We start from the raw sequence: 48,474 nt of genomic DNA on the forward strand, positions 1-48,474 counted from the left end.
CCACAATGAGGGCAAGTAAACTTAGCTCCTCGTTTAAAATTTAAATAAATATGAAGTTGTTCTTGTTCTTTATTAAATTCTTTATAACTAACAAACCATGGATCCTTTATATCTAATGCTTCTTGAAACATATCTAAATCTTCTTGAGTGTGTAACATTGACCATACCTCCAGTATTATTTTCATAGATTATTACCAGTATGGTCTATTAGATTTTTTTTAATCCAATATTATTTAGCGAGGAAGCTTTATTTTTAAGTTTAACATTAGTATTAATATCAATGTTACCTGTGTATCCTGTAAAATCGGCTTTTCTAGAAGATGTAAATGGATATTTTTCGAGTATGTATGTTAAAAAAGAGAATTTAGACGCTATTGAAGAATTTTCTAACTTATTATTTTCCCAATATAATATACGAAGTGTAAAGGAGTTAACATCTACTCAAAAGGAAGAAGCTAAAGAAATGCTCAGAAGTAGTACAACCTATACAGAAAAAGCTATAGAAGCAATAGTCGAAAAGGGAATAGGTTTACCTGCAGTCCCACCTCCCGAAAGGAACGTAATTGATATTTCTGTACCTTTAAGGAATGATTATGATAGAATTAACGAAGTAGACGAAAACGGTAACTACATATGGTCTGACGAAGATATTTATGCTTATTTAAATTCTATGTATCCTTCAGGAGATGAACGCTATCCATCTTTTCCTCTTGAAATTGAGTATTTCAATAAAAAGTATCCTTTAGACTTTAAAGCAATTCGTGAATTCGGCGTAATTAAGTGGGGAAGACCAGAGGACGTATCAGAAGTAACTAGATTTACTAACGATTACGACGAAACAACAGAAGAATGGCGATTCTTGGGTCTATCACGTGACTTGTATGTTGTTAATAATCCTAATTTTCCACCTGATACTAATGGTGTAAATCCTAACGTATATTTAAGAAATTTTATTAATGAGCCATGGGAAAAGTGGAATACTATTGTAAACTATAAATTCAGACCTAGACGAGAAAATTATTGGATGGATTCGAATTTCAACAACTTCCGAACTAACTATTGGAACTTGTATCCTATAGATAAATATAAAGAGTTAGGAATGGTATCTGAAAGCAACTTTGAAAAACATCAACTGGATTTAAACAAACGTAATCGAATTTTCTTAGTTGAAACACCTCCTTCTCACATTAACTTAGGAATGGCTACAGAATGGCATGGAAATAACGGTCGTTACTATGATTCCTTTGTTTTAACAATGAACGTTTTAACTTATGACTTTGAATTAGTGGACTTAAACATGGATTCGAACGGTTTAATTACTATATAAACGTAAAGAATACAACAACGAAAGACGATCATCCTGTTTTTTAGGACAATTTACTACATATCATATATCCAATAACTAATGTAGGTTATGTAATTGCGATGATGGTAGCAATGGCGATTCGGTTTGTAGAAACACGCGATTGAATTTTTCGAGAGAACGGGAGAATATGATGAATATTTATAAAAATTTGATTTTGATTAAAAATAAACAAACAAATGAATTTGAAGATAAAACCACTAAAATTAGTTCGGTAGAATACTTAAATAATCGAGTTATTATGGTTACCTATTCGGGAACTAATAAGGTTTATAAATATAATTTTGTAAATATACGTGTGTTTAAAGATCCTGAAATTATTAATCTTGAAAATTTGATTGTATATATTGATGAGATTCCAATTGAGAACGTTTCTTCAGTACTTGATTTTGGAGAATATATCAGAATCATTGATAATAATAAAAATACAACCACATATCATAAATCAAGAGTGTCTTTTCAAAGTTCAATTCTAATATTTGAAAAATCAAAAGCTATTTTCGATTACTTCAAAGAGCTCTCAAAATATCTGAACGTTACGGAAGATGGTAAAAAAGTATTACTAGATCAATATGATAAGCTCACGAAAGTGAGTGAACAGAGTGTCTTATCCACTTATTTATCTGGCAAATCATTAGAATCAAGGAAAAATGATGATGTACCAATATTTCCATTTGGAATGAATTTAAGTCAAAAGAAAGCTGTTAAAACTGCTTTGGAAAGTACTATTAGTATTGTTGAAGGACCTCCTGGAACAGGGAAAACACAAACAATATTAAATATCATTGCAAATGTTGTTATGAAGGGAAAAACTGTTGCAGTTGTTTCCAATAACAATTCTGCTACTTCAAATGTACAGGAAAAGCTTGAAAAGAATGGATATGGTTTTATTACAGCTTTACTAGGCAACTCAATCAACAAAAAAGATTTTTTTGATAATAAACAATCAGCTATTCCAAATATATCAGATTGGTCTGAAGAATTGGAAGATATTAAACTATTATCGGAAGAGCTTAGCAGAATTTCCGAAACCTTAGAAGCCTTACTTGCGGATCAGAATCAAATAGCACAGTTACAAGAAGAGGTCTCCAAACTAAAAGTTGAACAAACCTATTTCGATAAACAATTCAAAGGTAAGTATAATTATATACCACCATCAAGTTATTCATTTCATAAAAAATGGTCTTCTGATTCAATCTTAGATTTCATTACTCATTTTGAAAGAATTTTTTTAACAGGACGAGAAGAGAAATTCATGGAAAAAACATTTCTTTTCTTTAGGTACGGTATCTATAAATTAAATCTAGTTGCTAAAAATCAAAAGGATGTTATTGCCTCTCTCAAAGGAGACTACTATAGAATAGGTATTGAGGAAAGAGAAAAACAAATATCTGCCTTAAAAGATAACCTTAAAAATAAAAGCTACGAAGGACTAATGAAGGATTATACCGAGGTATCCACAAAGCTATTTAAAGCTTCAATACATAAAAGGTATTCAAATTCATCCAGAAAAATTTACACAATTAAAAACTATAAACATAAATTCAAGAATTTTATCAAAGATTATCCAGTTATTCTAAGTACAACACACTCTATATTGAACAGTGCTCCTAATAATTATTTGTTTGACTATTTGATAATTGACGAGGCATCGCAGGTTGACTTAGTCACAGCTTCATTAGCACTTTCATGTTGCAAAAATGTTGTTATTGTTGGGGATGTAAAACAATTGCCACAAATTGTTCCTACTGAGATTGAAAAAATAAGTGACAAATTATTCTACAAACTTAACGTTAGTGAAGCTTATAACTATAAAAACAATAGCATTATTGCATCGCTAAATAAATTATATAAGGAAGATTTGCCCAAGACTCTATTGCGAGAACATTATCGTTGTCAACCTAAGATAATTGGGTTCTGTAATGAGAAGTTTTATGATAACCAACTTATTATTATGACTGAAGAAAAGCAAGATGATAAACCTCTGAAATTATATAAGACTGCACCAGGTAATCACGAACGTATTGATATACAAAGTGATGAAAAGGGTAGGTACAACGTAAGGCAAATTGAAGTTATAAGAGACGAAATTTTTGCTGCCAATAAGAATAAATATAATGACTTAAAAAATATCGGAATTATATCTCCCTACAGGCGGCACGTAACCGAAATTAAGAAACGTATTAAACATCCAGAATTAGAAGTTGACACTGTACATAAATTCCAAGGTCGCGAAAAGGACACCATAATTTTTACAACTGTAGCAAATGAAATTACACCATTTATTGATGACCCCAATTTAATCAACGTAGCCGTATCCCGGGCTGTTAAGGAACTCATAATCGTTACGTCAAATAAATTATTTAAACAACACGGAACTTATATCGGTGATTTAATCAGATATATTGAGTATAATTCACTAAGTTCCGCCATTATCGAAAGCCAAAAAATCTCAGTGTTTGATCTACTATATAGTGAGTATTCAAAAAAGCTACTTAAAATAATGAAATCAACTAAGCACGTTTCTGAATATATGTCAGAAAATCTTATGTATAGCGTTATTGAAGAGGTTTTATCCTACCCGAAATTCAGTTCATTCAAATGTGTTATCCATGTTCCACTTCATTCTATCATTAAGGACTTTTCTAAACTATCAGAAGAAGAGAGGAGATTCGCTGAAAATCCTTGGACCCACGTTGATTTTTTGATCTACAATAAACTCGATAAGGAACCAGTTCTAGCTATTGAAGTAGATGGTGTAAAGTATCATCAAAATAATCCTAAGCAGCTTCAAAGGGATAAATTAAAAGATAAGATATTGAAAGAGAATCAGCTTAGAATAATTAGAATATCTACTAATGAAAGTGGAGAAAAAGAAAAACTTATAGAAGAACTTGATAAGATAATTAAGCTTTCCAGTTAGCCAAAAAATCATTGAAACGCTAAATATGCGTACTATAACTAAATAAAAGTAAAGGGTTTTGTAGCGGGAATTTAACAAACTAAGTTAAGAGGGGAGGGGAGTGTAATGCCCATAGAATCAGATGCTCTATTAATATTGTATTTTAGTTTTTTTCTGATTACCGCACTATATCTAGGAATAATTATCTCGTTGTGGGTCAAATGTAAGCATGATGCACATGTTTGGTTTATATTTTAATTGATTTTTTAATATTTAGTTTCTTTGAGTTTATTAAATTATTTAAACCTAATCCTGAAAATCCAGCAACGTTTTTATCAGAAGAAAATATACTTACCTAAGGAATAACAGGAATGTTATGGGCTTGGGAGTATGATTTGTATGACTAATTGTTAAATTGCATTAATAATTGTCGCTTTTTCTATTGAATTTACAGTAATTTTAAAATATTTTTAAGATTCGACGTGTTTCGATAAGTTTTTCAAATATAATTTGATATAATTCGGATGATTTAGTTAATTAGTGAATATGTTGTTTAGTCATACAGAAAATCTAATTGCAATTCTTTAACTAAGGCATCCTGGATTAAGAAAAAATGAGTGGGGGTATTTAAAAAAAATGAGAGAAAAAATAGTAGTATTATTAATCATTCTAATTAGTATATTGAGTACAAGTGTTATTGCGAATCCTCAAACAGACTTAGAAAGCGCAGAAGCATTAAAAGAGTTAGGATTATTTCAAGGATCTGATAAGGGCTTTGAATTAGAAAGACAACCTACTAGAGTGGAAATAGCTGTGATGATGGTTAGATTGCTAGGAGTAGAGCAAGAGGTTTTGAAAGGTAATTATGAACATCCATTTGTTGATGTACCTAATTGGGCAGATAAATACGTAGGGTATTTGTTCCAAAATAACATTACAAAAGGATTGAGTGAGGATACTTTCGGTTAAAAAATATAGCAACTGAAAGAGATTATGTTACATTTGTTTTAAGAGCATTGGGCTATTCTGATACAAAAGGAGACTTTGAATGGGCAAATGCGATAGAGTTTGCAAATACTATTGGATTAACTAGTAGAAATAATAATATTTTTACAAGAGGAAGTATGGTTGATATTTCTTATAGAGCATTAAATATAAACTTAAAGGATAGCCAAAACACACTTCTAGAAAAAATAAAAGCATATAGAGCTATTAGTGGAATTCCTATTGAAGAACCATATGTTATTGTATTTAAAGATAAAATTATTGAAAAAGAAGTACGGGATATACTAGATAGAAAAGAAGGAAAAATATTTAATACAGATTTAGAAGGTATTCATTTTTTATTTCTTAGTTCATACCATGATGGAAATATAAAATCTCTGGATGATTTGAAATTTTCCCAAATTTAAAATATCTGGAATTGTCTTCTATCCAAGTTGGCGATATAAGTCCTCTGAAAGAATTATATAACTTGGATGTATTGAAATTCACTAACTCCAATATTAGAAATATAAGTTTTGTGAAAGGACTAAAAAATTTAAGTACTTTGGAATTGGATTACAACCAAATTAGTGATATAAGCCCATTGAGTGGAATGACGAATATGTATGAGTTGCGCCTCTCTAAAAATAATATTAGTGATATAACACTTTGAAGAACATGTATCGTTTAACTAATTTGCATTTGGATTTTAACAAAATTAGCGATATATCTCCATTAAAAGGATTAAGAAGCTTAGATTCGTTATTTTTGAATAACAATCAAATAAATGATGTAACTCCATTGAAGGAATTATCGTCAAACTTAGATGTCTTGTATATTTGGAAAAATCCAATTACCGATTATACTCCTCTTGAAGAGTTAGAAAAAACAATTATTTACAAGTAAAATCATTTTAAAATACTTTGAATCTTTTTTATCTTAGTTTGTATTATATTTAAATAGCATTATATAACTAAAATTCAAATAAAGAAAGGGGGATAACTAAAAGTCATAAGATTCGATTTTCGGAAAATTGAAAAGATATTATTAAAGATATTATTAAAGGAGTGATTAGAATGGATATGAAAGAATTTTTATATCAATATTCTGTAGAAAGATTACGTAAACTAGGAATATTGCATTATGATAGAAATGAATTAAATGGTAAAAGTTTCGAACCCATAATTAAAGAAATGAAACAAAGAGGCATAAATAGACTTGAGCATGGAGAATGGTATTTAGATAAATCAGGGAATTTTAGGAATCCAAAATTATCAAAAACAAAAGAAGGAAATGCATATAAATTATTTGAAGAAGGAAGATTAAGAAGATACGGTGATGTTTTTAAGGATCAGAATGTAAGGATAAACCCATACTATAAAAATCCACATAAATAATTATATATAATTCACATATAAAAAGCAGGTAGTGAGAACTAGGACGAAAACTTACAATTTATGGTTTCGTCCTTCTATTTTTCTATTCTAGTTTACATAATATATATTATCGGACTCAAAATTAGAATATATGTTCTTAGTTTTAGTGGTCTCAATCGTTTAGTATTCTTAGGATAATGAGACGGAATAAAATTTAGTGATAAATCTGCTAACGATTAGCGATTGATTTTAATGAAATCCATTTGAAAAATAAAAAAAAGAAACCAAAACTCTTTATATGGTTGGTCTCTTTTCAACTTCTAATACATTGTTTTACAGTTATTTATTATTCTATGTATTTTCTATCTACATCTTCTTCTTTCATATTATTCATATAATATTCTTGGTATCTTCTATGTACAGTTGCTTTTGAAACATCGTAACCAAAACCTCTTAATGTTGCTGCAATTTCTTTAAATGTCAGGTCTAAAGATCTTAAACGAATTATCTCGTCTATTGGAACTTCTTTTTTATCCCTCCCCCCTTTGTCAATGTTCTTTAAGTTTTTTTCTGGACGATATCCTGATTCTATCGCCCTTTTCATTCCTCTTGAAATTTTTCTGTTGTTTAATTTCCTTTGGTATTCTTCGATAACTGCTAATATTTCCAATATCATCCCATCCATTTCAGATAAGATGAGTTCACCTTGATGTTCCAATGAATATATTTTACAATTATATTTTTTAATTTGATGTAGTATAGCGATTTTAGTATTCCCTCTTCCAATTCTAGTTTCATCTTGTACGACAATTACATCAACTTCTTTATTTTTTAATAGATTTAATAAGATATATATTCCTTCCCGATCTATTTCATAACCACTTTCTTGTTCTTCAATTACATCTACAATATCCCATCCCATTTTTTTGCAAAATTTTATTCCTTCCTCTGACTGTCTTTTCAAACTAGTTGTCTGACTCTCTTTTTCAGTACTAACTCGAGAATATACTAGAGCTTTCATAATATCTCCCCTAATATTTACTTTTTCGTCAACAATTACTAGCAAATACATTCTTTTAATATTTAATTTACGCTTTTTTTCTTATGCCCTTCATATTTGGTTTTTATGAAATTATTATAAAACCTATATACTTTACCACTATTTTTATAAAAAAACGGCTTAAAACCGAATTTAGAAGGTCGTTTTTTAGCTATTTTAATTTTTTAACTACGAAATATTCAATTTTTGGAAAATAATTTACCGGAATGACTAGGCCTTACCTCTTCAACTTGCCAGTCCTGATTTATCCATAGTCCTATTACATTAACATCTAAATCCCAGGATTGTATTACTTTGATTGCTTCGCGTATTTGTTGTATATGTATCTTCTCATCGACAGGATTTCCAGCACAATCATAATGTCCTACGATTGCAATATGCTTTGATTTATGGTTATCTACCGAAATCTTGATTCTTCTTTTTATTGATTGAATTATAGTATGGTCTTTATTTTCCGCTAAAATCTTGTTTGGTCCAGGTTCAGTAATCATATCTACAAAATCAGCTGAAAATTTTGCACTAAGGTACCCTATTACAGGTTTTTGCACTCTTCCATCCATACAATTTATCACTGTTACAAACTTCCTCATTATTTTCCTCCTTATCTGGATGCTTTTACAGCTAAAGTTTTATAATTTTAACGTAATAGTTCCTTCTTCTAGGGCCATCAAATTCACAGAAATATATACCTTGCCATGTGCCAAGAGTTAATTTTCCATCTTCTATTATAACTGTTTGAGAGGAACCAATTGTACTAGCTTTTAAATGAGCAGCTGAATTCCCTTCTATATGACGATCTCTTGAGTGATACCATGGAAAAACTTCGTCTAATCTCATCAATATATCATGAATAACGTCAGGATCAGCATTTTCGTTAATTGTAATTCCTGCAGTAGTATGTGGACAATAAACTACCACTATCCCCTTTTCTATCTTTTCTTGTTTTATTAGTTTATTTATTTCTGATGTTATTTCGATCATTTCATCACGTTTTGTGGTTTGAATACTTATCTTGTGTTCCATGCATACCCACCTTCTCTTAATAAACATTATTAAAAACTTTGATAATAATATTACATAGTAAGGCTTGAAAAGTCTAATTCAAATTTTATAAAGTTCAAGGTTCCGTGTCCATACATTAATAATTATAAACATATACCCCATGGATTTTACCACTACAATCACATTTATACCGTTACTGGGTATCATATTAATATAATTATTATATATAGTTATAATAATCCTTTCATATTAATTTTTTTAAAAAAACATTTGCAATACCCTACTGAGGTATTGTATAATGATCTTGTAATTAAGAAAGGAGGATCTTAATTTATGGGAGCAACAAAAGTAGAAGCAAAAACAACCAAACAGATGTCCCTAAAGATTCATGGGATGACCTGTGCCAACTGTGCTTTAAAGATTGAGAAAAGTTTAAAGAAGCTTCCTGGTGTCTCAGATGCCAACGTCAACTTTGCCGTTGAAAAGGCTACTGTGATATATAACCCAGACGAAGCAAACCCTGCTCAATTTGAAGAAATTATCAATAAGCTGGGTTATTCTGTTCCAAAGTCAAGGGTTAAATTAAAGATTGTTGGAATGACCTGTGCTAACTGTGCACAAAAAATCGAAAAGAAACTAAATAGCCTCGATGGCGTTTCATCAGCTACCGTAAACTTTGGAATGGAGATGGCAATGGTAGAATATAACGAAAATGTTATTACTGTTGCCGAGTTAAAACAGTCTGTTCAAAAATTAGGATATGAGGCATTTTCTACTGATGAAGAAGGCTCCGCGGATGCGGAAAGAGAAGCTAGAGAACGTGAAATTGCAAAGCAAAAGAGACTGTTCATCTTCTCTGCTGTTCTCTCAGCACCTCTCGTTCTTTATATGTTCGCAGAGATCTTTTCATGGAACTTGCCGTCCATATTCTTTAATAAATATTTTCAGCTAATCCTAGCAACACCTATTCAATTTTATGCTGGATGGCAATTCTACGTTGATTCTTACCACAACTTAAAAAATAAGTCAGCCAATATGTCTGTACTTATTGCTTTAGGAACCTCAGCTGCTTACCTTTATAGTATTCTCGCCACATTCTGGGGAGATGTTATTGGAGAAACAACGGTTTATTATGAAACTGCTGCCGTTATCATTACTTTAATTATCTTAGGTAAGCTTCTTGAAGCAGTTGCTAAGGGTCGAACTTCTGAAGCTATTAAAAAATTGATGGGATTACAAGCAAAAACCGCTCGTGTCATTCGTGATGGCGAAGAAATGGATATTGCTATCGAAGATGTAATTGTAGATGATATTATTGTCGTTCGTCCTGGAGAAAAGGTTCCTGTTGACGGTATTATAGTCGATGGTTCTTCCAGTTTAGATGAATCCATGATCACAGGAGAAAGTATTCCTGTAGAGAAAAAGGTTGGCGATGAGGTAATTGGAGCAACTATAAACAAGCATGGTACTTTTAAATTCAAGGCAACAAAGGTAGGTAAAGATACTGCTCTTGCTCAGATCATTAAGATTGTTGAAGATGCCCAAGGCTCCAAAGCGCCTATTCAAAGAATGGCAGATAAGATTTCATCCTACTTTGTACCTGCGGTTGTACTTATCGCTGTTCTAACTTTCACAATTTGGTATCTAATTACTGGCGATTTAACTAGCTCTCTTCTTTATGCAACAGCTGTTCTGGTAATCGCCTGCCCATGTGCTTTAGGTTTAGCTACACCAACCGCAGTTATGGTCGGTACTGGTAAAGGTGCGGAAAACGGTATCCTGATTAAAGGCGGCGAACATCTTGAAAATGCCTATAAGACTCAAGTGATAATCCTTGATAAAACCGGAACGATCACCAAAGGGGAACCTGAGCTAACAGATATCATTTCTTTGTCCAAGGAATGGAATGAAGAAAAATTATTGAGAATTACCGCATCTGCGGAAAAAAATTCTGAACATCCATTGGCTGAAGCGATTGTAGCAGGTGCTAAGGCTAGAGGAAGTCAATTGGTAGATCCTGAATCTTTTCACGCAATTCCAGGTCATGGAATTGAAGCTACAGTTGAAGGATACCATGTATATGTTGGTACTAGAAAATTAATGAATGAAAAGAATATCTCATATTCTGAGCATGAAAAGGATATGGAGAAATTAGAGAATGATGGAAAAACAGCAATGTTGATTGCCATAAATAATCAGTTAGTTGGTTTAGTGGCTGTTGCAGATACTGTAAAGGATACTTCTGCAGAAGCTATTGAAGCTCTACAAAAAATGGGACTAAGGGTAATGATGATTACAGGTGATAATGTTAGAACTGCTCAAGCTATTGCCCGTCAAGTAGGTCTTAAACCTGAAGATGTCTTAGCCGAAGTTCTGCCTGAAGACAAAGCTTCCAATGTCGATAAGTTGAAAAAAGAAGGCTACGTTGTGGCAATGGTTGGTGACGGTATTAACGATGCCCCTGCCCTCGCTTCTGCCGATATCGGAATTGCGATTGGAACTGGTACCGATGTTGCTATGGAAGCAGCTGATATCACCCTCATGCGAGGTGATTTACGAGGCATTGTAGCTGCTATTCGCTTAAGTCGTCAGACCATGAGAAAGGCAAAGCAAAATCTATTCTGGGCGCTCATTTATAATACATTAGGCATACCTATCGCAGCTTTAGGTTTCTTAAGTCCTGTGCTTGCTGGAGCAGCTATGGCCTTCAGTTCAGTATCAGTTGTTACCAACTCAACTTTACTAAAAAGCTTTGACCCCATGAAAGGGTTTAAATAAAATAAAAATATTTATTTAAGGAGGAATTCATAATGGGATGTTGTAGTAGCCATAATGAAACAAAAATAACTTTAACTGTAGAGGGAATGACATGCGGACACTGCAAAAGCAGTATTGAAAAAGCTCTAAGCGAACTAGACGGAGTTAAATCCGCTGTTGTTGACATCGAAGCTAAAAAAGTAGACGTTTCTTACGACAGCGGCAAAGTAACTGTTGATGCCATAAAGGCAGCTATCGAAGATGCTGGCTACAGCGTTGCTTAAATTAATTGAGTATTAGAAAAGGGAAGAACATTTCGTTCCTCCCTTTTCTTTTTTTATTCTGCTAACTCTAGAGCAATTTCAATCATTTGACTGAATGTTTCTTGACGCTCTTGAGCGCTTGTTTCTTCTCCAGTAACCAAACTATCACTAACAGTTAGTAGCGTTAGGGCATTTACTCCAAATTTGGATGCTAGCGTATACAGACCTGCGGTCTCCATTTCCACAGCTAATGCGCCAAATTCAGCCCAAATTTTCCAAGAATCAGGTTTATCGTTGTAGAAGGTATCAGATGTAAAGACATTACCAACTTTAACATTAATATTTTTTTCCTGGGCTTTATCATAGGCTTTCTTCAGTAATTCAAAACTTGCTGTAGGAGCATAATCCCTTCCATTAAAACGAATTTTATTAATATTAGAGTCTGTTGACGCACTCATCGCCAAAATTACATCTCTAATCTTTACATCAGGTTGAAGTGAACCACAAGTTCCAACCCTTATTAAATTTTTAACTTTGTAACTATTAATTAACTCATGTGCATAGATTGATATCGATGGTATTCCCATTCCAGTACCCTGTACAGAAACCCTTTTTCCTTTGTAAGTACCAGTGAATCCGTACATTCCTCTTACTTCATTATATAGGGTTACGTCTTCAAGAAATGTTTCTGCAATCCATTTAGCTCTTAACGGATCTCCGGGTAAGAGAATTGTTTCAGCTATTTGCCCTTCTTTAGCTCCAATGTGTACACTCATATTATTAATACCTCCATAAATTAGCCTTACTACGAAAGTATAACCTTAATGTAATAAATTATGCAATTGTAAAATCATATTTTTTCTACCTTAACTGCAGCAACTTTGTATTCTCCTGTATGACTCACGGGGTCATATACACCGTTAGTTAAGACGTTAGTAGGAACATCTCGATAATGGAATGACATCCATATTGTCCCTTCTGTTACCCGATCCGTTATTTCAAAACTAGTAATTACTTCTCCCCTTCTTGAGGTAATTTTAATTTTATCTCCTTTTTTGATACCTAATCGTTTAGCATCTTTTGGGTTTACCATTGCTAATTCCTCCGGATGATATTCACTCAAGCTAGAGGAATACTGAGTAGTTAAGTTGTAATGGTAAAACCTTCTACCGGTAGATAAATAATATGGATATTCTTCATCAGGTAATTCAGCAGGAGGAATATGATCAATTCCAATGAAGACTCCTTTTCCTTTGGTGAATTTTCCAACATGAAGAACTTCAGTGCCTGGATGATCCTTTGTAGGACAAGGCCAGTGTAAGCCATTTTTGTCTAGGCGTTGGTAATCCATACCGGCATAGATGTGTGTGAGCGATGCCATCTCATCAAAAATCTCTGAAGCAGATTGATAATGCATTTCGTAGCCCATCCGTGAAGATAATTCACAGATAATTTGCCAATCCGGTTTGGAATTACCTATTGGATCAATGGCCTTACGAACCCTTTGAACCCTACGTTCAGAGTTAGTAAAGGTACCATCCTTCTCCGCAAAGCTTGATGCTGGTAAAATCACATCTGCTAGACGTGCCGTCTCATTCATAAAAATATCTTGAACTACTAGAAAATCTAAGTTTTCTAGCGCTTTTCGGACATGATTGCTATCCGGATCACTTAGTACTGGGTCTTCACCCATAATATACATTCCTCGAATAATACCGTTTACTGCATCATCAAACATCTCAGGTATTGTTAGACCAACTTTATCAGATAACTCCACACCCCATGCTTTAGAAAATTTCTGACGGGCTTCTTTATTGAATACTTTTTGGTACCCTGGGAATACATCAGGTAAACTACCCATATCACATGCACCTTGGACGTTATTCTGGCCACGCAAGGGATTTACGCCCACATTTTTACGACCTAAGTGACCAGTCAACATTGCTAAATTTGCTATGTTTATTACATTATTCGTACCCGTAACATGTTCTGTAATTCCTAGAGTGTAACATATTGAAGCTTCGTAAGTATTTGCATATAGACGTGCAGCTTGATAAAGCAGTTCCTCATTAACTCCGGTAATTTTAGCAACCTCACTAGGCGGATAATTCTCAACTGTTGCTATTAACTCTTCAAAATTTTCGGTTTTACTCTTTACAAACTCTTTATCCCACAACTCTTCTTTGATAATAATATGCATTAATCCATTCAATAGCGGAATGTCTGTACCAGGAATTAATGGAAGCCAAATATCGGCAATGTCTGCCATTTCAGTCCTTCTTGGATCAGCAACAATTAATTTAGCACCATTACGAATAGCTTTTCTCATTTTTAAAGCAAGTACTGGATGTGCTTCTGTTGGATTAGAACCGATTAAAAAAATCAAACTGGTATTTTCAATATCTTTAAAGGAGTTAGTCATAGCTCCACTACCAAATGAAGCGGCAAGACCTGCCACTGTTGGAGCATGTCAAGTACGAGCACAGTGATCTATATTATTATTACCTATTACTGCCCGTACGAATTTTTGCATTAAATAATTTTCCTCATTTGTACATCTAGCTGAACTTAGTACGCCTATTGACTCATTTCCATACTCTTTCTTAATTTCTGAAAATTTTTCTGCCACAAGATTTAGAGCCTCGTCCCATGTAGCTTCTACAAATTCACCATTCTTTTTAATTAAAGGTGTCGTTAGTCTATTAGGATTATGGATATAGTCATGGCCAAATCTACCTTTTACACAAAGGTGCTTACCATTGACAGCGCTAGTTGGATTAGATGTTACCCCTATTACTTTTCCATCTTTAACATTTAAATCAAAATTACATCCAACAGCACAGAATGAACAAGTTGTTTTCACTTTCTTTACTTCATAACTTCTTCCTTTTCCAATCATATTCTTTTCTAATAAAGCTCCAGTTGGACATACTGCTACACAACTTCCACAAAAGATGCAGTCTGATTCTGCCAATGTTAAATCTAAATCAACCGTAATTTTTGTATCGAATCCTCTGTAAGCAAAATTCAAAACATCTCTACCTTGTATTTCTGAACAAACGCGTACACATTTTCCGCAATTTATACATTTGTTCATATCTCTAACTATGAACGGATTATCTGTTTCTATTGGATAATCGTGTCTTATTCCTTGAAAAGATATCTCTTTTACATCATATTCATAGGCATATTGTTGAAGTAAACAGTTTCCATTCTTTTGACATGTCATACAATCTAATGGATGATCTGCTATTAATAATTCAAGTATCATTTTACGAGATTCTACTACGGCAGCAGATTTAGTTTTAACATTCATACCTTCTCTTACAACAGTCGTACATGATGTAGGCAAATTATTCATTCCTTCTATTTCTACCACACACATTCTACATGAGCCAGATAAACTCAACTCTGGATCATAACATAGGGCTGGAATATTAATTCCCAACTTTTCAGCGGCCTGTATGACAGTTGTACCTTCAGGTACAGTTATCTGTTTACCATCTATCGTTAGGGTAACATTAGACATTATATCTCTCCTTCTCATTATATTCGTGTAATAGCATCAAACTTGCAAGCATCCATGCAAGCTCCACACTTTATACAAATTTCGGTATTGATAACATGAGGTTGTTTCTTAGTTCCCGAGATTGCACCAGTAGGACAAACCCTGGCACACGCAGTACAACCAACGCACTTCTCTGGATCTATTCGATAATTAATTAAATTAGAACACACACCTGAAGGACATCGTTTTTCCTCAATATGTGCTAAATACTCATCCCTAAAATATCTCAAGGTAGATAAAACTGGATTAGGTGCTGTTTGACCAAGACCGCACAACGAAGTTGTTTTCATCACTCTTGCTAGTCTTTCTAAGAGATTTAAGTCTTCTATTTTTCCTTTCCCAGCGGTAATTCTCTCTAATATTTCTAACATTCTGGTTGTTCCTTCTCGACAAGGAGTACATTTTCCACATGATTCGCTTTGGGTAAATTTTAAAAAATAACGTGCTACATCAACCATACAAGTTGATTCATCCATAACTACTAAACCACCAGACCCCATCATTGCTCCAGCTTCAATAAGAGAATCATAATCTACAGGCAGATCTAGTAAATCTTCAGGCAAACATCCTCCAGAAGGACCACCAATTTGAACAGCTTTGAACTTTTTCCCGTCTTTAATACCTCCACCAATATCAAATATTATTTGACGCAATGTTGTACCCATTGGCACCTCTGCTAAACCTGTTTTGGCAATCTTACCAGTTAGGCTAAAAATTTTTGTACCCTTACTTTTATCAGTCCCAATAGATGAATACCATTCTACTCCTTCTCGGAAAATCAAAGAAACATTGGCGTAAGTTTCAACGTTATTGTTGTTAGTCGGATGTTGCCACAAACCTTTTAAAGCAGGAAAAGGTGGACGTATTCTTGGCATTCCTCGTTTTCCTTCGATTGAATTTATAAGTGCAGTTTCTTCACCACATACAAATGCTCCTGCACCTACCTTAATATGAATCTGAAAATTAAATCCCGAATCTAAAATATTATAACCTAATAGTCTTTGTTCCTTTGCTTGATTAATAGCTATTTGCAACCTCTTTATAGCTAAGGGATACTCAGCTCTAATGTAAATGTAACCTTCACTAGCTCCTATTGCGTATCCAGCGATTATCATACCTTCAATTATTGAATGGGGATCCCCCTCTAATATACTGCGATCCATAAATGCTCCAGGATCACCTTCATCAGCGTTACAAATAATATATTTTTTTTCGCCCTTAGCATCGCGAGTAAATTGCCATTTTTGTCCCGTAGGAAAACCTCCCCCTCCCCTACCACGTAATCCTGATCTTTTAAGATTATTTATCACCTCTTGGGGTGTTTGTTTTAGAACATTTTCTAATCCCTCATACCCTCCAGTTGCGATATATTCTTCAATATTTTCAGGATTAATCCGACCACATCTTGCTGATACTTCACGGGTTTGAAGGTGATAATACGGAGTATGTTCCATATCAGGAATAGGATGAATACTTGTTCCATCTTCAGCTAACATTTGAAATTCCGCCCACTCTATTACCGGATTACCATTGATGATATGTTGTTCAACAATTCGCTCTACCTTCTTTGGAGTAATATCGCCATAGACAACATTCTCTTTTCCTGGAATATCCACTTCCACATTAACTTCCCTATAACACATCCCTATGCAACTCGTAATGTTTATCTCTACGTCTAAGCCATGCTTTTTAATTTCAGATATAAACTCATTCTTTACTTTCTCAGCACCTGCTGCTATTCCACAAGTTCCCATTCCGATAGAGACCCGAGGTCTATTTAGCTTGAGATATTTATAACGCAGATGATTACGCAACTCTTTTAAACTCTTCAAATTGTTACCTCCTTATTGAAATTGGTCGAGCAACTTACTAATTTTATCTTTTGTCACTCTTCCAAAGGTTTGCTCATCTATCATAACAACAGGCGCAAGACCACAAGCCCCTAAACAAGCAACAGGCTCTATAGTAAATCGTAAATCAGCTGTGGTTTCACCGCTTTTGATTCCTAATTCCTCTTCTATTAACTTTAAAATATTATCACCACCACGAACATGACAAGCCGTCCCTGAACAAACTCTAATTATATGTTTACCACGGGGTTGCAAACGAAATTGTGCATAAAAAGTTGCAACACCATATACTTCGCTGTATGGAAGCTTTAAAAAATTTGCAATTTTTTTCATAGCTTCTTTCGGTAAATACCCATATATTTCTTGAGTTGCCTGCAAAATTGGAATTAATGAACCATTATGACCAACGTACATATTCAATATTTTCTCTAGATCAATATCTTTTTTATCTATTAAATTACTAATAATCTTCTCCTCCTTTGATCGTTATTGTTATATTCGCAAATATAAAATAACAAGAATAGTAAACGCTTTCATACATAATTATAATACTTGTTTAAATTTTTTGTATAACAAAAAATTTTATAATTTTATAAAAATATCGAGGTATAGATATTTACTTTACTTACATAAAACTTTTTCTGATGTACATACTTATCATGAGTACAATGATTTTTATGAAAGGAGCTGATTAGATGGCATTAAAAGAACAAGCAAATAAAAAAAAATCACCACGTAACAAAAATGAATTTTTACGAGATGGTAAACCGCTAGAACAAGCAATTGTTGGCACTGAAAACATAGTTGTTGATAAAGAAAATCTAATGATTGATAAAGATGAAGAGTAGACGTAACCTTTTAATCGGTAGGCTATTGATTTAAACTCAATAGTCTATTTCTATATTTAAAATATTATTAAAAATCAATAATTAAATGATTTAAATGATTAAATATTTATAATAAAATTGATATGTAATACATGTGGAAATAAATCCAAAAAAGGAGTTATTAGAATGGAATTTATCCAGATTATCTTAATTCTTATTACTGGAATCCTTGCAGGATTTTTAAATGTTATGGCGGGTGGTGGATCATTGCTAACGATGCCAGTACTAATTTTTCTAGGACTTCCATCAGCTGTCGCCAATGGTACAAATCGAATTGCACTAACAGTACAAAATATAGTGGCTATCCTTAACTTCCGTAAAAATGGTTATTTTGACTGGAAATTTAGTTTAATGCTAGGAATTCCAGCCTTGATCGGATCGATTCTTGGGGCAAATCTAGCAATTTCTCTTCCTGACGAAGTTTTTAATAAAATTTTAGCTATTATAATGGTTATCGTTTTAATAATTACATTATGGCAACCCCACAAAAAAATTCAAGCTGCACGAGAATATCGCTCTCTGAAAAGGAATCTCATGGCAATGTTCGTTTTCTTTTTTGTTGGAGTATATGGTGGATTTGTACAAGCTGGAGTTGGATTTATCATAATTGCTAGTTTAGTCATCATAACTGGCTTACCATTAGTAAAGATAAACAGTATAAAGGTTTTTGTTGTCCTTATTTATATGTTGTCATCTCTGACGATATTTATTGTCAATAACCAAATTGACTGGAGTTTAGGGTTCACCTTAGCTATAGGTAATGGAATTGGTGGCTGGCTAGGGAGTAAGATCGCAATGGATAAGGGAGATAAGTGGATTCGCATTTTTCTTGTTATTACAGTAACATTAATGGCTATAAAACTATTTACTTAATGCAAATCCAATAGCTTTTAATGCATGTAAATATGTTGTATCAAATAATGGGGTTGAAATATCTTCTTGTTTTATCAAAAGGCCTATTTCGGTACAACCAAGAATTATTCCTTCAGCCCCCTTATTTACCAACTCATACATTATTCTCAAAAAATGATTTTTAGATTCGGCATTTATTTTCCCAAATACTAACTCCTCAAAAATAATACGATTAATCAATTCTATATCTGGTTTTTTAGGGATTACTACTTCTAAAGCATAATTCTCAATTAAACGCTGTTTATAAAAATTTTCTTCCAATGTGTATTTTGTACCAAGTAACCCAACCCTCTTAATCCCTTGAGAAATAATTACTTCAGCAGTTGCGTCAGCAATATGTAACATTGGAATGGTAAGTGTTTTTTCTATTTCATTTGCTACTTTGTGCATAGTATTTGTACATAGAACCAAAAAATCTGCTCCTCCTCTTTCAAGGTTCTTAGCAGCTTCAACTAACACTTGAGCAGCTTCTTCCCATTTTCCCTGATTTTGGTACCTTTCAATTTCTTCAAAATCGACACTATACATTAAAGATTTTGCTGAATGTAACCCACCCTTTCTTTGGTTAACTAGTTCATTGATAAGTTGATAATAAATTAGAGAAGATTCCCAACTCATTCCGCCAAGTAATCCAATCGTTTTCAAATAATCAGCTCCCTACTTAAAATATATTTAACAAACTTTCCTTAATAATACTAAAATTTTAAATAATTAGTCAGTATTTGAAAATATCCTTCAGAGAAAAAAATTTGAGCACTGCATTTTTGCAGTGCTCTATTTTGGGGGATCCTTAAGATCTATTCTGAAAGAAATGGAAATATTTTTGTTAAAATACCAGTTAGATTCAGAAGTACTAAGAAGATCAAAACAGGTGCAACAAATTTAACTACATAATACCAAAGTCTTCCTAAGGTATCTTTTTCTTCATAGTCAGCAGCCTCAACTGCATCTTTAGATTTCATAACCCATCCGACAAATAACGCGATTAAAAGTCCACCTAAAGGAAGTAAAATATTTGAAGCTAAAAAATCCGCGGCATCAAAGAAATTTTTACCAAATATTTTAAAGTCTTTCATCACACCACTCGATAGCGATGAAGGAATACCCATAACAAAAATAATTGTTCCTATTAACCAAGTAGTTTGTTTTCGTGACCAGTTAAATTTATCTGAAAAATATGCAACAGGCACTTCTAAAAGAGATACAGCTGAGGTTAATGCAGCAATAGTTAATAATAAGAAGAATAATATTGCAAAGAACTGACCAGCTGGTAGCTGTTGGAATATTGCTGGTAATGTAATAAACACAAGTCCTGGACCTGCATTAGGTTCCATATTAAAGGCAAACACTGCTGGGAATATTGCTAATCCTGCCAAGAGTGCTATCAGTGTATCTGCACCGGATATCCAAAGTGCTGCTTTTGGCAAATTCTGATCCTTTGGTACGTAACTACCATAAGTTATCATTGTACCCATTCCTAAGCTTAAAGAGAAAAATGCGTGTCCTAAAGCGATTAAGAAGGAAGTTGGTTTTAAAGCACTGAAATCTGGCTTCAAAAGAAATTCTAATCCTGCACTTGCTCCAGATAACGTAACACTTCTAATAGCAATTATTACGATTAATAAAGCCAGCGTAGGCATCAAAAACTTATTCCATTTTTCAATTCCTTTATTGATACCTCCAACAACAATTAAGATAACTAATAACATAAATAATAATTGCCATAAAATAGGTGAATAAGTTTCAGAGATAAAACTTCCGAAATGAGCTCCCAATTCTTCAGGTGCAACGGATAAAATCTTACCTGTTAATGATTCGAATGTATAATTTAGTGCCCAACCAGCTACAACACCATAGAACGATAGGATAATAAATGCTGCTGCAACACCCATTAACCCTGTTAAATACCAAGGCTTATTCGGAGCTAATTCTTTAAATGAACTTACAGCATTCATTTGTGTTTTTCTACCAATTAAAAACTCAGATAACATAATAGGTAATCCGATAAGTGCAATTGCAAATAAATAAACAATTATAAATGCCGATCCACCATTTTCTCCAGTAATATAAGGAAATTTCCATATATTACCTAGGCCGACTGCTGAACCAATTGCTGCTAACATAAACCCAACCTGGGTTCCCCACTGCTCCCTCTGTTTAGTTTGGCTTGTTACATTTCCATCCAATCTCATCACCTTCCCTTAACATTTAAAAGTTGTAATGTTTCACTGCTTTAAATTATTATACACGATGATATTAGGTTAGGCTAGTAAAAATTTCAGAAAAATTTCAATTTTTTAGAGATCCATAAAAAAACTCCTTACCATCCTAGATGATAAAGAGTTAAATGTTATTGCAATTGAATCTTTATTCAACCGGTTCTAAACGTGCAAGAAAATGTCTAAGTACCTTAGGTTCATATGTAAATCGCAGTCCTTTAAGTTCTTCTCTTCTCTGATAAATATTAATTAAGGCATTCGCAATAACCTTCATATGATTATCAGTATAAACTCTACGTGGAATAGTTAGTCGCAAAAATTCGACTGGCGATATTAATTCTTCTCCTGTTTCTGGGTCCCTTCCTAGTAGTAATGACCCAATTTCTACTCCACGAACACCTGCTTCAATGTACAATTCAACAGCTAATGCTTGAGCTGGGAATTGAGTTTGTGGAATGTGAGGAAGGAATTTTTTTGCATCTACAAATACCGCGTGTCCTCCCACTGGTTTTTGTATTGGGACGCCGGCATCGTCTAATAATTTACCCAAGTAGGCAACCTGTCCAATTCTATGACTAAGATAGTCTTCAGATACAACTTCTTTTAATCCCAATGAAAGGGCTTCCATATCCCTGCCTGCTAAACCACCGTAAGTTGGAAATCCCTCCATAGGAACAACCATACTTCTACATTGATCATATAATTCTTCATTATCCTTTATTGCTAACATTCCTCCAATGTTAACTAGACCATCTTTCTTAGCACTCATAGTTAATCCTATTCCATAACTAAACATTTCTTTAATAATAGCTTCGATTGACTTATCTGCATAACCTTGTTCCCTTTGTTTAATGAAATATGCATTTTCAGCAAATCTTGCAGCATCAAAAAATACTGGGATATTATATTTCTTGCCAATTGCACTTACACCTTTAATATTTTCCATTGATACCGGTTGGCCACCTGCACTGTTACATGTAATCGTAATTAAAATAAAGGCAATTTCATCCCTATCGTGTTTATTTATGAATTTTTCTAATTTATCTAAATCAAAATTTCCTTTAAAAGGATGTTCTAAATCTGTATCATAAGCTTCTTCGATTACAAAGTTTAAGGCCCTACCTTTAGAAAGTTCAATATGTGCTTTTGTGGTATCAAAATGCATATTCCCTAAAACATATTGTCCAGGTTTTTCAATTAAGATAGGAAATAAAACTTGTTCGGCTCCTCTTCCTTGGTGAGTTGGAATTACATATTCATAGCCGATTAAATCATTGACTACTTCTTTTAAGTGATAATAATTTCGACTTCCAGCATAGGCTTCATCACCAAGCATCAATCCTGCCCACTGTCTATCGCTCATTGCCCCTGTACCACTATCTGTTATTAAGTCAATATAAACATCCTCGGAACGTAAAGCAAATGGATTATACCCTGCTTCAATGATTTTTTTTATCCGCTCCTCTCGAGGAATTTGTTTAATTGGTTCTACCATTTTAATTTTATATGGTTCTGCTTCATAATACATTCTTCGTCACCCTTTCTATCTATCTTAGTTAAAGAGACATATATAAAAAATAATATCATTATGTCAAAAAAATATATAGTAAATTATGAATTTTACTATTTTTCATAGTTAGAATTTAAATTTATATGATACAAATTTATTTGAAACAATTATTAGATCACTTACGTCTTAAGAGTAAGAATAATATTTTAGGAGGTCAAATCCAATGAAAAGATTAACGGTTAATTTTATTATTATCACCATTCTGCTAACTTTATCCTTAATCCCTATCTTTAATACATGGGATAAAACTTCTAACGCTGACATAAATTCAAATGGCGACCTACCAGTAGTTGGTTCTTACAAGAATCTTAAATCAATTCTTGCTGATTTAGAAAAATCAAATCTGTATTTACGAAGATATACAATACAAGTTATGGAATCTGCTCAAGTAATGACTGCAAATGAAGATGTTGCTGTAAAATCTTCAGCAGATTCAGCTCAAGGAGATTACTCTAAAACAAACGTTCAAGTAGCTGGTGTTGATGAAGCAGATGTAATAAAGACGGACGGAAAATATGTATATCAAGTAAACAACAATCGTGTCATAATCTTTAAAGCCTATCCTGCTGAAGAAATGAAAATAGTCAGTGTACTTGATTATTTTGAAGAGGGATTTTACCCTAGAGATATCTATGTTGATGACAAATATTTAGTGGTAATTGGTAATTCTTACTCCAAAATGATTCCAATGGAAGAACCTGAATTAAAAGAGGATTCTGAACCTAAAATTTTAATTGAACCTCCATTCTTTCAGCAAGATCTATTAAAAGTAATTGTTTATGATATTAAAGACAAAAACAACATAAGTAGGTTAAGAGAATTCGAAATGGAAGGATACTATCTCTCATCAAGAAAGATTGATTCATCACTATATTTGGTATCTAATAAATATCTAGATATTTATCGCATCCTTAAAACTGATCAGGAAGTATCTCCACCAGCTTACCGTGATTCTCTAAATGGTGATAAAATATCATATATCGATTATGACAAAATTCATTATTTCCCAGACTCTGTGGAAACAAATTACTTGATAATTGCAGGGATAAATTTAGATGATATCCAAAAAGAAGTAAATATCACCGCCTTTTTAGGATCTGGAAATAATATCTATGCATCCAGAGATAATCTTTACGTAACTTTAACTAAATATGATTTTGAAAAATCAAAAAAATTCATTATCAAAAACCCTTATATTAAAAAAACTACATCAATTTATAAATTCAAACTAAATAATGGGGTAGTAGAATTTTCTAATGAAGGTAAGGTTCCTGGAACAGTCCTCAATCAATTTTCAATGGATGAAAATAATGGATTCTTTAGAATTGCAACTACTACCGGTGAGGTTTGGAGAACTGACCAGTACACCTCTAGAAACAACCTTTATATCTTAGACAAAGATTTAAAGTTGGCTGGTAAAATTGAGGACATTGCCCCTGGAGAAAGAATATATTCTGTTCGATTTATGGGCGACCGTGCATATATGGTAACTTTCAAAACCGTTGATCCATTATTTGTTATTGATCTTAAAGACCCCTATTTCCCAAAAATACTTGGTAAGCTAAAAATACCGGGTTATAGCGATTATCTCCACCCATATGATAGTAATCATATAATTGGTTTCGGAAAAGATACCATTGAACTACCAAGAAAAGATGGATCAAACCAATCAATGGCTTATTACCAAGGAATGAAGATTGCACTGTTTGATGTTACTGATGTAAATAACCCGAAAGAAATGTTTGTAGAAATCATTGGAGATAGAGGAACGTACTCAGAGTTACTATACAATCATAAAGCTCTGTTATTCTCTAAAGATAAAAACCTAATGGCTTTCCCTATTACCGTTATGGAAGTTAAGGATAAAAAAGAAAATAACAAGTTACAATATGGAGAATTTTCGTTCCAAGGAGCATACATTTACAACATCGATTTAGAAAACGGCTTTCAATTAAGAAAGAGAATTTCTCATCTCGATGATACAGATTATAAAAAGGCTGGTTTATACGACTATAACTATAATAAAACTGTAGAACGCATCATTTATATTAACGATACATTATATACGTTATCTAAAGGTATGATTAAAGCCAATCGATTAGATAGTTTTGAGGAGATAAATAGTATAGAAATACCAATGCCGAAGCAATACTAACATTATTACCTTCCACTGAAAAATAGATAAACACCTAATGGGAGAAATTCCTGTTAGGTGTTTTTTATCAACCTCCTAAAGTTCTATCAGTTGTCTGATACCAATTTAGTGCATCAATAAAATGTTCTTCTTTAAAATCTGGCCAATAATCATCTACAAAATAATAATCAGCGTATACGGACTGAACAGGTAAAAAACCGCTTAGCCTTCTTCGACCACCCCATCTAATAATAAGATCAATTCTAGAGATATCCGAAGAGGCAATGTGGTGGTGTAAATTCACCTTCTTAGTTTTCGGTAAATCCTTAGCAACGAAGGCATGAAGTAGATCCCAATTCCAATCATAATTAACTAAAAAATTAATGTTAATTAGTCCTCGTCCAAAATTAACACGTCGATTAGCATATTTCTTCAACTCCTCGGGAAAAACCTTTGAAGCAGTATTTCCTATTACCAACAAGTTTGCATCTTTATTAGCCAAAGTATTAACCGCTTCAACAGCCGCTTTAACAAAAGATTCGGTTTCAATCTTAGGTCTTTTAGTATTATCTTGAGTGAATCCATAAAATGTTGCCTCTTTTATCCCGTACTCTAGCATTAGTTCATATAGTTTGAATCCTGGAAGTATTCCATGAGAATAACCTTCGTGCTTTTCATAGTTATTTTGTTTAGCCCATCTTCTATTTCCATCCGGTATTATTCCTATATGTTTTGGGATTCTCTTAATCTGATTCATACCCATAATAAACTCCTCTACAATAATTTACATAAAATTATTGTTTCAGAATTTATAATATTTTATACATCACTTTTTAATAATCTAAATAAATGCTACAATTATAAATGAAATTCTATAAATAATTTAACGAGGTGATTAATCACATGAAAAAGAAACATTTATTTAGAAAAGTATTCATCTGGTTTTTAATCGTCGTTTTCGGTATCTTACCTGCTTTAAGCACAGTTATGTACATTCTAATTGATTAATAAATTAAGGTAAATCTAATGATTTACCTTAATTTAAAACATTCATATAATCTTAACGTTTTCTTAAATTAATTGGCTTTTCTAAAGCATATAAGTCATCTTCAATTGAAAGCATTTTTTCATTTATTAAAGTTCGAGCATCATTTATAGCTTGATTATAAATATAGGGACCTAATTCCCTAATCATAAATTCTATAAAGCCTTCAGCTGCAATCGATCCAATTTCTTCTGATCTTTCTGTTTGGTAATATTCTTGCAGTTTAACGATTAATACATCCTTATGTTCTCTTCTCAGTTTGAGATTCATCATTACCAAATATCCACTCCTATTCTCATTACATTTATCTCATAGGTAATATAAAAAAAGAGAAGCTAGTTTACGACTACTTCTCTATGTATAACTAATTTCCTTTTTATTAAATGATAAATTTAATGGAAATTATTCTTTGATTTTGCCTCTTTCAGCTTTTTAGGTGTTAGATCATTCCCAAATTTATCGACTACCTTTATCGAATGTAATTGAGCCCTTAAACTTTCACGATAAGCTTGAATATATTCTTGACGAAGTCTATTTTGTTCTTCCTTTTCTGCTGTCGATAATCCAACTGTTTTTGCTTTTCTTGCTAGTTCGTTAATACGGTCAATCTTCTCCTTTTTCATCGCTTCCTCCGGTTGTCTTTCTTTTTGCTATCCTTTTTCAGAAATTCTATATTTTTAATCGGCGGACGAAATATGTCCATACATAAAGTTTGGTAACACATCGTTATGAATGTCATATTCAAATTCAGCACGAGAATAGTGGATTACCTCTTCTTTTCCACTAACTTCATCAATCGTAACCCGACTCAACTGATACTCTTCAGGCGGAAAAAAATGTTGATGTACATCATAATAATCCCAAGGAATTTTAGGTGCCATATTTATACCTCCCTTTTACCTACAGTATGTCAAAAAGAGAGGTTTTTTAGTAATATAATTTTTATTAAATTTATCTATAGTTAGTAAATTGTAATTCTAATCCATAATCTTGATCTTTTAAAAATTGAATAATCTTTTGTAAGTCATCCTTACTTTTTCCAGAAACCCTTATTAAGTCTCCATTGATTTGAGCTTGAACCTTCAATTTCAGACTTTTTATATCTTTTACGATTTTTTTAGCAACGTCATTTTCAATTCCTTGCTTAATTTTGATTATTTGTCGAACAAGTCCACCGCTTGCCTGTTCTATTTTGCCATAATCCAAATTTTTTATTGAAACTTTTCTTTTGATTAGTTTTGACTTAATAATATCAATCACACTATTTAACTTATATTCATCATCGGAGATTACCTTAATTTCTTGATTCTCAAAAGTTATTTCTGACTTACTGTTTTTAAAGTCGTATCTTTGTGAAATTTCTTTATTAGCTTGGTTAATAGCATTAACTACTTCCTGAAGTTCTACTTTTGAAACGACATCAAATGATGATTCCTTCGCCATTACTTTCCCTCCTCTTTTTATATTCCTAACGTTCTAACAACGTATACTCGTTGTATATGATAAAGTACTCGACGTTTAAATTCAAGTTGAGATACGTTATAACTTGATATTATTTAACTAATCATTTCCAAAAAATTCGAAATACAAAGCCTTGATAGCCTTTTCTTCATCGATGGCTTTTATTCCAAACATCATACTTACTTTAGAAGAACCTTGATTTATCATTTCAATGTTGACACTTGCCTTAGCTAAAGCCTCTGTCGCTCTTGATGCAATTCCGACCGTACTTCTCATACCTTCTCCGACGATCATTATTAACGCTAAATTTCGTTCGATTACCACATCCTCAACATTTAATTGTTCTTTAATTCGGTTGATAACCCGTTTTTCGATTTCTGGATTTAGTTGATTTCCCCTTAATATCACAGAAATATTATCGATACCGGATGGAATATGTTCATATGATAAACCCTCATCTTCTAATATTTCAAGAAGTTTTCTACCAAATCCTATTTCCCTATTCATCAGGTATTTACTTACATATATGCTACAAAACCCTGAATCACTTGCTATTCCAATTATTGGCCTATCAGTAGCGTCACGACTAATTACTATCCTTGTGCCGGGTGCAGATGGATTATTAGTATTCTTTACATTAACAGGAACATTTGCACGATAAGCTGGCATTAATGCCTCATCATTAAGAACTGTAAAACCAGCATAGGCAAGTTCCCTCATTTCCCTGTAAGTTAATTCATTTATTCCCTGTGGATTAGGTACAATTTGGGGATTTACAGCAAATACTGAATCGACATCGGTGAAATTTTCGTAATATTCTGCATTAACAGCAGCAGCCAAGATTGCACCCGTTATGTCAGAGCCGCCACGTGGAAAAGTTACAATAGTACCATCAGTTGAATAACCAAAAAAACCGGGAAAAATAATTACCTTTGACGTATTTTTTAACTTGTTCAAATTTTGGTATGACTCTTCGAGAACATAAGCATTTCCAAATTTATTACTTACAACTAGACCTGCATCATTTGGGTCGACATATATTGCATCAAACTCCCTACTTTGAAGATAATAGGCGACTAGTTTAGCAGAAAATTTTTCACCCGTTGCCTTTACTGTATCCATAAATGCATTTCGATCAGTAATACTAGATGTAAGGTGATCGATAATACCTTTTGTCAGATTATTAATTACTTCATCGGAAAGTGCGAGTTCTTGAGCAATCTCTATATATCTTGCCAAAATACTATTCAATTCCTGTTCAGCCGAACCAAATGTTAAGTACTTTTCTGCATAAGCGATCAACATATCAGTAACTTTAATATCGCCATCGAACCTTTTACCTGGAGCGGATACAACGATTATTTTCCTGGCAGGGTCAGATCTAATGATATCATATACTTTTCTAATTTGTTCAGCTGTAGCTAATGAGGTACCGCCAAATTTTGCAACCTTCATACAGCACATTCCCCTTTTAATCAAAAACTACTTAAACAATATTATGATCTTAATACTTATGAATAAAATTATCTTTCATATTAATTAGGAAATCAAGATAATATTTGAATAATTATTAATAATTATTAATTTTTTCGCTATAAATTTGCAAAATAATGATGTTATTGTTTTGTAATTAAGTCGAAAAGTGTATTTTAATGATGGAATAATTAAAAAAATAGATACATTTTGTTGAATCCTGCGCTTTCCCCGGAAAAGATTACTTTAATGCTAACAACATAAAAAAGCTAGATTTACCTTAGCGTACAGGAAATCTAGCTATTTCAAAAAATAATCTAAGAAATTGGAATAAGCAATACTTGCCCGGGATAAATAATCGCTTGGTCAAGCTTGTTCAATTTTCGAATATTATATATTAACTCTCTAAAATCTGACTCACCGTCATAATATCGTTTAGCAATAGACCATATTGAATCTCCTTTTTTAACAGTAACTGGAACATATTTGATTTCTTTTAAATCATCAATCTCATTACCTTTTGCCAGAGCTACAAAACTCAACGAAACAATCACTAAAACTATTAGTAAAACATCAAATACTTTCACCATAAACCCCTCCGAACATATATTCTATTAATAATATAAAATAGAACATTAGTTCTGTCAATAGTTTTTCGAACGAATGTTTGTGTATTTCTATCTATTATGTTATAATAAAGAAAATTTCAACTGATTTGATGGTTATTTATACATAATACAAACTTTTAAATTAATTTTTTGAGGTGACCTATGAATAAGTTATCTTCTAGACAAAAGGCTATTTTAGATTTTATTAAAAAGAACGTTAGAGAAAAGGGCTATCCCCCTTCTGTAAGAGAAATTGGCGAAGCGGTTGGTCTAGCATCAAGTTCCACTGTTCATGGACATTTATCCAGATTAGAAAAAAAGGGACTAATCAGAAGAGATCCTACGAAACCAAGAGCAATTGAAATCTTAGATGATTCTTTGCAAGACCAAAATAATGATCTTGTTAAAGTCCCTCTCATTGGTAAGGTAACAGCAGGAGAACCCATAACTGCAGTTGAAAATATTGAAGACTATTTTCCACTTCCTTCCCATATGGTCAACCAAGATGAAGTTTATATGCTTAATGTTCAAGGAGATAGTATGATTGAAGCGGGGATTTTGGACGGTGATTACGTCATTGTTCGCAAGCAACCCGTAGCAAATAACGGTGAAATTGTAGTGGCCATGACTGAAGATGGAGAAGTAACCGTTAAAAGATTTTATAAAGAAAGTAACTATTTTCGCCTCCAGCCTGAAAATTCAAGTATGGAACCGATAATACTAAATAAGGTAACAATTTTAGGCAAGGTAATTGGTGTGTTTAGAAAGATCCATTAATAATACGAACCCCCCTTAGCAATTTAGCTAAGAGGGGGTTTTATTAATAAAACTTCATATACTGTTCTCTCTCCCAGTGGTGAACTTGTGTTCTGTACATATCCCATTCAATTTTTTTTGCTTCTACAAAGTTCTCCACTGCATGTTCACCTAATGCTGATAAAATTACTTCATCTTGCAACAATTCTTGGATTGCTTCTCGTAAATTTGCAGGTAAATCTACGATTCCTTTATTCTTTCTTTCTTCTTCATCCATAATGTAGATATTACGGTCAATTGGAGCAGGTAATTCTGCCTTTGTTTTTATACCATCTAATCCAGCTTTTAATAGTACTGCCAATGCTAAATAAGGGTTAGATGATGGGTCAGGATGACGAACTTCAATTCTAGTGCTTAAACCTCTAGAAGCTGGAACTCTAATCAATGGACTTCTATTTTTCGGTGACCACGCAACATAAACAGGAGCTTCAAAACCAGGTACAAGACGTTTATATGAGTTTATCGTTGGATTAGTAATAGCTGTTAATGCACGTGCGTGTTTTAAAATTCCTGCAGTAAAGTATTTTGCTGTCTCTGATAATCCTAATGGGTCGTTAGGATCATAAAATGCATTTTCTTTTCCTTTAAATAGAGATAGATGGGTATGCATTCCTGAACCATTAACTCCAAATAATGGTTTTGGCATAAATGTAGCATGTAAATTATATTTGCGAGCAATTGTTTTAACAACTAGCTTAAAAGTTTGAATATTATCTGCTGTACGAACAGCGTTGGCATATTTAAAATCTATCTCATGTTGACCAGGAGCTACCTCGTGGTGAGAAGCTTCCACTTCAAATCCCATACTATCTAACGTCATTACAATATCACGTCGGCAATTTTCACCTAAGTCTACCGGAGCTAAGTCAAAGTATGCACCATTATCATTTAAGTTTAGTGTGGGCTCACCATTCTCATCAGTCTTAAATAAGAAAAACTCCGGCTCGGGGCCTACATTCATTGCTGAAAACCCCATTTCTTCCGCTTCTTTTAAAACCTTCTTAAGGATACCCCTTGGATCTCCAGCAAATGGCGTACCATCTGGCATATAAATATCACATATTAAACGTGCAACTTTCCCTTTCTCAGGTTCCCAAGGGAAGATAACCCAAGAATCTAAATCAGGATAAAGATACATATCAGATTCTTCGATACGAACAAAACCTTCAATTGAGGAACCATCAAACATTATCTTATTATCCAAGGCTTTTTCCAATTGACTAAATGGAATCTCAACATTTTTAATCGTTCCCAACAAATCTGTAAACATTAATCGAATAAAACTAACATTTTCCTCCTTAGCTATTCTCAAAATATCTTCTTTACTATACTTGCCCATTCTTATTAATCTCTCCTTTACATTTATTCAATCAGTATAACCTAAAATTAATTAATTAAAGATTAAATTTTTATCTTTAAATAATAATTATTTAAGTAAAATCGGCCTTCTTAGTGGAAAAAACGCGATAAATCTCCTTGAATTTGTGAATTGGCATACTTTGATTTCTGATGTAAGACTTCATTAACTAATTTTCGTCTTAACTCTGAGTCAGAGATCTGTCTTTCTTTACTTTTTAGCTTCATCAATGCTTTTTCTTGCTCCTCAAGTTCACGTCTTCTGAAGATTTCTTTTATTCCTGCTAAATTAACCTTTTTATCTAATAAACTTTTAATCTCTAAAAGTCTGTCAATATCCGCAAAGGAAAAGAGTCGATGTTTACCTTTTGTTCTTGCGGGTTTGATTAGTTGTTGTTCTTCATAATATCTGATCTGTCTTGCAGTCAACTCCGTTAGCTCCATAACTATACTGATCGGAAAAAGTGGACGATTTCTCCTTTCAAAATCATTCATCTTAATCTCTCCTTACTAATGTACGATTACATTATATGCAATGTTAATTTTTTTGTCAAATATATGTTAGATTTTCTTACATGAGATTTCGGTCTAGTTTAGAAATATAATGTATACTTAAAAAAAATGCCACCAAAGTGACATTTTTATGTATGTTTAGATATTCTTTATTAATCCTTTTTCAAGCATTTTTTCTAATGCCGATAAAATACCCCATTTTACATGCTGGTAAGTAAGTCCCCCTTGAAAATAACCAATATATGGTTCTCTAAAAGGTGCATCACCAGACAATTCAAGACTTGCACCTTGTACAAACACCCCAGCCGCCATGATCACCGGGCTTTGGTAACCAGGTAGCTGTGCAGGTTCTGGAACTACGTGAGAATCTATCGGTGATCCCTTTTGAATCCCCTGCAAGAATGCAAGTAATGCATCTGGATCATTAAATTTAATCGCTTGGATAATATCATCCCTACTTTCAGTCCAATGAGGATTTGTTTCAAAACCGAGCTTCTCTAATAGCGCTGCAGCAAACACCCCGCCTTTTAAAGCTTCACCAACAAAATGGGGAGCTAAGAAAAATCCTTGATAAAAATCTTTCAAATGGCCATATGTTGAACCCACTTCTGCTCCAATTCCTGGTGCTGTTAGGCGATATGAGATCATTTCAATATATTTTTCTTTGCCAACAAGATAACCACCTGTTTTCGCTATTCCACCACCAGGATTTTTAATTAGTGACCCAACTATTACATCTGCCCCAATTGCTGTTGGTTCTAGCTTTTGAGTGAACTCACCATAACAATTGTCCACAAAGGTTATAACATCTGGTTTTATTTCTTTGACAAAATCGATCATTTCTTTAATTTCTTTGATACTAAAAGATGGACGCCATGCATATCCTCTAGATCTTTGGATAGCAACAACTTTTGTTCGGTTATTTATCTTCTTGGAAACCTGCTCAAAGTCAACTTTACCATTTTCATTAAGCGGTACGAAATTGTAGCTAACTCCCCATTCTTTTAATGAACCCATACCCTGGCCACGTATTCCGATCACTTCTTCTAAGGTATCATAGGGAGAACCAGTGATGTACAATAGTTCATCACCTGGACGCAATAATCCAAATAATCCAATCGCTAAAGCATGTGTACCAGAAACAATATGAGGACGAACTAAAGCAGCTTCAGCTTCAAATACATCGGCATAGATTTTGTCCAAAGTTTCTCTTCCAAGGTCGTCATACCCATATCCTGTAGATGAATTGAGATGAAAATCTGATACTTGATGTTTATAAAAGGCATTTAACACTTTTCCTTGATTATATTCGACTATTTTATCAATTTCACTCAAACGATCAGCAATTATATTCTCAACAATTTCTATCAACTCTTTAAAACTCTTATTAAAATTAAAAAATGAATACATTACTATACTCATCCCTTCGATTATATGTAAAAACTAATTTATGCATGAGTTTAGTATAAGTTAACTTGTCCCAAAATGCTATAAAAAAATAAAGTAATCATTTATACTGTATATTATGATTAAAAAACTAAATTGGAGCGAATAGTTAAATGATAAAAATTGATTTCCCGCCATTAACTAAAGCAACTTTTATTAAAAGAGTCAATCGTTTCATAGCAGAAGTAAAAATCAAAGAGCAAATCGAACTAGTTCATGTGCCAAGTACGGGGCGTCTTGATGGAATATTAAAAACTGGAGTAACTTGTTACCTAAAGCCATCAAGCAATCCAAAAAGGAAAACGGCATATTCCCTATTTTTAGTTGAAGATAATAATGTTAAAATTTGCATTGATTCATTGATTACCAACGACTTCGTCTACCAATTGCTAAGAAAAAATGAAATTCCCGGCATTTCTATAGGTGAAATTGCCAAAGAAGTATCTCTGCCAGACGAAAGAATTGATTTTGTTGTAAGGAATGAAGATCTTGAAAATTACATTGAAGTTAAATCAGTAAATAAATGTGATAATGGCGTTGCTTGTTTTCCTGACGCTCCAACTGAAAGAGGAAGAAAACATCTTACAAATTTAATTAAATACCAATCAGTAAATTCAATCCAAAGCCATCTAATCTTTGTAATACAGCGAAATGACGCGGAAATCTTTTCACCTTGTAAAGATCGCGATCCAGAGTTTGCCAACCTGTTAAAAGAAGCTTATAAAAAGGGGGTAAAACTCCATATTTGTCTAACCAATGTGACAGAAAATGAAATGTATTTTGATAAATGGTTAAAAATTAAACTTTGAAGAGTATAAAAAATCTTCAGGTTGGATCGTCATTAAAGCTTGCTTGGATTTAGAAAGGTTATGCTCACTGATTAAACGTACAGCCTGATTTCTAATAGCTTTTTCAATTCGATTCCGTACTAATCTTGCATTACTAAAACTTCTTAGAGGATTAGCTTTTTCTTCTAGAATTAATTGTTTTAGCTTCTGCTTGGCTGATGGTGAAAGGATATAATCCCTTTCTTTCACCATCACTTCTGCAATCTCCATCAACTGTTCAACTGTATAATCTTCAAAATCTAGCTGAATGGGAAATCTTGAATGAAGCCCAGGATTTGAATGAATAAATCTTTCCATTTCATATGAATATCCGGCTAGAATTAGTATAAAATCATTTTTATGATCTTCCATTGCCTTTACTAATGCATCAATACTTTCCCTACCAAAATCTTTTTCACCACCACGATACAAGGAATAGGCTTCATCTATAAATAAAATACCACCTAACGCTTTTTTTACCTGTTCACGAGTTTTTTGAGCAGTATGACCAATATATTCACCGACTAAGTCTGCTCTTTCTACCTCAACTAAATGTCCTTTAGAAAGTATCCCCATTTCATAAAACATTCTTGCCATTATCCTTGCAACTGTAGTTTTCCCAGTTCCAGGATTTCCTTTAAATATCATATGAAATACTTGAGAATCAGTTTTTAAACCAATCATCGAACGACGTCTACTAATATGAATAAAAGCAAATATTTCAAAAATCAGCTTTTTGATATCTTCTAGTCCTACTAAACGGTTTAATTCCGCAACTATGTTATTAAATTTATCTTGTATATCTGGATTTAGCGTTGAAATATCATCATTATTAGAAAGATGAGGTGCTTCTTTTGGTTTGGTTAAATTTTTCCTCTGATCAAGAACAATATGAATCTTATGTTGTTGATTAGACATTTTAATTATTTTCTCGCCCATCAGATTCACCCCATTATTATTTCAGTAATACAATATACGCAAATTTTTTTAAAAATGTGCTAATGCCTATAGGAGAAATTAAAAAAGCTAACAAAAAAACTGGCTTAAACCTATCTAAAAGATTTAAAGCCAGTTATTAAGTAAAAAACAATGTTAATATTTAAAGATCATAAACGAAATTTGGCAACGGATTGATTTAATTCCTCAGTTATATGCTTCAATGCTTCAGCACTATCATTTAAAGACTTAGCGATTTCAGACTGCTCAACAGCGTTATCGAGAACATCTTTAGATACGTGTGAGAGCTGCTCAGAATTACCAGCAATGTTATTGATATTATTAACGTTATCTTCAGTTGCCCGATTTATTTGTCTTATACCTTCAACGATCTCATCAATTTGATTATTAAGCGAAGTTATATTCCTAACGATCTCATCAAATTTACTTGAGGCATCATTTACTGTCTTTATTCCCTCTTCAACTTCCTTAAAACTGGTGTTGACACTGTTTATCGTGTTTTGAGCAAAAACTTCAGTATCTTTTATTATCTTTCCTATTTTATCAGATAAATCGGAGGTTTCGGATGCTAGATCTCTAACTTCTTTTGCCACAACAGCAAAACCTTTTCCTGCATCTCCAGCTCGTGCTGCTTCGATAGTAGCATTTAATGATAGAATCTTAGTTTGATCTGCTATTTGGTTTATTTTACTGATAATACTTGTAATCTGCTTGATGTTTTCTATCAATTGATTCGAAAAATCTTTTAATTCATTAGTGTTAGTATAGATTTCATCCATTTGATCACTAATTTTTCTCGTCATATCCAATCCTTGATTAGATAAATCATTAACCATATCAGCATTTCCAGAAACTAGCTCAATGCTTGCTGAAATTTCTTCAATTGAAGCAGATAATTCCTCTGTTGAAGCAGTCAGATCAGTAATTGAAATATTTTGTTCATTGATATTACCTGAAATAGATTCAATATTGGTAGCAACCTTTGAAGCATACTTTTCAGAATACTTCGCTTGTTGTAACAATTGCTCAGAAAAATTATCAATCTTATCTTTGTTTATATCAATTTTTTGGATTAATTGAATAATACCATCTTTCATTGACAATAGATTTTCTTTAAGGCTACCTATTTCATCTTTGCTTATATTATCAAAACTAATATTTAAATCACCATTTGCCATTTGATTAACCTTTTTATTAACCTCTTCAATATCATTGGCAATTGTTTTACCTATTCTATTAGCTGCAGAAATTGAAGTTATAAAAATGATGACCCCAGTAAAAATTATCAAATAGTAAATATTATTTCTAATATCATTCAATTTATCATTAACCTGTTCCTTGTAGAAAGCTGTTATTTCAAGACCTTGAGTAATCATCGGTGAAACAAGACTATTTTGAGAATCAATTTGCCCTCTTATAACATAAGATGCTATCATATCGCCATTGGCTTGTTTTTTATTTGTGACACTATTAAATGATGTGGAGACTTTGTTACTAATTAAGTTGGTTAAATCAACAAATTTATCAATTTTTTCAGAAGTCGCTTGATTTAATTCTAGCTTAAATCTTTTATTGTCCATGATAGTTTTATTAATTTCATCAATATACTCGATAATATCCGTATGTATTTCACTCATAAACTCTTTTGTATATGAATCTATTTTGTCAACGTCAATATACTTTGACTCATAAAGAGAAAGCTCATTAGTCTTCCAACCTATGTGATAAATATTCTTCTCTAAATCATTCAACTCTTCAAGTGCATTTTGGTAGAGATGAAGATTTTGATACTGGGTAAATACCAGTAAAATGACCAAAATAGTTACTACCAGTGAGGGTGATAAAGTAATAATAATTTTCTTCTTTACTGCTACATTGTCTAGATTAACAAATTTAAATTTCTTAAAACTTAACTTTCCTAATTTGAACAACTTAAATTTTCGTTTTTTATCAGGTTTTTGTTTTTTTGTTTCAGAATCAGTTTTATTAAATTTAAATAGCTTTTTCATAGAAACCTCCTGGAGTGTAAAAAAATTGTTATATTAAAAGATTAATATCATATCGGTTATTTGTAAAGAATATTTTTACAAATTAATACTTTCAGTTAATTTCTATTATATCTCATTTTATTATTTCAACGACTATTTCTCGATTAGTTTTTTCTAATTCAATAATAATAAATGGATAAGTAATCATCTGTATGGTGATTGTATCGGGGCTTGGATCAATGTACTTTACCTTAATCAATATCATTTCAGCATATTCTTCAAAACCAATTACTTTTAGACCGTATCCTCCGGTTTTTTTTTGACCTCTAGTTATTATTACGTATGTCTTGTCATCAGCATGGATAATTTTTTGACTTTCGAAATATTTGTTCTTATCTAGGAAATCCAAAACTTCTTTTGGGGCCTTTGAATAATCGATTACTTTATAATCCAACTTTATCACCCTTTATTTAAATTTTATCTTAAAATATTATATTGATTAGATAGATATCATGACAAAAAATTTAGCATTAAAATTAAAAACATTCTTAACCATAGGGCAAAGAATGTTTTTAATATAAATTATTATGTATTTCAAAGAATTTGCACCTTTTGAGATCGTTTATCTAAAATCTTTATTCATTATCCTTGGCATCGGTATTTAAGTTAATATTTTTAGCTGGTACAAACGTGGAAATTGCATGCTTATATACCATCTGTTGTTTTCCTTCAGATTCAAGGATAACAATATAATTATCAAAACCTCTTATTACTCCCCTTAATTGAAAACCATTGGTAAGAAAAATAGTTACAGGAACATTTTCCTTCCTAGCAATATTTAAAAAAGTATCTTGAATATTAATAGCCTGTTTCATTACGATAACCTCCCATTTTCACCGAAATCCATTATAGTTTAATTCTTCATAAATTGAAACTTTCCTGCAATTAATTCATAAATATTATGTAAATTTTTTTCTTTAACTTCAGGTTGCTCATCAGTCATATCGAACCAATGAATCTCAGGCATTTGACGAAACCAGCTCAATTGCCTTTTAGCAAACCTTCGAGTCCCCTGTTTTATAAGGTGAATCGCCTGTTCTAAGGTTATCTCCCCCCTTAAATACTTTATAATTTCTTTATAGCCAATTCCTTGCATAGAATTGTATCTCTCATCATATCCTAGTTCCAATAATTTTTTTACTTCCTCGATCAACCCTTCTTCGATCATATTATCTACACGACGATTTATTCGGTCGTATAGTTTAGTGCGATCCATAGTCAAACCGACCATAAGAAGATCATAAGGCGTCTCCAATTTTTGCTCTTCTAGAAGTTGACTGAATGTTTTACCAGTCGCATGATAGACCTCTAAGGCGCGAATCACCCTTTTTAAATCATTTATATGCAGTTTGCTAGCAGTTTTAGGATCAATTTCAGCTAATTTTTTGTGTAGAACTTCATTTCCATGAGTTTTTGCAAATTTTATTAATTTTTCACGATATTCTTCGTCCTTATCCGCCGTAGAAAATTGGTATTGATGAGTAACAGATTTAATGTAAAGACCAGTTCCTCCTACGATGATAGGTAACTTACCTTTGCTATTTATTTCAGATATTTTTTTCGTAGCTAACTCTTGAAATTCAGCAACTGAGAAATTATGATCTGGGGAGTAACAATCAATTAAATGATGGGGAACTCCCCTCATCTCCTCTGGTTTGATCTTTGCTGTTCCAATATTTAACCCTTTATAAACCTGCATAGAATCCCCAGAAATAATTTCCCCTTTAAACCGAAGAGCAAGATCAATGCTTAGTTCAGTCTTTCCAACCGCTGTAGGGCCTACTATTACTAATAACTTTTCTTTCATTCGTCCTCTTCTCCCATTGTTATTACTCCGTATGTTGTTGAGGATGAACGAATAACACGTTCAAATCCTAATCTCTCAAATTCATTACTCTTAATATTTTCTTTTAATATGACCTTTTTCTTAGCAACCCTTTTCGCTTCAATAACAGCTTCATAACTAATAGGATCAGGGTTAGCTATTGTTCTTAATGGACTAATAGCCGCTGAGCTTTTAATCCCTTTGCGAAACATTGGATCAAAATAAACCACGTCAAAACTATTTTCGGGTAATTTAGATAATACTTCATAATGATTACCGTTTACAACTTCAATCCTCTTCATTGCATCATTAAGATCTTGATCATCCTTCCATCCTCTATTCAAGCCATCTTTGACAAGAGCAGCTAAAATTGGCTGACTTTCTATTCCTACTATTTTCCCTTCCTTACCAACCACATATGATGCCACAAGAGAATCGGAAGCTAGCCCAAGGGTACAATCTAAAAATGTATCGCCAGGCTTAAGGTTGGAAATTTTAATCATTAAATCATTATCACCTTGTTTAATCCGATTTATACGTAAGACAGCCATACTTGGATGAAAGAAAAAAGGTTGTTTCAAATCTTTGGAGTATAATTTTGAGTGCTCCTTTTCTACAACGATTATCTCATTAACAGCATATTTTTCCATCAATTGCCCAATTGAAAGTTTTCCCCTTTTAACGTAGTGAATGCCTAATAGGTTCGAAATATCGTTAACACGTAATAACATTTCTGGATTAGGATTACTTGAAGTTGTAACAATCATTGTCATATCACTCTTTTAAACATTTTTTTTATATCATAATTTGAAAAATGGATGATTATTGGTCTACCATGGGGACAATTAAAAGGATTCACAGTCTGTCGCAGTTGTTCAAGTAATGTTTCCATTTCCCTCTTGGTTAGAAATTGATTAGCCTTTATTGACGTTTTACAGGAAGTATTAGCAATTAATTCTTTTCTTAATTCTTCTAATACCACTTCATCTTTTTGTAAAACCATCTGAATAATTTTTTCAATAAAATCCTTTTCTTGTCCATCAGGTATCCATTTAGGAATAGATCTTATTATCAGTGTTTGTTGACCAAATAATTCAATCTCAAACCCGCTATCTCTTATTATTTCAATTTTTGAAAGGATTTGTTCAATTTCTGACTTTGAATAATCGATTGTTATTGGAACTAATAACTCTTGACTAGCAATGATTTCATCATTTAATAATGCCAAATTCTTTTCGTAATAAATCCTTTCATGGGCGGCATGTTGATCTATCAAGTATAATCCCTCATCATTTTGAGCAATAATATATGTTCCTTGGAATTGACCAATCGGTTCTAATGGCGGGAACTTAACTTCATGCAAGGATTGATCAAGATTGTCGTCTATATTATCATTTTGATTTTCTTCACTTTCATTCTTAGACGACAATGTCACTTTATTTTCCTTAACTTTTGGTAATTCTCTTTGAGTGTCATCTACCTTATCCTGATAATCGATTGTTAAATCAAAAGCAGATTGAAATGCTTTATGGTATTTAATTTCAGGCTTAGGAACTTTAATCGGTTCAGGGATGAAAGTATGGCGATTTAATGTCTTATCGATTGCTTGTTCGATAAATTTAATTAACTCAGACTCCTTACTAAATCTAGCTTCAAGTTTGGCAGGATGAACATTTACATCTACCAATGTTGGATCCATACTAAGATGTAATACCGCTATCGGGAAACGGTTAACCATTAATGATGTTTTATATCCCCTAATTAATGCTTGGTTTAACAAATAGTTTTTAATATATCTTCCATTTACAAAAATAGTTATATGATTCTTATTAGCCCTTGTTAGTTCTGGTTTGGAAATAAAACCTGAAAGTTTAAAATCAAGATTTTCACCTTTTACTTCAATCATCTTTTTGGCAACTGACGTACCATATATCGCTCCTAGAACATGATCTACTTTACCATTGCCAGTTGTTCTTAAAATTAAACGGCCATTATGAACTAAAGAAATAGCGATATTTGGATAGGCCAAACTCAAACGATTAACGTAATCGATAATATGTCCCAACTCGGTTTGAAGTGACTTCATATATTTAAGTCTAGCGGGTGTATTATAAAAAACATTCTCTACGATGATCTCCGTTCCTTTTACAAAGGCAATTTCTTTCTTTTCAAACAGTTTCCCACCTTCCAATTTTACTTCTATTCCTCTTCCATAGTTATTAGCAGAAGTTTTTAGAGTTAAACTAGAAACTGCAGCAATACTTGGTAGAGCCTCACCTCTAAAACCTAGGGTCTTAATTCTAAATAAGTCTTTACTGTCCTTTAATTTGCTTGTAGCGTGTCTGAAAAAAGCTTTTTCAACATCATCTTCAGCTATTCCTTCGCCATTGTCTTTAACTTTTATGGAGGTCAAACCTCCTTCCCTAATCTCAATTTCAATCTTAGTACTACCTGCATCAATACTATTTTCCACTAATTCTTTGACGATTGACGCAGGACGTTCCACTACTTCTCCGGCCGCTATTTGATTTGCAATCTGATCATCAAGGAGATTAATCTTGCCCAAGCCATTCACTTCCTTAACCGTTTCTGAATATCATATAAGAATTGAAAACCTTCCATAGGTGTTAGATTTAATAAATCTAATGCTTTAATTTCATTAGCAATTTTCTTATATAGCTTTTCTTCACTATCTTCAAGATTTTGTTTTGTGCTAGAAGAATTGTTAAATAATTCTAATTGAAGATTGCCCTGTGCAATATCATCTGAAAAACCTTGAACTTTTTTTTGGATATTATCAGTATTATTAATAATATTTTTAGATTCTAGTTCTTTAAGTATTTTTTTTGCACTCTCAACAACCTCATGGGGCATTCCAGCTAATTCCGCAACGTGGATTCCATAACTTTTATCAGCTTTACCTTCTTTAATTTTATGAAGAAATATCACCTTTCCATCCTTTTCAATCACACTAACATGGATGTTCTTCATACGTGGAAAGTCATTGGTTATACTCGTTAACTCATGATAATGGGTAGAAAATAAAGTTTTGGCTTTAACATGATCATGAATATATTGAATAATTGCCTGTGCTAATGCCATACCATCATAAGTTGAAGTTCCTCTGCCGATTTCATCTAATAGAATTAAACTATTACTTGTTGCTTGAGTTATTGCTTGTTTGGTCTCAAGCATTTCCACCATAAAGGTACTTTGTCCACTGGTCAGGTCATCACCTGCTCCGATTCTAGTAAAGATGCGATCAGTTATACCAATATTGGCCATTTTAGCTGGAACAAAACATCCTATTTGTGCCATAATAACGATTAGAGCAACTTGTCGCATATAAGTACTTTTACCAGCCATATTTGGTCCAGTAATCAGCAATATTTGGTCATATTCTTGATCCAAAAAGGTATCGTTAGGAATAAAGGGTTGTCCATTTTGAACAGCTTCTATAACCGGATGACGACCTTCTTCGATTTGAAGCTTTCCTTCTTGATTTATATTTGGCTTTACATAACCATATTTACTACTAATCTTTGCAAAGGATAATAGCACGTCAATCATCGCTAAATCATGGGCTAAACTCTGTAAACGTTTATTTTGAGTAGCAATTTTTTCCCTTATGGTAGTAAATATTTTATACTCTAAATCTAGCATTTTTTCTTCTGCTTCTAAAATGATCGCTTCTTTTGCCTTTAATTCTTCGGTAATATACCTTTCTGAATTTGCCAATGTTTGTTTACGAATATATCTATCACCGGGAACTTGAGATAAATTAGATTTTGTAACCTCAATATAATATCCAAAAACTTTATTAAAACCGACTTTTAAAGATTTTATTCCTGTTAATTCCCGTTCTCTGCGCTCTAAATTCTGTAACCATTCTTTACCTTCGGTGCTAGCTAAATAATAAGAATCCAATTTTTTATCGTATCCTCGTTTAATGACCCCTCCATCTTTAGAAGATATTGGAGGATCATCTTGAATAGATTGTTCGATTAACGCAGCAATATCTTGACATAAATCAATCTTACTAACCAATTTTTTGATATAACTAGTTTTACTTTCGTTTATTAATTGATAAATGTCTGGCACTCTCTCTAAACTCTTTCGTAAATTATACAAATCCCTTGGTGTAGCATTACCATAGGTGACCTTTGATATTAATCGTTCAATATCATATATTTGAGATAATTGATCACTAAGATCTGCTGCTAACAAAGAATCATTAAATAGTTCTTCTACAATAGCTAACCTTTCTTCAATCGCATTTATGGAGAGTAATGGTTTTTCTAGCCATCTTCTAAGTAAGCGACTACCCATAGCCGTTTCTGTTTGGTCTAATAACCATAATAACGAGCCTTTTTTGTTTTGATCTCTAGATGTTTGAATCAATTCAAGATTTCTCTTTGAAAATTGGTCTAGTGTCATAAATTTTTTAGAATCATATAATTGCAATTGATTAAAATGTTCCAGTTTTTTCTGTTGTGTCTTATGTAAATAACTAAGTAATTGTCCAGAACTAATCATGAGTACTCTTGAAAGTGATTTTAAGTCTAAATCTGAGAACTGGTCTTTTATTATTTGATAATAATTTTTTTCAGAATAAAAGGAATCCTCTTCTATAACAGTTACTGTGGTATCAATTTGATTAAATGAAGATTTATAGTTCTCAAAAGTATTTTTTTCAATTACTAGCTCTGTAGGTTGATACTGATTTAGCTCATTCATTAAATCATCAATTTCCTCAAAGGAATCAGTGGCATAAAATTCTCCAGTCGTTATATCAGAAACGGACAATCCTATTCTCCCATCAATTTCAATTACCGATCCGATATAGTTATTCCCTTTACTATCGATTACTTTTCCTTCCATCAATGTTCCAGGAGTGATAACACGAACTACCTCCCGTTTAACTACACCTTTTGCAGCTTTTGGGTCTTCGACTTGTTCACAAATTGCAACCTTATATCCTTGATCGATTAATTTAGATATATATGTATCGGCAGAATGGTACGGAATACCACACATTGGAATTCGATCATCGGTTCCACCATCCCTACCTGTAAGAGTTATCTCTAATATTTTTGATGCTAACTTCGCATCTTCAAAAAACATTTCATAAAAGTCACCTAGTCGAAAAAATAAAAAAGCATCTTGATAGTCTTGTTTAATGGTTAAATATTGTTGAATCATTGGTGTATATTTAGCCATCGTTCATCCTCCACAATACCCAATTAGATTTCATCTTTACATTATAACATATCTAAATCTGCAATTTAATGAATCGAATATTGGGAAAATGATTATCGCCCAAAAGGAGGTAACAACCATAGTCGTCTGATATCTTTAGTTTCGTCCCAAGTAAACCCTTTTTCAATTAGATTTTCTAATGGTATTAAATACTTTTCATACAGTGAAAAATCTTTTAACTGTTTTAGCTCCTGCCATAATTCTTTAACAATAGGTCTTAAGACTTCTTTGTTTCCTGTATAATAAGCTATCTGGATATTAACATCCTTTAATGGATTCTGATATAAATAGAAATAGTTTTCAGCAATTAATTTAGCTAATGCTAATACACCTTTAGTAATAGTAGGTGAAACCAACCAACTAGGTAATGTTCTATACTCAAAGCCATTATGACTTTTTAAACGGTAGTCTCCCAAAAATCCATATTTAGGCCTTCGAGCTATCCCATTTTTGTCTTCTAATAATGTTATAGTTAAAGTAAGGTAATTATCCAAAGCCCTAAGTAAAAAGGAATTTAACCAAAGATTACTAAAATGAATATGCCCACCCAACGGATATCCCTTAATTGGCATTGCTCCAGCTAACCATTTTAATTCTCGGTTTGATATTTTCTTCGTTCCAAGTAACATGCTTTTATACAAGTTAATAACTAGTTTCCTAACATCATTTGCGGGAGCAGGCCTTAACTCTGCCAGTGGTAGTTGGGTTCTATCACGATTAGTCCAAATATAATCACATCCAACCATTCCTCTTTTTGGTAAATAGGTTGAGGCTAAAATCAAATTACCGTTTTTGTCTTGCAAAACGAATTCCGGATCAGCGCCAAGTACCACATTTTTTTTAAAATTTTGAGATACACGATCCCATTTTGCAATAAAATCTTCTTCAGCTTTTTCTAACAATGCATTGATTTTACTATTATGTTTAGGATAAGGATTTACATAAATGACCCATGCTTTAGCTCCGATAGTTACACCTATTTTTACAACTGCGTAATCAAGATTTAGAGCATAAGTGGCTCTTACTGCTTCTTTTTTAACTCGTCTTTCTTCTCTTTTACTTTGCAGATGACTAACTTCTTTCAAATATCCTTTATTTTTATCTCTTAGTACCGTTGTGTTAGTCCAGCTTTCTTTATTACTACTTACTAATTTAAAAAATCCTAGAACCCTCTGCTGAAATACCGGTAAATAATAGATCCTTTGAAATTTTATCTTTTTTACTTGATTAGTGTTTTTTATCAACGGGGTATTAACCCCATGTAAATTAAGAATTCTTAATTGATTAATTAATTCATTCTTATCTGATATTTTCTTTGCATTCTTATTTATTACAAAAGGCATATCTATTGGAGAATTAAAATTATTTAATTGATTATCATAGAATCTAGATGTCGTCATGCAGTTTCCCCCGTTTTTATTAGGGATAGCTTCACATTATCATATTCGAAAATACGACATATAGTGAAAAAAGAGAAGGCGTATTCCCTACTCTTTTTTCACTAATTTTTAGTCTAGGTCATCGATAATAAAAGATGGATCTAAGTCTTCAGAATCATCAGAATCAATATCTGCTTCCTCTAGCAATAGTCCTTTTTCCTCATCATCACAACCATGTGAACTAATAACAACACATACCTTGGTTTCTCCGATTACTTCTACTAGAAATTCTTTTTCTACTTCGACAATAACTGAATCACCATTTTCGGAAATTTTAGCATCTGTGCAAGTTGGAGCTTCAGTTGCTGTAGCAATTACTTCTAAATTACTTTTTGAACAATTACCATCTAAATAAGATAATGGCACTTGTTCAACATATGAAATAGTTTCAGTTTCTACGGTTGTTTTCGTATTATTAGCATATGAATACCATATGTTAATATCGTAGGTACCTATTACTTCTATTACATCACCAACTTTTTCTGCATCAAAAGTATGATTTATTGCCCAGCTTCCTAAAATATTATTTGGTTTATTCGGTAATGATATTGTATGAGTTGCCTTTGAAAACTTCCGTCCCTTACCACAGACCGCTTTTGTGATAATCTCTCTAGATTGCAGGTCTTTATCTGTATGGAACATTTCGTACCCTCCTCATTCGATTCTCAATTAATATTATGCAAGGCAAATGTCTATGGTGAAAAAAAACCTACAGAAATATCTGTAGGCTATCGACTATTTATATTAAATTCTATGCTAATTATTAAAATAGTGTTACAATTAAACAACTTCTCCCTTTAAGGTCCAAGTTTTAGGTTCAGTTATTTTAACATTTACTAATTTACCTATTAAGCTCTTATCACCTTTAAAATTAACCAGTTTATTTGTTCTAGTTCTACCGGATAATATTTCAGGATTATTTTTACTTTCTCCTTCAACCAATACTTCAACAATTTTTCCTCGAAGTTGTTCATTCTTCTCTCTACTTATCCTATTTTGTAGATCCATTAAACGTTGAAGTCGTTCTTTCTTGGTCTCTTCAGAAATATCATCCTCCATTATTGCTGCAGGGGTACCTTCCCTTGGAGAATAGATAAAAGTAAATGCGGAATCAAAGCCAACTTCCTCTACTAAAGATAGGGTATCTTTAAACTGCTCCTCAGTTTCACCGGGGAATCCAACTATTATATCTGTAGTAAGGACTACATCAGGAATCGCTCTCTTTATCTTATTAACCAATTCTAAATACTGTTCCCTAGTATATTTCCTAGCCATTTTCTTTAATACTTCTGAATTTCCAGACTGAACTGGTAAATGGATATGCTCAACTAAATTTCCTTTATTGGCTAACACTTCAATTAAATGATCATCAAAATCTCTAGGATGACTGGTAGTAAATCGAATCCTTGGAATATCTATCTTCCTTAAATCATCTAACAAATCCCCAAATCCATAATCAATATCCAAGTCTTTACCATAAGCATTAACATTCTGTCCTAATAGCGTTACCTCTTTATAGCCTTGACGAGCTAACTCACGAACTTCATTGATTATATCTTCAGGCCTGCGACTACGTTCTTTACCTCTAGTGTAAGGAACGATACAATAAGTACAGAATTTATCACAGCCGTACATGATGTTAACCCACGCTTTTAACCCGTCACTTCTAACCTTCGGCATTCGTTCAATGATGTCACCCTCTGTAGACCATACCTCTACTACCATTTCCTTATTAAATAACGCATCTCTAAGTAATGTGGGTAACCTATGAATATTATGGGTACCAAATATTAGATCAATATGATGATAGGATTTGAGAATCGTACTAACGACTTTTTCTTCTTGGGACATACAACCCGCCACACCTAAAATTAAGTTAGGCTTTTCCAATTTTAAATATTTTAAGCGTCCTAATTCACCAAAAACCTTATCCTCAGCATTTTCACGAACTGCGCAGGTATTAAACAGGATTATATCGGCTTGCTTTTCGTCTTCAGTAGCTTGGTAACCCATAGCTTCTAATATACCTGCCATTGTTTCAGAATCATTTAAATTCATTTGGCATCCGTAAGTTCTTATTAAATAATACTTTCCAACACCAACAGTACGCATATCCTCTGGAATTTGGTCAAAAGTAATAACTTTGACTTCTGCTTTTCCCCTTCTCTTTGCTTCTTTAATACTTGGGGTAATAAATGGTTTATCGTTAACGTCTAATTTAGACATCTAATCACCTCTTCATGTATTACGACATCTAAGTATATAGTCTTACAAATATTAAAAAATATTATTAAAAGCACTTTTTAATCACTAGCGTTGCATTAATGTAGTCAGAATATTTCTAATAATCACTAGTTCATAAAAAAATCCTTTATAATGGAAGTACAGGTGCTCCCTGTCCAAATCCAATATAAAGGACCATGCTTATGGACAAGGATACACTATTTTCGTCATTTGGTAAATGGATAGCTCCTATCAATTCTGTAAAATTACAACAAAAAGTAGAAGAAATGAAGCAAGACAAATACGTTAAAAAATTAACAACAAGAGCTTA

The 48,474-nt window shown here is 32.7% G+C and carries 45 protein-coding genes; 14 read left to right on the top strand and 31 right to left on the bottom strand.

Going from position 1 to position 48,474, the window contains the following annotated elements:
* The first annotated feature begins 343 nt into the window (after positions 1-343).
* The 7 genes from BHF71_RS01750 (at position 344) to BHF71_RS01775 (ending at position 6,646) form a co-directional block, all read left to right on the top strand.
* Positions 344-1,327 carry a hypothetical protein gene (locus tag BHF71_RS01750; RefSeq protein WP_069655954.1) on the top strand — a complete coding sequence of 328 codons (984 nt, stop codon included), beginning with the start codon at positions 344-346 and terminating at the stop codon, positions 1,325-1,327.
* A 169-nt stretch (positions 1,328-1,496) separates the two neighbouring features.
* On the top strand, positions 1,497-4,286 hold the full coding sequence (locus BHF71_RS01755; protein WP_069655955.1) for an AAA domain-containing protein: 2,790 nt from the start codon (positions 1,497-1,499) through the stop codon (positions 4,284-4,286).
* Between the two features lie 615 nt (positions 4,287-4,901).
* Entirely contained in the window at positions 4,902-5,234 is a 333-nt protein-coding gene (locus BHF71_RS01760; RefSeq protein ID WP_069655956.1) for an S-layer homology domain-containing protein, read from the top strand.
* Positions 5,235-5,281: 47 nt separating this feature from the next.
* The gene (locus BHF71_RS01765; RefSeq protein ID WP_069655957.1) at positions 5,282-5,677 is read left to right on the top strand and encodes a hypothetical protein; all 396 of its coding nucleotides are present in this window, start codon (positions 5,282-5,284) and stop codon (positions 5,675-5,677) included.
* Positions 5,678-5,787: 110 nt separating this feature from the next.
* The gene (locus tag BHF71_RS12545) at positions 5,788-5,922 is read left to right on the top strand and encodes a leucine-rich repeat domain-containing protein (protein WP_425425365.1); all 135 of its coding nucleotides are present in this window, start codon (positions 5,788-5,790) and stop codon (positions 5,920-5,922) included.
* A gap of 5 nt (positions 5,923-5,927) precedes the next feature.
* Positions 5,928-6,155, top strand: a complete 228-nt coding sequence (locus BHF71_RS01770) for a leucine-rich repeat domain-containing protein (protein ID WP_245683803.1) — start codon at positions 5,928-5,930, stop codon at positions 6,153-6,155.
* A 170-nt stretch (positions 6,156-6,325) separates the two neighbouring features.
* Positions 6,326-6,646: a hypothetical protein gene (locus BHF71_RS01775; RefSeq protein ID WP_069655959.1), complete on the top strand. Its 321-nt coding sequence runs from the start codon at positions 6,326-6,328 to the stop codon at positions 6,644-6,646.
* Positions 6,647-6,971: 325 nt separating this feature from the next.
* Here BHF71_RS01775 and BHF71_RS01780 read toward each other — a convergent pair whose 3' ends face one another.
* From BHF71_RS01780 to BHF71_RS01790, 3 genes are all read right to left on the bottom strand, one after another.
* On the bottom strand, positions 6,972-7,646 hold the full coding sequence (locus tag BHF71_RS01780) for a YneB family resolvase-like protein (protein ID WP_069655960.1): 675 nt from the start codon (positions 7,644-7,646) through the stop codon (positions 6,972-6,974).
* A gap of 218 nt (positions 7,647-7,864) precedes the next feature.
* Entirely contained in the window at positions 7,865-8,275 is a 411-nt protein-coding gene (locus BHF71_RS01785) for a carbonic anhydrase (protein WP_069655961.1), read from the bottom strand.
* Between the two features lie 31 nt (positions 8,276-8,306).
* The gene (locus BHF71_RS01790) at positions 8,307-8,708 is read right to left on the bottom strand and encodes a secondary thiamine-phosphate synthase enzyme YjbQ (RefSeq protein WP_069655962.1); all 402 of its coding nucleotides are present in this window, start codon (positions 8,706-8,708) and stop codon (positions 8,307-8,309) included.
* 312 nt (positions 8,709-9,020) lie between these two features.
* Between BHF71_RS01790 and BHF71_RS01795 the strand changes: the two genes are divergently transcribed.
* A complete protein-coding gene (locus BHF71_RS01795; RefSeq protein ID WP_069655963.1) occupies positions 9,021-11,465 on the top strand; it encodes a heavy metal translocating P-type ATPase in 2,445 nt (814 codons plus the stop codon).
* Between the two features lie 32 nt (positions 11,466-11,497).
* Positions 11,498-11,728 (top strand): copper chaperone CopZ, encoded by a 231-nt coding sequence (gene copZ / locus BHF71_RS01800; protein ID WP_069655964.1) that lies wholly within the window; start codon positions 11,498-11,500, stop codon positions 11,726-11,728.
* A 53-nt stretch (positions 11,729-11,781) separates the two neighbouring features.
* Here the strand turns inward: copZ and deoD are convergent, their stop codons facing one another.
* The 4 genes from deoD to nuoE form a co-directional block, all read right to left on the bottom strand.
* Entirely contained in the window at positions 11,782-12,483 is a 702-nt protein-coding gene (deoD, locus tag BHF71_RS01805; RefSeq protein WP_069655965.1) for a purine-nucleoside phosphorylase, read from the bottom strand.
* Between the two features lie 74 nt (positions 12,484-12,557).
* Positions 12,558-15,254, bottom strand: coding sequence for a formate dehydrogenase subunit alpha (gene fdhF, locus BHF71_RS12215; protein WP_483855418.1), 2,697 nt, complete (start codon positions 15,252-15,254; stop codon positions 12,558-12,560).
* Positions 15,254-17,107, bottom strand: a complete 1,854-nt coding sequence (gene nuoF / locus BHF71_RS01820) for an NADH-quinone oxidoreductase subunit NuoF (RefSeq protein WP_069655968.1) — start codon at positions 17,105-17,107, stop codon at positions 15,254-15,256. Before nuoF ends, fdhF begins: the two co-directional genes overlap by 1 nt.
* A gap of 12 nt (positions 17,108-17,119) precedes the next feature.
* Positions 17,120-17,593: an NADH-quinone oxidoreductase subunit NuoE gene (nuoE, locus tag BHF71_RS01825; RefSeq protein WP_069655969.1), complete on the bottom strand. Its 474-nt coding sequence runs from the start codon at positions 17,591-17,593 to the stop codon at positions 17,120-17,122.
* Positions 17,594-17,820: 227 nt separating this feature from the next.
* On the opposite strand from nuoE, the gene BHF71_RS12015 reads away from it, so the two are divergent.
* Positions 17,821-17,973, top strand: coding sequence for a hypothetical protein (locus BHF71_RS12015; protein WP_176717277.1), 153 nt, complete (start codon positions 17,821-17,823; stop codon positions 17,971-17,973).
* A 165-nt stretch (positions 17,974-18,138) separates the two neighbouring features.
* Positions 18,139-18,885, top strand: a complete 747-nt coding sequence (locus BHF71_RS01830) for a sulfite exporter TauE/SafE family protein (protein ID WP_069655970.1) — start codon at positions 18,139-18,141, stop codon at positions 18,883-18,885.
* Here BHF71_RS01830 and BHF71_RS01835 read toward each other — a convergent pair.
* The 3 genes from BHF71_RS01835 to BHF71_RS01845 all read right to left on the bottom strand — a co-directional run bounded on the left by BHF71_RS01835 (position 18,874) and on the right by BHF71_RS01845 (position 22,671).
* Complete coding sequence (locus BHF71_RS01835) at positions 18,874-19,569, bottom strand: aspartate/glutamate racemase family protein (protein ID WP_069655971.1); 696 nt, start codon at positions 19,567-19,569, stop codon at positions 18,874-18,876. The two genes, BHF71_RS01830 and BHF71_RS01835, sit on opposite strands and share 12 nt — an antisense overlap.
* A gap of 152 nt (positions 19,570-19,721) precedes the next feature.
* Entirely contained in the window at positions 19,722-21,116 is a 1,395-nt protein-coding gene (locus BHF71_RS01840; protein ID WP_069655972.1) for a sodium-dependent transporter, read from the bottom strand.
* Between the two features lie 175 nt (positions 21,117-21,291).
* Positions 21,292-22,671, bottom strand: coding sequence for a tryptophanase (locus BHF71_RS01845; protein WP_069655973.1), 1,380 nt, complete (start codon positions 22,669-22,671; stop codon positions 21,292-21,294).
* Between the two features lie 205 nt (positions 22,672-22,876).
* Here BHF71_RS01845 and BHF71_RS01850 point away from each other — a divergent pair, with 205 nt between their 5' ends.
* Positions 22,877-24,868 carry a beta-propeller domain-containing protein gene (locus tag BHF71_RS01850; protein ID WP_069655974.1) on the top strand — a complete coding sequence of 664 codons (1,992 nt, stop codon included), beginning with the start codon at positions 22,877-22,879 and terminating at the stop codon, positions 24,866-24,868.
* 67 nt (positions 24,869-24,935) lie between these two features.
* On the opposite strand, the gene uppS is transcribed toward BHF71_RS01850, so the two are convergent.
* The 7 genes from uppS to yneA all read right to left on the bottom strand — a co-directional run bounded on the left by uppS (position 24,936) and on the right by yneA (position 29,416).
* A complete protein-coding gene (gene uppS, locus BHF71_RS01855) occupies positions 24,936-25,604 on the bottom strand; it encodes a polyprenyl diphosphate synthase (protein ID WP_084024095.1) in 669 nt (222 codons plus the stop codon).
* 303 nt (positions 25,605-25,907) lie between these two features.
* On the bottom strand, positions 25,908-26,165 hold the full coding sequence (locus BHF71_RS01860) for a DUF2164 domain-containing protein (RefSeq protein WP_069655996.1): 258 nt from the start codon (positions 26,163-26,165) through the stop codon (positions 25,908-25,910).
* A gap of 119 nt (positions 26,166-26,284) precedes the next feature.
* A complete protein-coding gene (locus tag BHF71_RS01865; protein WP_069655976.1) occupies positions 26,285-26,515 on the bottom strand; it encodes a DUF896 domain-containing protein in 231 nt (76 codons plus the stop codon).
* Between the two features lie 54 nt (positions 26,516-26,569).
* On the bottom strand, positions 26,570-26,773 hold the full coding sequence (locus BHF71_RS01870) for a hypothetical protein (RefSeq protein ID WP_069655977.1): 204 nt from the start codon (positions 26,771-26,773) through the stop codon (positions 26,570-26,572).
* Positions 26,774-26,843: 70 nt separating this feature from the next.
* A complete protein-coding gene (locus BHF71_RS01875) occupies positions 26,844-27,335 on the bottom strand; it encodes a YajQ family cyclic di-GMP-binding protein (RefSeq protein ID WP_069655978.1) in 492 nt (163 codons plus the stop codon).
* Positions 27,336-27,452: 117 nt separating this feature from the next.
* Entirely contained in the window at positions 27,453-28,808 is a 1,356-nt protein-coding gene (locus BHF71_RS01880) for an aspartate kinase (RefSeq protein WP_069655979.1), read from the bottom strand.
* 335 nt (positions 28,809-29,143) lie between these two features.
* Positions 29,144-29,416, bottom strand: coding sequence for a cell division suppressor protein YneA (gene yneA / locus BHF71_RS01885; protein WP_069655980.1), 273 nt, complete (start codon positions 29,414-29,416; stop codon positions 29,144-29,146).
* A 180-nt stretch (positions 29,417-29,596) separates the two neighbouring features.
* Between yneA and lexA the strand changes: the two genes are divergently transcribed.
* Positions 29,597-30,211, top strand: a complete 615-nt coding sequence (gene lexA, locus BHF71_RS01890) for a transcriptional repressor LexA (RefSeq protein WP_069655981.1) — start codon at positions 29,597-29,599, stop codon at positions 30,209-30,211.
* 43 nt (positions 30,212-30,254) lie between these two features.
* Here the strand turns inward: lexA and glnA are convergent, their stop codons facing one another.
* From glnA to BHF71_RS01905, 3 genes are all read right to left on the bottom strand, one after another.
* Positions 30,255-31,589, bottom strand: coding sequence for a type I glutamate--ammonia ligase (glnA, locus tag BHF71_RS01895; protein WP_069655982.1), 1,335 nt, complete (start codon positions 31,587-31,589; stop codon positions 30,255-30,257).
* A gap of 110 nt (positions 31,590-31,699) precedes the next feature.
* Positions 31,700-32,101, bottom strand: coding sequence for a MerR family transcriptional regulator (locus BHF71_RS01900; RefSeq protein ID WP_069655983.1), 402 nt, complete (start codon positions 32,099-32,101; stop codon positions 31,700-31,702).
* 156 nt (positions 32,102-32,257) lie between these two features.
* Entirely contained in the window at positions 32,258-33,529 is a 1,272-nt protein-coding gene (locus BHF71_RS01905; RefSeq protein WP_069655984.1) for a methionine gamma-lyase family protein, read from the bottom strand.
* 149 nt (positions 33,530-33,678) lie between these two features.
* On the opposite strand from BHF71_RS01905, the gene sfsA reads away from it, so the two are divergent.
* Positions 33,679-34,374 carry a DNA/RNA nuclease SfsA gene (sfsA, locus tag BHF71_RS01910; RefSeq protein WP_084024087.1) on the top strand — a complete coding sequence of 232 codons (696 nt, stop codon included), beginning with the start codon at positions 33,679-33,681 and terminating at the stop codon, positions 34,372-34,374.
* Here sfsA and BHF71_RS01915 read toward each other — a convergent pair.
* From BHF71_RS01915 to miaB, 11 genes are all read right to left on the bottom strand, one after another.
* Positions 34,357-35,331: an AAA family ATPase gene (locus BHF71_RS01915; RefSeq protein WP_069655985.1), complete on the bottom strand. Its 975-nt coding sequence runs from the start codon at positions 35,329-35,331 to the stop codon at positions 34,357-34,359. The two genes, sfsA and BHF71_RS01915, sit on opposite strands and share 18 nt — an antisense overlap.
* Positions 35,332-35,498: 167 nt before the next feature.
* Positions 35,499-37,358: a methyl-accepting chemotaxis protein gene (locus BHF71_RS01920; RefSeq protein ID WP_069655986.1), complete on the bottom strand. Its 1,860-nt coding sequence runs from the start codon at positions 37,356-37,358 to the stop codon at positions 35,499-35,501.
* Between the two features lie 112 nt (positions 37,359-37,470).
* A complete protein-coding gene (locus tag BHF71_RS01925) occupies positions 37,471-37,791 on the bottom strand; it encodes a protease complex subunit PrcB family protein (RefSeq protein WP_069655987.1) in 321 nt (106 codons plus the stop codon).
* Positions 37,792-37,972: 181 nt separating this feature from the next.
* Entirely contained in the window at positions 37,973-38,212 is a 240-nt protein-coding gene (gene hfq, locus BHF71_RS01930; RefSeq protein WP_069655988.1) for an RNA chaperone Hfq, read from the bottom strand.
* Positions 38,213-38,250: 38 nt separating this feature from the next.
* Positions 38,251-39,204, bottom strand: a complete 954-nt coding sequence (miaA, locus tag BHF71_RS01935; protein WP_069655989.1) for a tRNA (adenosine(37)-N6)-dimethylallyltransferase MiaA — start codon at positions 39,202-39,204, stop codon at positions 38,251-38,253.
* Positions 39,201-39,989: a class I SAM-dependent methyltransferase gene (locus BHF71_RS01940; protein WP_069655990.1), complete on the bottom strand. Its 789-nt coding sequence runs from the start codon at positions 39,987-39,989 to the stop codon at positions 39,201-39,203. Before BHF71_RS01940 ends, miaA begins: the two co-directional genes overlap by 4 nt.
* 2 nt (positions 39,990-39,991) lie before the next feature.
* The gene (mutL, locus tag BHF71_RS01945) at positions 39,992-41,788 is read right to left on the bottom strand and encodes a DNA mismatch repair endonuclease MutL (RefSeq protein WP_069655991.1); all 1,797 of its coding nucleotides are present in this window, start codon (positions 41,786-41,788) and stop codon (positions 39,992-39,994) included.
* A gap of 5 nt (positions 41,789-41,793) precedes the next feature.
* On the bottom strand, positions 41,794-44,442 hold the full coding sequence (gene mutS / locus BHF71_RS01950) for a DNA mismatch repair protein MutS (RefSeq protein ID WP_069655992.1): 2,649 nt from the start codon (positions 44,440-44,442) through the stop codon (positions 41,794-41,796).
* 92 nt (positions 44,443-44,534) lie between these two features.
* Positions 44,535-45,881 (bottom strand): putative amidoligase domain-containing protein, encoded by a 1,347-nt coding sequence (locus tag BHF71_RS01955; protein ID WP_069655993.1) that lies wholly within the window; start codon positions 45,879-45,881, stop codon positions 44,535-44,537.
* Positions 45,882-45,989: 108 nt separating this feature from the next.
* Complete coding sequence (gene cotE / locus BHF71_RS01960) at positions 45,990-46,562, bottom strand: outer spore coat protein CotE (protein ID WP_069655994.1); 573 nt, start codon at positions 46,560-46,562, stop codon at positions 45,990-45,992.
* A 138-nt stretch (positions 46,563-46,700) separates the two neighbouring features.
* Positions 46,701-48,146, bottom strand: a complete 1,446-nt coding sequence (gene miaB / locus BHF71_RS01965; protein ID WP_069655995.1) for a tRNA (N6-isopentenyl adenosine(37)-C2)-methylthiotransferase MiaB — start codon at positions 48,144-48,146, stop codon at positions 46,701-46,703.
* Between the last annotated feature and the right edge of the window lie 328 nt (positions 48,147-48,474).

This window comes from Vulcanibacillus modesticaldus, assembly GCF_001730235.1.
Lineage (GTDB): Bacteria > Bacillota > Bacilli > Tepidibacillales > Tepidibacillaceae > Vulcanibacillus > Vulcanibacillus modesticaldus.

Coding starts and splice junctions, on each gene's coding strand:
- BHF71_RS01750 (WP_069655954.1), top strand. CDS start 344: ATGTATGTTAAAAAAGAGAATTTAGACGCTATTGAAGAATTTTCTAAC.
- BHF71_RS01755 (WP_069655955.1), top strand. CDS start 1,497: ATGAATATTTATAAAAATTTGATTTTGATTAAAAATAAACAAACAAAT.
- BHF71_RS01760 (WP_069655956.1), top strand. CDS start 4,902: ATGAGAGAAAAAATAGTAGTATTATTAATCATTCTAATTAGTATATTG.
- BHF71_RS01770 (WP_245683803.1), top strand. CDS start 5,928: ATGTATCGTTTAACTAATTTGCATTTGGATTTTAACAAAATTAGCGAT.
- BHF71_RS01775 (WP_069655959.1), top strand. CDS start 6,326: ATGGATATGAAAGAATTTTTATATCAATATTCTGTAGAAAGATTACGT.
- BHF71_RS01780 (WP_069655960.1), bottom strand. CDS start 7,646: ATGAAAGCTCTAGTATATTCTCGAGTTAGTACTGAAAAAGAGAGTCAG.
- BHF71_RS01785 (WP_069655961.1), bottom strand. CDS start 8,275: ATGAGGAAGTTTGTAACAGTGATAAATTGTATGGATGGAAGAGTGCAA.
- BHF71_RS01790 (WP_069655962.1), bottom strand. CDS start 8,708: ATGGAACACAAGATAAGTATTCAAACCACAAAACGTGATGAAATGATC.
- BHF71_RS01795 (WP_069655963.1), top strand. CDS start 9,021: ATGGGAGCAACAAAAGTAGAAGCAAAAACAACCAAACAGATGTCCCTA.
- copZ (WP_069655964.1), top strand. CDS start 11,498: ATGGGATGTTGTAGTAGCCATAATGAAACAAAAATAACTTTAACTGTA.
- deoD (WP_069655965.1), bottom strand. CDS start 12,483: ATGAGTGTACACATTGGAGCTAAAGAAGGGCAAATAGCTGAAACAATT.
- BHF71_RS12015 (WP_176717277.1), top strand. CDS start 17,821: ATGGCATTAAAAGAACAAGCAAATAAAAAAAAATCACCACGTAACAAA.
- BHF71_RS01830 (WP_069655970.1), top strand. CDS start 18,139: ATGGAATTTATCCAGATTATCTTAATTCTTATTACTGGAATCCTTGCA.
- BHF71_RS01840 (WP_069655972.1), bottom strand. CDS start 21,116: ATGAGATTGGATGGAAATGTAACAAGCCAAACTAAACAGAGGGAGCAG.
- BHF71_RS01845 (WP_069655973.1), bottom strand. CDS start 22,671: ATGTATTATGAAGCAGAACCATATAAAATTAAAATGGTAGAACCAATT.
- BHF71_RS01850 (WP_069655974.1), top strand. CDS start 22,877: ATGAAAAGATTAACGGTTAATTTTATTATTATCACCATTCTGCTAACT.
- uppS (WP_084024095.1), bottom strand. CDS start 25,604: ATGAATCAGATTAAGAGAATCCCAAAACATATAGGAATAATACCGGAT.
- BHF71_RS01860 (WP_069655996.1), bottom strand. CDS start 26,165: ATGATGAATCTCAAACTGAGAAGAGAACATAAGGATGTATTAATCGTT.
- BHF71_RS01865 (WP_069655976.1), bottom strand. CDS start 26,515: ATGAAAAAGGAGAAGATTGACCGTATTAACGAACTAGCAAGAAAAGCA.
- BHF71_RS01870 (WP_069655977.1), bottom strand. CDS start 26,773: ATGGCACCTAAAATTCCTTGGGATTATTATGATGTACATCAACATTTT.
- BHF71_RS01875 (WP_069655978.1), bottom strand. CDS start 27,335: ATGGCGAAGGAATCATCATTTGATGTCGTTTCAAAAGTAGAACTTCAG.
- BHF71_RS01880 (WP_069655979.1), bottom strand. CDS start 28,808: ATGAAGGTTGCAAAATTTGGCGGTACCTCATTAGCTACAGCTGAACAA.
- yneA (WP_069655980.1), bottom strand. CDS start 29,416: ATGGTGAAAGTATTTGATGTTTTACTAATAGTTTTAGTGATTGTTTCG.
- lexA (WP_069655981.1), top strand. CDS start 29,597: ATGAATAAGTTATCTTCTAGACAAAAGGCTATTTTAGATTTTATTAAA.
- glnA (WP_069655982.1), bottom strand. CDS start 31,589: ATGGGCAAGTATAGTAAAGAAGATATTTTGAGAATAGCTAAGGAGGAA.
- BHF71_RS01900 (WP_069655983.1), bottom strand. CDS start 32,101: ATGAATGATTTTGAAAGGAGAAATCGTCCACTTTTTCCGATCAGTATA.
- BHF71_RS01905 (WP_069655984.1), bottom strand. CDS start 33,529: ATGTATTCATTTTTTAATTTTAATAAGAGTTTTAAAGAGTTGATAGAA.
- sfsA (WP_084024087.1), top strand. CDS start 33,679: ATGATAAAAATTGATTTCCCGCCATTAACTAAAGCAACTTTTATTAAA.
- BHF71_RS01915 (WP_069655985.1), bottom strand. CDS start 35,331: ATGGGCGAGAAAATAATTAAAATGTCTAATCAACAACATAAGATTCAT.
- BHF71_RS01920 (WP_069655986.1), bottom strand. CDS start 37,358: ATGAAAAAGCTATTTAAATTTAATAAAACTGATTCTGAAACAAAAAAA.
- hfq (WP_069655988.1), bottom strand. CDS start 38,212: ATGAAACAGGCTATTAATATTCAAGATACTTTTTTAAATATTGCTAGG.
- miaA (WP_069655989.1), bottom strand. CDS start 39,204: ATGAAAGAAAAGTTATTAGTAATAGTAGGCCCTACAGCGGTTGGAAAG.
- BHF71_RS01940 (WP_069655990.1), bottom strand. CDS start 39,989: ATGATTGTTACAACTTCAAGTAATCCTAATCCAGAAATGTTATTACGT.
- mutS (WP_069655992.1), bottom strand. CDS start 44,442: ATGGCTAAATATACACCAATGATTCAACAATATTTAACCATTAAACAA.
- BHF71_RS01955 (WP_069655993.1), bottom strand. CDS start 45,881: ATGACGACATCTAGATTCTATGATAATCAATTAAATAATTTTAATTCT.
- cotE (WP_069655994.1), bottom strand. CDS start 46,562: ATGTTCCATACAGATAAAGACCTGCAATCTAGAGAGATTATCACAAAA.
- miaB (WP_069655995.1), bottom strand. CDS start 48,146: ATGTCTAAATTAGACGTTAACGATAAACCATTTATTACCCCAAGTATT.